At 62.9% G+C, this 57,671-nt stretch carries 48 protein-coding genes; 12 read left to right on the plus strand and 36 right to left on the minus strand.

The window, feature by feature from the left end; genetic code table 11:
* Positions 1–122 precede the first annotated feature (122 nt).
* The 3 genes from NKI38_RS23395 to NKI38_RS23405 form a co-directional block, all read right to left on the minus strand.
* Entirely contained in the window at positions 123–383 is a 261-nt protein-coding gene (locus tag NKI38_RS23395; RefSeq protein WP_502899367.1) for a type II toxin-antitoxin system ParD family antitoxin, read from the minus strand.
* Positions 384–504: 121 nt separating this feature from the next.
* On the minus strand, positions 505–2,559 hold the full coding sequence (locus NKI38_RS23400; protein ID WP_352661266.1) for a bifunctional aldolase/short-chain dehydrogenase: 2,055 nt from the start codon (positions 2,557–2,559) through the stop codon (positions 505–507).
* Between the two features lie 90 nt (positions 2,560–2,649).
* Complete coding sequence (locus tag NKI38_RS23405; protein ID WP_352661269.1) at positions 2,650–3,615, minus strand: sugar-binding transcriptional regulator; 966 nt, start codon at positions 3,613–3,615, stop codon at positions 2,650–2,652.
* Between the two features lie 190 nt (positions 3,616–3,805).
* On the opposite strand from NKI38_RS23405, the gene NKI38_RS23410 reads away from it, so the two are divergent.
* From NKI38_RS23410 to NKI38_RS23425, 4 genes are all read left to right on the plus strand, one after another.
* Positions 3,806–5,446, plus strand: a complete 1,641-nt coding sequence (locus NKI38_RS23410; protein WP_352661272.1) for an acyl-CoA synthetase — start codon at positions 3,806–3,808, stop codon at positions 5,444–5,446.
* Between the two features lie 188 nt (positions 5,447–5,634).
* Positions 5,635–6,243 (plus strand): TetR/AcrR family transcriptional regulator, encoded by a 609-nt coding sequence (locus tag NKI38_RS23415; protein WP_352661275.1) that lies wholly within the window; start codon positions 5,635–5,637, stop codon positions 6,241–6,243.
* Positions 6,244–6,300: 57 nt separating this feature from the next.
* Positions 6,301–7,449, plus strand: a complete 1,149-nt coding sequence (locus tag NKI38_RS23420) for an efflux RND transporter periplasmic adaptor subunit (RefSeq protein WP_352661278.1) — start codon at positions 6,301–6,303, stop codon at positions 7,447–7,449.
* A gap of 192 nt (positions 7,450–7,641) precedes the next feature.
* Positions 7,642–10,782, plus strand: a complete 3,141-nt coding sequence (locus NKI38_RS23425) for an efflux RND transporter permease subunit (protein WP_352661281.1) — start codon at positions 7,642–7,644, stop codon at positions 10,780–10,782.
* A gap of 75 nt (positions 10,783–10,857) precedes the next feature.
* Here NKI38_RS23425 and NKI38_RS23430 read toward each other — a convergent pair whose 3' ends face one another.
* The 16 genes from NKI38_RS23430 to NKI38_RS23505 form a co-directional block, all read right to left on the minus strand.
* Complete coding sequence (locus tag NKI38_RS23430) at positions 10,858–12,567, minus strand: trimethylamine N-oxide permease (RefSeq protein ID WP_352661284.1); 1,710 nt, start codon at positions 12,565–12,567, stop codon at positions 10,858–10,860.
* A 254-nt stretch (positions 12,568–12,821) separates the two neighbouring features.
* On the minus strand, positions 12,822–15,191 hold the full coding sequence (locus NKI38_RS23435; protein WP_352661287.1) for a trimethylamine N-oxide demethylase: 2,370 nt from the start codon (positions 15,189–15,191) through the stop codon (positions 12,822–12,824).
* A gap of 359 nt (positions 15,192–15,550) precedes the next feature.
* Positions 15,551–16,180: a sarcosine oxidase subunit gamma gene (locus NKI38_RS23440; RefSeq protein WP_352661290.1), complete on the minus strand. Its 630-nt coding sequence runs from the start codon at positions 16,178–16,180 to the stop codon at positions 15,551–15,553.
* Positions 16,173–19,154 carry a sarcosine oxidase subunit alpha gene (locus NKI38_RS23445; protein ID WP_352661293.1) on the minus strand — a complete coding sequence of 994 codons (2,982 nt, stop codon included), beginning with the start codon at positions 19,152–19,154 and terminating at the stop codon, positions 16,173–16,175. Before NKI38_RS23445 ends, NKI38_RS23440 begins: the two co-directional genes overlap by 8 nt.
* Positions 19,155–19,421: 267 nt before the next feature.
* Entirely contained in the window at positions 19,422–19,697 is a 276-nt protein-coding gene (locus NKI38_RS23450; protein WP_352661295.1) for a sarcosine oxidase subunit delta, read from the minus strand.
* A gap of 17 nt (positions 19,698–19,714) precedes the next feature.
* Complete coding sequence (locus NKI38_RS23455; protein WP_352661297.1) at positions 19,715–20,968, minus strand: sarcosine oxidase subunit beta family protein; 1,254 nt, start codon at positions 20,966–20,968, stop codon at positions 19,715–19,717.
* 36 nt (positions 20,969–21,004) lie between these two features.
* Positions 21,005–22,312 (minus strand): type III glutamate--ammonia ligase, encoded by a 1,308-nt coding sequence (glnT, locus tag NKI38_RS23460; protein ID WP_352626388.1) that lies wholly within the window; start codon positions 22,310–22,312, stop codon positions 21,005–21,007.
* 60 nt (positions 22,313–22,372) lie between these two features.
* The gene (locus NKI38_RS23465; RefSeq protein ID WP_352661299.1) at positions 22,373–23,701 is read right to left on the minus strand and encodes an FMN-binding glutamate synthase family protein; all 1,329 of its coding nucleotides are present in this window, start codon (positions 23,699–23,701) and stop codon (positions 22,373–22,375) included.
* Positions 23,702–23,707: 6 nt separating this feature from the next.
* On the minus strand, positions 23,708–24,433 hold the full coding sequence (locus NKI38_RS23470; protein WP_352626391.1) for a GltB/FmdC/FwdC-like GXGXG domain-containing protein: 726 nt from the start codon (positions 24,431–24,433) through the stop codon (positions 23,708–23,710).
* A gap of 4 nt (positions 24,434–24,437) precedes the next feature.
* Positions 24,438–25,334, minus strand: a complete 897-nt coding sequence (locus tag NKI38_RS23475) for a class II glutamine amidotransferase (protein ID WP_352661302.1) — start codon at positions 25,332–25,334, stop codon at positions 24,438–24,440.
* A 103-nt stretch (positions 25,335–25,437) separates the two neighbouring features.
* Positions 25,438–25,761: a hypothetical protein gene (locus NKI38_RS23480; protein WP_352661305.1), complete on the minus strand. Its 324-nt coding sequence runs from the start codon at positions 25,759–25,761 to the stop codon at positions 25,438–25,440.
* Positions 25,758–26,447, minus strand: a complete 690-nt coding sequence (locus NKI38_RS23485; protein ID WP_352661308.1) for a hypothetical protein — start codon at positions 26,445–26,447, stop codon at positions 25,758–25,760. Before NKI38_RS23485 ends, NKI38_RS23480 begins: the two co-directional genes overlap by 4 nt.
* A gap of 46 nt (positions 26,448–26,493) precedes the next feature.
* Positions 26,494–27,888: an APC family permease gene (locus NKI38_RS23490; RefSeq protein WP_352661310.1), complete on the minus strand. Its 1,395-nt coding sequence runs from the start codon at positions 27,886–27,888 to the stop codon at positions 26,494–26,496.
* A 14-nt stretch (positions 27,889–27,902) separates the two neighbouring features.
* Entirely contained in the window at positions 27,903–28,064 is a 162-nt protein-coding gene (locus NKI38_RS23495; RefSeq protein WP_352661313.1) for a hypothetical protein, read from the minus strand.
* Positions 28,065–28,096: 32 nt separating this feature from the next.
* The gene (locus NKI38_RS23500) at positions 28,097–28,474 is read right to left on the minus strand and encodes a hypothetical protein (protein ID WP_023759015.1); all 378 of its coding nucleotides are present in this window, start codon (positions 28,472–28,474) and stop codon (positions 28,097–28,099) included.
* 12 nt (positions 28,475–28,486) lie between these two features.
* Positions 28,487–28,774 (minus strand): hypothetical protein, encoded by a 288-nt coding sequence (locus NKI38_RS23505; RefSeq protein WP_352661316.1) that lies wholly within the window; start codon positions 28,772–28,774, stop codon positions 28,487–28,489.
* Positions 28,775–29,060: 286 nt separating this feature from the next.
* Here NKI38_RS23505 and NKI38_RS23510 point away from each other — a divergent pair, with 286 nt between their 5' ends.
* The 4 genes from NKI38_RS23510 to NKI38_RS23525 are packed head-to-tail and all read left to right on the plus strand — an operon-like array spanning position 29,061 to position 32,844.
* A complete protein-coding gene (locus NKI38_RS23510) occupies positions 29,061–30,194 on the plus strand; it encodes an aminomethyl transferase family protein (protein WP_352661319.1) in 1,134 nt (377 codons plus the stop codon).
* Positions 30,195–30,235: 41 nt separating this feature from the next.
* Positions 30,236–30,832, plus strand: coding sequence for a dimethylamine monooxygenase subunit DmmA family protein (locus NKI38_RS23515; RefSeq protein WP_352661322.1), 597 nt, complete (start codon positions 30,236–30,238; stop codon positions 30,830–30,832).
* A complete protein-coding gene (locus tag NKI38_RS23520) occupies positions 30,829–31,794 on the plus strand; it encodes a PDR/VanB family oxidoreductase (protein ID WP_352661325.1) in 966 nt (321 codons plus the stop codon). The genes NKI38_RS23515 and NKI38_RS23520 overlap by 4 nt, the downstream gene beginning before the upstream one ends.
* Before the next feature lie 9 nt (positions 31,795–31,803).
* On the plus strand, positions 31,804–32,844 hold the full coding sequence (locus NKI38_RS23525; protein WP_352661328.1) for a heme-dependent oxidative N-demethylase family protein: 1,041 nt from the start codon (positions 31,804–31,806) through the stop codon (positions 32,842–32,844).
* 211 nt (positions 32,845–33,055) lie between these two features.
* Here NKI38_RS23525 and NKI38_RS23530 read toward each other — a convergent pair whose 3' ends face one another.
* Entirely contained in the window at positions 33,056–33,715 is a 660-nt protein-coding gene (locus tag NKI38_RS23530) for a helix-turn-helix domain-containing protein (RefSeq protein WP_352661384.1), read from the minus strand.
* Between the two features lie 394 nt (positions 33,716–34,109).
* Between NKI38_RS23530 and NKI38_RS23535 the strand changes: the two genes are divergently transcribed.
* Positions 34,110–35,468 (plus strand): trimethylamine monooxygenase, encoded by a 1,359-nt coding sequence (locus tag NKI38_RS23535; RefSeq protein ID WP_352661331.1) that lies wholly within the window; start codon positions 34,110–34,112, stop codon positions 35,466–35,468.
* Positions 35,469–35,483: 15 nt separating this feature from the next.
* Here NKI38_RS23535 and NKI38_RS23540 read toward each other — a convergent pair whose 3' ends face one another.
* The 8 genes from NKI38_RS23540 to NKI38_RS23575 form a co-directional block, all read right to left on the minus strand.
* A complete protein-coding gene (locus NKI38_RS23540) occupies positions 35,484–37,466 on the minus strand; it encodes an ABC transporter permease (RefSeq protein ID WP_352661334.1) in 1,983 nt (660 codons plus the stop codon).
* Positions 37,463–38,548: a quaternary amine ABC transporter ATP-binding protein gene (locus tag NKI38_RS23545; RefSeq protein WP_352661337.1), complete on the minus strand. Its 1,086-nt coding sequence runs from the start codon at positions 38,546–38,548 to the stop codon at positions 37,463–37,465. The genes NKI38_RS23540 and NKI38_RS23545 overlap by 4 nt, the downstream gene beginning before the upstream one ends.
* A 77-nt stretch (positions 38,549–38,625) precedes the next feature.
* Positions 38,626–39,600, minus strand: a complete 975-nt coding sequence (locus NKI38_RS23550) for an ABC transporter substrate-binding protein (RefSeq protein ID WP_352661340.1) — start codon at positions 39,598–39,600, stop codon at positions 38,626–38,628.
* 507 nt (positions 39,601–40,107) lie between these two features.
* Complete coding sequence (locus NKI38_RS23555; protein ID WP_352661343.1) at positions 40,108–40,872, minus strand: SDR family oxidoreductase; 765 nt, start codon at positions 40,870–40,872, stop codon at positions 40,108–40,110.
* Between the two features lie 38 nt (positions 40,873–40,910).
* Positions 40,911–41,045 (minus strand): hypothetical protein, encoded by a 135-nt coding sequence (locus NKI38_RS23560; protein WP_352661346.1) that lies wholly within the window; start codon positions 41,043–41,045, stop codon positions 40,911–40,913.
* A gap of 1 nt (position 41,046) precedes the next feature.
* The gene (locus tag NKI38_RS23565) at positions 41,047–42,153 is read right to left on the minus strand and encodes a mandelate racemase/muconate lactonizing enzyme family protein (protein ID WP_352626428.1); all 1,107 of its coding nucleotides are present in this window, start codon (positions 42,151–42,153) and stop codon (positions 41,047–41,049) included.
* A 35-nt stretch (positions 42,154–42,188) separates the two neighbouring features.
* Complete coding sequence (locus NKI38_RS23570) at positions 42,189–42,881, minus strand: GntR family transcriptional regulator (protein WP_352661349.1); 693 nt, start codon at positions 42,879–42,881, stop codon at positions 42,189–42,191.
* A 108-nt stretch (positions 42,882–42,989) separates the two neighbouring features.
* Complete coding sequence (locus NKI38_RS23575) at positions 42,990–43,778, minus strand: HalD/BesD family halogenase (protein ID WP_352661352.1); 789 nt, start codon at positions 43,776–43,778, stop codon at positions 42,990–42,992.
* 103 nt (positions 43,779–43,881) lie between these two features.
* Between NKI38_RS23575 and NKI38_RS23580 the strand changes: the two genes are divergently transcribed.
* On the plus strand, positions 43,882–44,814 hold the full coding sequence (locus tag NKI38_RS23580) for a LysR substrate-binding domain-containing protein (protein WP_352661354.1): 933 nt from the start codon (positions 43,882–43,884) through the stop codon (positions 44,812–44,814).
* Between the two features lie 22 nt (positions 44,815–44,836).
* Here NKI38_RS23580 and NKI38_RS23585 read toward each other — a convergent pair whose 3' ends face one another.
* The 3 genes from NKI38_RS23585 to NKI38_RS23595 are packed head-to-tail and all read right to left on the minus strand — an operon-like array spanning position 44,837 to position 49,428.
* Positions 44,837–45,988 (minus strand): efflux RND transporter periplasmic adaptor subunit, encoded by a 1,152-nt coding sequence (locus NKI38_RS23585; RefSeq protein ID WP_352661357.1) that lies wholly within the window; start codon positions 45,986–45,988, stop codon positions 44,837–44,839.
* A gap of 15 nt (positions 45,989–46,003) precedes the next feature.
* The gene (locus NKI38_RS23590) at positions 46,004–49,180 is read right to left on the minus strand and encodes an efflux RND transporter permease subunit (RefSeq protein ID WP_352626437.1); all 3,177 of its coding nucleotides are present in this window, start codon (positions 49,178–49,180) and stop codon (positions 46,004–46,006) included.
* A complete protein-coding gene (locus tag NKI38_RS23595) occupies positions 49,174–49,428 on the minus strand; it encodes a hypothetical protein (RefSeq protein WP_352626439.1) in 255 nt (84 codons plus the stop codon). Before NKI38_RS23595 ends, NKI38_RS23590 begins: the two co-directional genes overlap by 7 nt.
* A 260-nt stretch (positions 49,429–49,688) precedes the next feature.
* Here NKI38_RS23595 and NKI38_RS23600 point away from each other — a divergent pair, with 260 nt between their 5' ends.
* A complete protein-coding gene (locus tag NKI38_RS23600; RefSeq protein ID WP_352626440.1) occupies positions 49,689–50,279 on the plus strand; it encodes a TetR/AcrR family transcriptional regulator in 591 nt (196 codons plus the stop codon).
* A 340-nt stretch (positions 50,280–50,619) separates the two neighbouring features.
* On the opposite strand, the gene NKI38_RS23605 is transcribed toward NKI38_RS23600, so the two are convergent.
* From NKI38_RS23605 to NKI38_RS23625, 5 genes are all read right to left on the minus strand, one after another.
* Entirely contained in the window at positions 50,620–51,642 is a 1,023-nt protein-coding gene (locus NKI38_RS23605; RefSeq protein WP_352661360.1) for a LacI family DNA-binding transcriptional regulator, read from the minus strand.
* A gap of 87 nt (positions 51,643–51,729) precedes the next feature.
* The gene (locus tag NKI38_RS23610; RefSeq protein ID WP_352626443.1) at positions 51,730–52,521 is read right to left on the minus strand and encodes an ATP-binding cassette domain-containing protein; all 792 of its coding nucleotides are present in this window, start codon (positions 52,519–52,521) and stop codon (positions 51,730–51,732) included.
* Between the two features lie 3 nt (positions 52,522–52,524).
* Positions 52,525–53,511 carry an ABC transporter permease gene (locus NKI38_RS23615; protein WP_352661363.1) on the minus strand — a complete coding sequence of 329 codons (987 nt, stop codon included), beginning with the start codon at positions 53,509–53,511 and terminating at the stop codon, positions 52,525–52,527.
* A gap of 119 nt (positions 53,512–53,630) precedes the next feature.
* Positions 53,631–54,566, minus strand: coding sequence for a substrate-binding domain-containing protein (locus tag NKI38_RS23620; protein ID WP_352626445.1), 936 nt, complete (start codon positions 54,564–54,566; stop codon positions 53,631–53,633).
* Between the two features lie 369 nt (positions 54,567–54,935).
* Entirely contained in the window at positions 54,936–56,087 is a 1,152-nt protein-coding gene (locus NKI38_RS23625) for a fumarylacetoacetate hydrolase family protein (RefSeq protein ID WP_352661366.1), read from the minus strand.
* Positions 56,088–56,303: 216 nt separating this feature from the next.
* Between NKI38_RS23625 and NKI38_RS23630 the strand changes: the two genes are divergently transcribed.
* Positions 56,304–57,587, plus strand: a complete 1,284-nt coding sequence (locus NKI38_RS23630; protein WP_352661368.1) for an NAD(P)/FAD-dependent oxidoreductase — start codon at positions 56,304–56,306, stop codon at positions 57,585–57,587.
* Positions 57,588–57,671 lie beyond the last annotated feature (84 nt).

Below are 57,671 nucleotides of genomic sequence, written 5' to 3' on the forward strand. Positions count from 1 at the left end.
CCGACACGCCGCTCACTCGCTACAGCGCTACTAACGGCGCGCTCGTGAGCGGCTTCGCTACCGCCGAGCTACACCACCTGATGGGACACGACCCCTGCGAGGCGCGTGGTGTGAGCCGATATCTAGCCACGAGCGCGGCGTTCTGCCTTCAGGCCGCGTATAAACTCAGCGGGTTCGACTTCCACCGGCTTGCCGCTGGCTATGCCCTCAGCATAGGCCCGTTTCAATTGTTCGAGTTCCAAGGCCCGCAATTCTTCGCGCTGCTCCCACAGACGAAGGGCGTCACGAACAATCTCGCTGTTGGAGGCATATCCTCCGCCTTCGACGGCGCTTTGCAGGCGGGCGACCTGCTGAGGGGTGAGGGAAATGGTAAGGGTACGCATCGGTTCGGTTTTCATTCCAAACCTGTAGCACATCTAACAAGAACTAACAATATTTGTTAGGAATTACGATCGCACCTTGCCCTGCTGCGTCGCGGCAGCAGGGTGATCAAGGCAGGATTTCCTACCGCAACGCCGCCGCGATATTGCCGCCGTCGACCGTCGTCACGTCGGCGGTGGTACGATCGGCTAGCGCGTGGTGCAGGAAGGCCTGCGCCACGTCCTGCGCCGTCACTTCCTGGCCGAGCAGATTGCCGGACATGTAGTCCTTCTCCGACACGCCGCGCGCGCCCGAACGGCTGGCGATCATGGCGTCGGTCAAAAGACCCGAGCGGATGCGGTCGGCATTGACGGCGTTAGAACGGATGCCGTGCACGCCATAGTCGAGCGCGTACTGCCTGGACAGGAACAGCGTCGCCGCCTTCGGCACGCCATAGGCGCCGAATTTCGGCCCCGGGTTGACCGCCTGCTTAGAGGTGTTGAACAGCAGAACGCCGCCTGTGCCCTGTTCGAGCATGATGCGCACGGCATTCTGCGCCACCGACTGGTGGGCAAAGAAATTGAGCTCGAAGCTTTTGCGCAAAAGAGCATCGTCGAGTTCGCCGATCCGGCCTTCCCAGGCAGCACCTGCATTGGACACCAGGATGTCGACACCGCCGAACACGGCGACCGCTCTGTCGAAGGCGGCACGCACCTGAGCCGGATCGGTAATGTCGGCGGCGACACCGATCGAATTGTTGCCGGCTTTCTTCGCCGCCTCTGCGGCCTTTTCGGCATCGAGATCGACGACGACGGCATGAGCGCCATTGTCGGCGAACAGTTTTGCCGTCGCTGCACCGATTGCGCCGGCGCCGCCGGTGATCAGCACCACCTGGCCGGTCAGCGGCTTCGGTTTGTTGGAGGCGAGCTTGGCCTGTTCGAGCGACCAGTATTCGAGCGGGAACAGGTCGGCCTTGGAGAGCGGATGGAACCGGCCGACCGCCTCGGCGCCACGCACTGCCTCGATCCACATCTCGCCGACATCCGACGCGATCTTCGCGTCCTTCAGCGTGCGGCCATGGCCGAACATGCCAAGGCCCGGCACCAGCGTCAGCCGTGGCATCTGATCGAGCATGGTGCGCTTGACGTCGTCGAGCGCGTCATTGGTCTCGAAATAGGCGCGGTAATCCTTGGCGAAGGCGTCAACGTGGCTCTGGATCACAGCCCTGTAGTCGCCGGCCTTGTCTGCATCGGGCGCCGGCAGCGCCATCGGCCCGGTCTTGATGCGGATCGACAGATCGGGCGTCGACACGCCGCGTCCAGCATAGTCGGCAATCTCGGCCGAATTGATGAAATCGACGATGTCCGGCGAAGTGCGGAAGTCGCTGATCATGCGGTCGAAGCGGCCTTCGCCGCGCGCCACGGCGACGGCGCCGCGCAGCATCGGCGCGATGGAAGCCGGTGTCGCGAGTTTTGCCGGCAAGACTGCCTTTGCTGCCTTCGGCTTGCCGCTTGCGGCGATGTGGTCCTCGGCGACATTCACATAATGGATCATCCGGTCGTAGGCCTGCCTGGCGTCGTCGCCGAAGGTGAAGATGCCATGCTTGTCGAGGATCAGGCCCTCGACCATGGGGTCGGCGTCGAAGATATCGGCCGCCGCCTTGGCGAGGTCGAAGCCAGGCATGATGTAGGGCACATAACCCATCTTGCTCCCGAACACCGTCTTCACCAGTGGCTTCGAGTCTTCCTGGTCGACGATGGCGAGGATGGCGGTCGAGTGCGTGTGGTCGACGAATTTGTGCGGCAGGAAGGCGTGCAGCAGCGTCTCGACAGAAGGGTTGGGCGATGACGGGTCGATGAGGTTGGCGCGTTGCAGGGCAACCATGTCCTCGTCGGCCAGTTTGTTCAGCGCGCGCGCCTTGAGCAGCGGCTTGAGCTTGACCGCCGGCAGGCCCTGCGGCTCGATGACTCCCATGTCCCAGCCGCTGCCCTTGACGCACAGCACGTCCCACTCGTCGCCGACGAGATCGGTGGCTGTCGTCTTGCAGGATGTGTTGCCGCCGCCATGCAGGACCAGCCTTGGTTCGCCGCCCAGCAGCCGGGTCGTGTAGACGCGCAAGGCCAGGTCGCGGCCGACGCCCTTCTTTGCATAGTCGGCAACGAGCTTTTCGGCTGCATCGTCATTCCAAAGGTTCTTCATGTTCGCTTCGTCCGGTTGCTGTCTTTGATGGTGAAACAGGAATGCCGCGACGCTTTGATGACAATGCGCCGACGGCGGGGATGGTGGTTCCTAGGAGGCCTTTTCTGTTGCCGCGTGGGCATGATCCAGGAGCCGCTGTGCCATGCGCGCGCCGACCACAAGATGCGTGCAAAGTCCGCCCGCGATGGCCGCGAGCAGCGGCTCGAACTTACTGTCCTCCTGCACCACCATCAGCCGCCTGGTGATGGCGCGCAGTGAGGACAGTTCGGCGGAGATCACACGGCGGTTGTAGCTGCAGTCGAGCGGCTTGCCCTGCGCGTCGATGATCTGCCCGGCAATGACGCCGGCCGCACCCTGCCTGCGCAGCTCCGCCATTTCACTTGGTGTCAGCGCGCCGCATTTGACCAGATGGCTGTCGGCGTCGACCGCGCCGACCGAGTACAGCGCCAGGTCGCATTCGCCGACGCCCGATAATTGTTCGCGGATCACCGGTTCGGCACGTAGGGCGCGTGCCAGCTCTTCCGTCGACAGCACCAGCGGTGCGTAGAAATTGAGCCCCTTGGCGTTAAGGCGCCGCGCAATCTCCATCGTGCATTGATCGGGCCGATAGGAATAGGGCGCACCGAGATTGCCGCAGAGCTGCACCACCGTGACGTCCTGCAGGTCGGCATAGGACATGATGTCGGCGATCATATAGACGGTCCGGCCCCAGGCGACGCCGATGCGGTCGCCCTTCTTGACCAGTTCGAGAAAGACGCTTGCCGCCAGTACGGCGATTTCCGTCGACGGGTCGGCGATATGGTCGTTTTCCGGCGCGATCCAGACGGCGTCGAGGCCCAGCGCATCCTCGAGCTTCCGCGCCAGCACGTCGTCGGTGAAAAGCTGGGTCGAGGTCGAGATGTTGACGATGCCGGTCTCGCGCGCCTTGCGCAGATACATGGCGACCGAGGCACGGGAAATGTTAAGCTGGCTCGCCACCTGGTCCTGCCGCAGGCCATGGGCGTAGTAGAGCCAGGCGGCCTTATGGATGAGCTGTTCTGCTGGTCGGATCGCCATGCCGTCTCCTCGGCTGACATTATTCATGGCTCTCGACAAAAGTCAAACTCGGCAAGGGTATGCAATGCCCTTCCGCCCTGCGAATCTGGATCATCATTGCGCCAAATGCGCTCCAACGGGGCATCGTTGATGGTGACGCGGCCCGAGCCTGTGATTAGAAGGTCCTAGAGAAAAGCGCGGGGAGCATGTGATGGGCAATCCTTACGAACAGGATCTCGACAAGAACGCGGCCAACCACCAGCCGCTGACGCCGCTCACCTATCTGGAGCGCGCGGCCAGGACCTATCCCGACCACATCGCCATCATCCACGGCCGCCAGCGCATCGACTATCGCAATTTCTGGCAGCGCTCGCTTAAGCTTGCCTCGGCGCTGGACAAGCGCGGCGTCGGCAAGGGCGACACGGTCACCGTCATGCTGTCCAACACGCCGCCGATGCTGGAGGCGCATTTCGGCGTGCCGATGACCAAGGCGGTGCTGCATTCGCTCAACACCCGCCTCGATGCCGCGGTCATCGCCTTCCAGCTCGACCACGCGGAGACCAGGATACTGATCGTCGACCGGGAATTCTCTAGCGTCGTCAAGCAGGCTCTGGAACTGGCCAAGGTCAAGCCGCTGGTCATCGACTACGACGACCCCGAATACGCCGCCGACGCGCCATATCCGAAAGGCGAGCGCATTGGCGCGCTCGACTATGAGGATTTCGTCGCCGGCGGCGACGCGAACTTCGCCTGGTCGATGCCCGACGACGAATGGGACGCCATCTCGCTCAACTACACCTCCGGCACCACAGGCAATCCGAAGGGTGTCGTCTACCATCATCGCGGTGCCGCCCTGATGGCTTACACCAACACCATCCATGCCGGCATGGCCAAGCACGCCGTCTATCTGTGGACGCTGCCGATGTTCCACTGCAATGGCTGGTGCTTTCCCTGGACGCTCGCCGTCCAGGCCGGCACCCATGTCTGCCTGCGCTGGGTGCGACCGAAGCCCATCTACGATGCGATTGCCGACCTCGGCGTCACCCATCTCTGCGGCGCGCCCGTGGTCATGTCGGTGCTGATCAATGCGAAAGACGAGGACAAGCGGGAGTTCCCGCAGACGGTCTCCTTCAACACGGCCGCCGCATCGCCGCCGGAAGCCGTGCTGTCGGGGATGGCCGATGCCGGCTTTGCCGTCACCCACCTCTACGGCCTGACCGAGACCTATGGCCCGGCGGTCGTCAACGAATGGCACGGCGCCTGGGACGATCTCGAAAAGGGCGAACGCAGCGCCAAGAAGGCACGGCAGGGCGTACGCTACGCGGCACTCGAAGGCCTGACCGTCATGGATCCTGAGACGATGCAGCCGACGCCAGCCGACGGCCAGACCATCGGCGAGGTCATGTTCCGCGGCAACATCGTCATGAAGGGCTATCTGAAGAACCGCAAGGCCAGCGACGAGGCCTTTGCCGGCGGCTGGTTCCATTCCGGCGATCTCGGCGTCATGCACGCCGATGGCTACATCCAGCTCAAGGACCGCTCCAAGGACATCATCATCTCGGGTGGCGAGAATATCTCCTCGATCGAGGTCGAGGATGCGCTCTACAAACACCCCTCCGTCGCCTCTTGCGGTGTTGTCGCCAGGCCCGACGACAAATGGGGCGAGGTGCCCGTCGCCTATGTCGAGCTGAAGCCCGGCAAGAGCGCGACCGAAGCCGAGATCATCGACCACTGCCGCGCGCTGCTTGCCCGTTTCAAAGTGCCGAAGGCGGTGATCTTCGCCGAAATCCCCAAAACCTCGACCGGCAAGATCCAGAAGTTCCGGCTGCGGGAAATGGCAAAGGTCGCCTGAAACGCCGACGGCCTCTCGCGGAAAATATTTTCAGCAGTCCGCATCCTCGGGTAGCTTCGTGACGTCTACCGACTGTCACCATCTGTCACCAATCGTACGCGTACATCGAATCCGCATTGACAGGCTGCCCATTTCGATTTACGAGTGATGAAAATTGAAATTCGTCACTCGTAAATTGACAGAGGATCATGTCCGAAGCCGCCACCATAGCCGCCGATGCCGCTCGCCAGGAGAATGTGACGCGCATTCTCGACTGCGCAGAGCGCCTGTTCCGGCACTATGGCTATGGCAAGACCAATGTCGCCGACATCGCCCGCGAACTGGGCATGTCGCCGGCCAACATCTATCGCTTCTTTGCCTCCAAGGTCGAAATCCACCAAGCCGTTTGCGGCCGGATGCTCGGTGCTAGCTACAAGATGTCCTACGAGATTGCCCATCTGCCGATCAGCGCCGAGGAGCGGCTTCGGCGCTACATACATGCCCAATACAAGATGACGATGGAAGTCATGCTCGATGAGCAGAAGGTCCACGAGATTGTCATCGTCGCGCTCGAACGGGACTGGGGCGTCATCGACAAGCATGTCGACAGCATTCACGACCTGTTTGCGGACGTGATCCGCGACGGCATCGAGGCCGGTGAGTTCAGGGAACAGGATCCGGTGACTGCGTCGCGATGCTTCGGCGCCGCCACCGTCATCCTCTGCCACCCGCAGATGGTGGCGCAGTGCCTCGCCAAGACCAACCGGGCGATGCCCGACGACCTGATCGACTATGCAATCAGGGCTCTAAAGAAATAGCTGCCGCCCGCCGGGCGTCTGTGTCGACAATTCATCTCCAGTTTCGGGAGTGCCAAAGTGTCTTTGTCCAGTTCCATCCTCCGCAAGCTGCCAGTTGCCGGCCTGATGGCCGCGGCGCTCGGGCTTGCCGGCTGCTCGCAGGAGAAAGCCGAGGTCAAGGATATCATCCGTCCGGTCAAGGTCGTCGAGATCGCCCAGGCGCATGACACCCGCACGCTCTCCTATTCTGGCTCGGTACGGGCTCGCACCGAAAGCGCACTGGCTTTCCGCGTCAACGGCAAGATCACCGAGCGCCTCGTCGACATCGGCCAGCATGTGGCCTCGGGCGACGTCCTCGCCCGGATCGATCCCATTGACTACGATCTTTCGGTCAAGAGTGCGCAGGCAGCGCTCGATGCCGCCGATCGGCAGGTCGAGACATCGGAGCTTGCCCGCAAGCGCGCCGAACAGCTATTTGACAAGAAATTCGCGCCGAAATCGCAACTCGAACAGGCAACGCTGAGCTATGACCAGGCGGTCGCCACCCGCGATTCCGCCCGCTCGACGCTTGCCCAGGCCAGGAACCAGGTTGGCTATACCGACCTCAAGGCCGACAGGGACGGCATCATCACGGCTGTCAGTGCCGATGTCGGCCAGGTGGTCGGCTCCGGCTCGCCGGTGGTCACCGTCGCCGTCGACGGCGAAAAGGAAGTGCTGATCGCCGTCCCGGAGATGGAAATCGCCGAATTCAAGCCGGGCAAGGTCGTGAAGGCGGGCTTTTGGTCCGACGACGCGCTGGCGCTAGACGGCAAGGTCCGTGAAGTCGCCGGCAGCGCCGATCCGCAATCGCGCACCTTTGCCGTCCGCGTCAGCCTGCCCAAGGATCCGCGCGTGCTTCTCGGCATGACCGCCAGCATCGAAGCCTCGGCGGCCAATGAGCGGCAGCTCGTCTCGATCCCGCTGAGCGCACTGGCCGAGCAAGGCACCCAATCGATCGTTTGGACCGTCGATCGTGGCGCCGACACCGTTCATGCCCGCCCGGTCAAGGTTGCCGAATTCGCCGCCGATGGCGTGCGTGTCGCCGAGGGTTTGAAACCTGGCGATGTCGTGGTCGCTGCCGGCACCCAGTTCATGACCGAGAACCTGAAGGTGAAGCTCGCCGGCGACACGGTGCTGCAATCCGCTTCCGCGGCGGGTGATGGCGGCGACACCAAGCAGGTGCGCTGACAACAGACAACCGGCTGCGCGTTCCCGCAGCCGCTGGTTTCCGGGCGGCAAGCGCCCACCCGAGACGCTCGATTGATGTAACCCCCACATCGATTTTCGCGTCCCACCGCGATGAGCGTTTCTCCTCTCGGAGAGCCTTGCCGCCCGGAAGCCACTCCGAACCCCGATTGCTGAACAGATGGATCTGCATCCATGACCAATTCCACGGAAGAGAAGCGGCCCTTCAACCTGTCGCGCTGGGCAATCGGCCATCCCGCCATTGCGCGGTTCCTGTTCGGCTTGATCATCATTTCCGGCGCGCTCGGCCTGATGCGCATGGGTCAGAAGGAAGATCCCGATTTCACCTTCCGGGTCATGGTCGTCCAGGCAATCTGGCCGGGCTCGTCGATCCAGGAGATGGAAGACCAGGTCGTCAACAAGATCGAGCGCAAGCTGCAGGAGACGCCGCATCTCGACTTCGTGCGCTCCTTCACCCGCGCCGGCAGCGCCATCATCACGGTCCAGATCAAGGGTGACACCAACACCGCCGAGGTGACCGACGCCTTCTATCAGGTGCGCAAGAAAGTCGGCGATATATCGGGTGACCTGCCGCAAGGCCTGCTCGGGCCCTATTTCAACGATGAGTTCGGCGACACTTTCATCACGCTGCATTCGATCAGCGGTGACGGCTTCAGTTACCCCGAGCTGAAGAAGTTCGCTATCCAGGCGCGCGACATGCTTTTGACGACGCCCGGCGTCGAGAAGGCCGTCATCATCGGCGACCAGCCGGAAAAGCTCTATATCGACGTCTCGTCCAAGGCGCTCGCCGAACGCGGCCTGACGCTGACCGATTTGCAGAACGCGATCAAGGGACAGAACAATGTCGATCCGGCCGGATCCGTCGACACCGGTACCAATTCGGTGCGCATTTCCGTCGAAGGCGACGTTGCCAAGGTCGAGGACATCCGAAACCTGCGCCTGCGCGCCGGCGGCCAGGTCACAAGGCTGGGCGACATCGCCACGGTGACCTCGGGGCTGGAAGATCCGTTCCAGCGCAAATACCGTTTCAACGGTCATGACAGCGTGCAGCTTGGCGTCGTCATGGCCAAGGGCTTCAAGGTTACCGATGTCGGCAAGGACGTCGAGGCCACCTACAAGCGCTTCGAGGAGGCGCTGCCCTATGGTGTTTCGGTCGACCAGATTTCCGATCAGCCGGGCGTCGTCACGGACGCGGTGGCCGAGTTCATGCATGCGCTCGGCGAAGCGCTGCTGATCGTGCTTGTCGTCTCGTTCCTGTCGATCGGCTGGCGCTCGGGCCTCATCATCGCCATCACCATCCCGCTGGTGCTCGCCGCCACCTTCGCCATCATGTACGAACTCGGCATCGACCTGCAGCGCATTTCGCTCGGCGCGCTGATCATCGCGCTCGGCCTGCTCGTCGACGACGCCATGATCGTCGTCGAAATGATGGAGCGCAAGCTGGAAGAGGGGCTGGTCAAGATCGAGGCGGCAAGCTTCGCCTATTCCTCGACCGCCTTCCCGATGCTGACCGGCACGCTGATCACCACGGCCGGCTTCATCCCGGTCGGCTTCGCCGCCTCGACGGCCGGCGAATATGTCCGCACCCTGTTCTATGTCGTCGGCATCGCGCTGGTCGTCTCCTGGTTCGTCGCGGTGTATTTCACGCCATGGCTCGGCAACATGATCCTGAAGCAGCGCAAGCATGCCGGCAGCCACCACGACGCCTTTGACACGCGCTTCTATCGCCGGCTGCGCGGAACCGTCGGCTGGGCGGTGCGCCATCGCATCATCGTCCTGACGATGACGCTGGTGACCTTCGGCACCAGCCTGTGGGCGTTCCAGTTCATCCCGCAGAACTTCTTTCCGCAGTCTTCGCGTCCGGAAATCCTCGTCGATCTCTGGCTGCCGGAAGGCACCAGCATCAAGGAGGTCGAGGCACAGGCCAAGGCGCTCGAAGCCAAGATGATGGACGACAAGGACAAGCGCTTCATCGCCACCTATATCGGCGAGGGTGCGCCGCGCTTCTTCCTGCCGCTCGACCAGCAGCTGAGCAACCCAAACTTTGCCCAGCTGCTCGTCATGGCCAATGACGAACCGGCCCGCGAACGGCTGATCGTCAAATTGCGCACCGTCCTGGCCGAGGATTTTCCGTCGATCCGCGCCAAGGTCGACCGTCTGTTCCTCGGTCCGCCGACCGGATGGCCGGTGCAGATGCGCGTCATGGGGCCGGATCGCCAGGAGGTGCGCCGCATCGCCGACCAGGTGAAGGCGAAGTTCCGCGAGGATCCGCTTCTTGGCGCAGTCCATGACGACTGGCTCGAACCGGTGCCGGCAATGAAGCTGGACATCGACCAGGATCGCGCCCGTGCGCTCGGCGTCACCTCGCAGCGCATCCGCCAGACGCTGCGGGCGGCCATGTCCGGCGTGCCGCTCGACGACTTCCGCGACGGCGAGGAGACGGTGTCGATTGTCGCCCGCGAGCCGGATGCCAGCCGCAGCCTGCTGTCCTCGGTCGACTCCGTCTATATTCCGACCGATTTCGGCGGCTCCGTGCCGCTGTCGCAGGTGGCCAAGGTTGTGCCGGTGCTGGAGCAAGGCATCGAATGGCGCCGCGACCGCTTGCCGACCATCAGCGTGCGGGCGACGTTGCCCGACGGCGTGCAGTCCAACGACGTCATCACCAAGATGTACAAGGACATGCAGGGCCTCCGTAACGGGCTGGCGCCCGGCTACAAGATCGAGATCCAGGGCGGTGCCGAGGATTCGGCGGAAAGCCAGGCTTCGATCGCCGCCAAGGCGCCGATCATGCTGGCCGTCATCGTCGTGCTGTTGATGATCCAGCTGCAGCATTTCGGCAAGGCGATGCTGGTTCTGGCGACCGGTCCTCTCGGCATCATCGGTGCCGCGGCCGCCCTTTTGATCAGCGGCGCGCCGTTCGGCTTCGTCGCCATCCTCGGTGTCATCGCTCTGCTCGGCATCATCATGCGCAACTCGATCATCCTGGTCGACCAGATCGACCAGGACATTGCGAGAGGCATGGATCGCTCCGAAGCGATCATCGGCTCGGCCGTGCGCCGCTTCCGGCCGATCGTGCTGACGGCGATGACGGCGGTGCTGGCACTGATCCCGATCTCGCGCGGCGTGTTCTGGGGGCCACTCGCCTACGCCATGATGGGCGGCATCCTCGTCGCCACCGTGTTGACCATCCTGGTCCTGCCGGCTGGCTACGCGCTGTTCTTCGGCCGCGAGCCCAAGAGGGTTGCCGAGAAGGAAGACGATCTGGCGGCCAGCGAAAAAGCCGAAAGGCCCCAACTGGCTCTGGCGGCAGAGTAAACGACAATCGGCCGGTCGAGTTTCGACCGGCCGATTGTCCACTTGTTACGGCGGGCTGCCGACTTTTCAGGACTGTCAGATGACGAAGAACCAATTAGCGAGCAGCATCACCACCACGCCGGCGACCAGCGTCAGATAGGGAAGCATGCCCGCTTTCTTGACCGAGAGATCGGCTCCCGTCATGCCAAGGTCGGCCAGCATGTGGTCGGGGAACTTTCCCTTGTCCTGGACGTAGTGGCGGAAGCAGAACACCGGAATGATCAGTGCCGCGGTGATCAGTCCGGCCCACAACGCCATCGGGTTCCACACCTTGGCGCCCGCGCCCATGAAGATGGCGTTGACATAGGCAAAGATCGCCCCGATCCCGAGCAGCCAGCTCGGTGCCTTCCATGGCCGCGCGATATGGCCGTTGTCGATGCGGTGGATCCAGCCGGCGTTGAGGTTGAGGAAGTTGAAGATGATATAGCCGCAGTTCGACACGGCGAGGATGAAGAAGAAGCTCGTTGCGTCGGCCGAGGCGATGGCCAGCACGATCAGGTTGAAGACGAGATCGGTCCACATCGCGCGGGTCGGTGCGCCGTGCTCGTTGACGTGGCTGAGATAGCGCGGCAGCCAGCCGTCGACCGAACCCTGGTAGAGCGTGCGCGAGGAACCGGCCATCGCCGTCATGATGCACAGCACCAGCGCCAGGATCATCAGCATCACCAGCAGGCTGTGGATCAGCGCACCGCCACCGACCATGCCGGCCAATGCGTCGGCGACGCCGGAACCATCGACGATCGGCGTGGCCAGCATGCCGTTGAGGCCGAGCACGCCCTGGAAGGTGAAGGGCACCAGGATGAACAGCAGCATGCACAGCAAGCCGGAGTAGAAGATGGCCTTGAATGTGTCGGTACCGGGGTTCTTGAACTCCGAGGTGTAGCAGACGGCGGTCTCGAAGCCGTAGGTCGACCACGCGGCGATGAACATGCCGCCGAGCACCAGCGTCCAGCCGGCGATATTCCAGGCGCCGGGCTCAGGCGCGTAGGCGGCGGCGAGCGGTACCAGCGGCGAGAAATTCGCCCAGTTGATCTGGCCGGTGACGATCGGCACCACACCGACAATCAGCATCGGGATGATGACCAGCAGGCCGATATATTTCTGCACATTGGCCGTGCCGAGGATGCCGCGATGCTGGATGGCGAAGATGATCAGCATCAGCACCGCGCCGATGAAGAAGGTCGCGTTGAACGTGAACGAGACCGGTCCCAGCGTGTGGCTGTAAAGCGTCCAGTTGCGGATCGCCGGCGTTGCGGCGGCGGTCACCGCCATGATGGCGTTGGCGGCACTCGTTCCGGCATGCGCGGCGATATAGGCGACGACATCCGGCGATGTTTCGGTGAACAGCGGCACCGGCGCCAGCGCGTTGAGGATATAGGCGGCGGCGATCGAGCAGCCGAGCGACAGCACCGGCGACCAGGCGAACCAGTTGCACCACACCGACAGCGGCGCGATGAACTTGGAATAGCGCAGCCACGCCGTGGCGCCGTAGATCGAGGCACCGCCGGATTTGTTCGGGAACAGGCCGGCGATCTCCGCATAGGTGAAGGATTGCAGGAAGCCCATGATCATGGAGAAGATCCAGATCGCGAAGGCCAGCGTACCGGTCGTGCCGGCAATGCCGCCGATCGAAAACAGGACGAGGGCAGGGACGCCGCTCGCCACCCAGAAGGCGCCGCGCCAGTCGATATTCCGGTGCAGCTTGCCTTCCGCAAGCGGCTCCAGGGCAGTTACTATTGTGCTCATGTGTCTTGGTTCCCCTTTTTGATGTTCCCCGTTCGTGACGGCCGCGACTTCGCGAGGCTTCATCATCGACGCATGCATTGAGCGACTGCCGGTGTTTCCACTCAGTCGTATTTTTTTCTTAACAGTGAAGATTGATCCGACGCGCTTTCAGGTCAAGCGTTTTGTGAAGCCATGCACATCACGCTTGTGAGCGTAGGATTCACGTGACCGGTGAAATTACAGACCGGCCGACCTGTTTGTCATGAAAACGGTCCTCAGGAGCGCGGTTTGGTCTTCTGCGGATCGTAATGCGCAAAGGCGACGACGCGCGCCGGCAGCCGCTTGGCATGGCCGTCGAGTTTACCGATCTCAACCTCGGTACCAATCGCCGAATGCGTGACGTCGAGCCTGGCCAGCGCGATGTTCTTGTTCAGCACCGGCGAGCGCATGCCTGACGTGACCACGCCGATCTGGGCGCGGCCGATATGCACGCAGTCGCCGTGACCGACAGCGACATTGGCATCGATGTCGAGCCCGACCAGTTTTGTCTGCGGGTGCTCCTTGCGGCGGATCAGCGCCTCGCGGCCGATGAAATCGTCGGTCTTGCTCTTCAGCGGCACCGTGAAGCCGATGCCGGCCTCGAATGGGTCCGTCTGGTCCGAGAATTCGTAGCCGGCGAAGATCAGCCCGGCCTCGATGCGCACCATGTCGAGCGCCTGCAGCCCCATCGGTTTCAGTCCATGCGGCTGGCCGGCCTCCCAGATGGCGTCGAACACCTTTTCGGCGTCGCGCGGATGGCACCAGATCTCGTAGCCGAGTTCGCCGGTGTAGCCGGTGCGCGAGACGACGACCGGAATGCCATTGCCGCCGCCGATGCGGGCGACGGCGAAACGGAACCATTCGAGCTCGTCGATCGATGGCTGCAGCGGCGAGGTCCAGATGACTTCTCGGAGGATGTCGCGGCTCTTCGGCCCTTGCACGGCGACATTGTGCATCTGGTCGGTCGACGAACGCACCAGCACGTTGAGGTCAAGTTTCGCCGCCGTTTCGCGCAGCCATTCGCCGGACAGATCGTCACCGCCGACCCAGCGGAAATTGTCCTTGCCGAGGCGCAGCAGCGTGCCGTCGTCGATCATGCCGCCGTGCTCGTAGCACATGGCCGAATAGACGACCTGGCCGACGCCGAGCTTCTTAACGTCGCGGGTCAGCGTGTACTGCAGCAGAGCCTCGGAATCCGGGCCGGTGACCTCGAACTTGCGCAGCGGCGACAGGTCCATGATTACCGCGTCCTGCCGGCAGGCCCAGTATTCGGCGATCGGCCCGTCCTTGGCGAAGGAATTGGCCAGCCAATAGCCCCTGTACTCCTGAAAGTTGCGGGTGTGCTTGGCAAAGCTCGAATGAAAAGCTGTCTCGCGGGTCATTTTCGGTTCCGAATCGGGCGTCATGCGTCTGGCGATCGCTCGCGAGAATTTGTGCTGGCCGGAATAGGTGCGCACGTGGATGTCGGTCGGGTTCCAGCCATTGGCCGGGGTCGTGTCGTCGGGGCAGGCGGAGGAAACGCAGACGATGTCGGTGAGCGCGCGCAGCAGCACATAGTCGCCCGGTCGCGACCAAGGCTCGTCGGACACCATCACGCCATGCGCGTCGATCGCGGTGTTGAAGAAGAAGTTGATCGCCATCCAGCCGGCGCGCGGATTTACGCCCTTGTCGGCCAGCGCGCGATTAAAGTTCTCCGAGCAGTTGGTGTGGCCGGGGTAACCGATGTCGTCGTAATATTTGGCCGCGCAAGCGAGCGCGAAGGCATCGTGCCGGCCGCATGTGTCCTGCACCACCTCGACCAGCGGCTCCATGTCCTGGTCGTAATATTTCGAATGCAGGCCGGGCATCGGATAGCTTGCACCCATCAGCGTGCGGGTCGTCGTCACGTCGAGCGGATGGTCGCGGCCCTTGTCCAGCTTGCGTGCCGAAAAGCACTGGAAATCGGTGCACTGACGCCCGTCGACATCGATGATTTGCAGATAGTCGCCCGCCTTGACGAAATAGGATTCCGCCGTCGCCGAATAGACGCGCAGATCGAGCACCGGATCGGCCAGCGGATCGGCCAATTGCGCTTTCGCCGCCGGGCGGATCGTGGCGCGGCGGACGATGACCGTCAGTGGCGTCGCCGTATCGTGACCGTCGACCAGCATCGGCCCGCCGGGCGCGGCGACGACCATCGAGCCGTCGCGCGCGACGGTGAAGGCCTGCTCGGTGCCGGCAGGCGTGGAACCGCCGAACACGCGCACCGCCTTGGCCTGGTCCAACTGCACCTGCCGGCGCGCGAGCCCGCGGCGCAAGGAAGCGAGGCTGTCGTCGCCCTCAGTCAGCACGGCCTTGATGCCGGCGGCATTGCTGTTCGATGTCGCGCCAAAAATGCCGAGGTCGGTTGCGCCGGTCTTGTCCCACGCCAGCAGCTCACAGGCCTGGCCGCCTTCGACATTGCGCACGGTGACAGTGTCGCCAGCCTCGACCTCGATCAGCACCGCGCCGTTACCCTGGATCATGTAACGCTCCATGCCCGGCGGCAGCGCAATCTGGCCGGGTCTCAGGATGAGGCTCGGCCGGGGCGGTCCGGCTGCAATTGCGGGGTAGGGCGACTGGCTCATCTCAGCCTTGCGGTTCGAGAAACAAGTTTGCCTGTGTGTGAAATTATTTTAGCAGCAAGAATAGCAGTGCGGTTGCGTTTGGCAAGGCGAAGGTGGCGCGGCGGCATGAACACGGGGCATGAATTCGCTACTGAGCCTATTTTCCAAACGTCGGCGCCGCCCCTCATCTGGCTGCCGCCATCTTCTCCCCGTAAACGGGGCGAAGGACGCTCGTCGCCGATTTCGCCAAGTGCCGACGCTAAGAGATGGCGCGGCATTGCGGCCAGTGTCTTTCGCCCCGTTTACGGGGAGAAATGCCCGGCAGGGCAATGAGGGGCAGCGCCGAGATTCAAAATTGGCTTCTCCGATGAGCGTCGATACTAACCCAGTTCCTCGGAATGGCTGACGTCGACGCCATATTCCGCTGCCGCATCAAGCATCGTGCCCCACAGGCTTTCGGCAAACGTCGCAAACACCAGAAGATTGAACACCGCCTGCCCATCTGGCCGATCACCGCCGCGCCAGAGTGTAACACTGGTGTGATCCATCGACGTCGCGGCGGCAGCGCCAATCGGAAATGCTCCCGCATGCAGATCGATAGACGACAGCTTCGCCAGCATCATCCGCGCATTGGCTCCGGAAATGCTGATCAGCACCCGCGCATGCGACTGGTCGGACAGCGAGGCGGCATCGGACAATGCCGGCGCCAACGTCTGCATCGTGTGCTTGCCGCCCTTCGACAGAACGAAGAACTGGTCCGGACCCGACCAGATCAGTGTGGTATCCGGAGTTTGTACCGCTTGGGGCCTATCCGGTGCAGCAACACCGAAAAGGGCTTTGGCCGCCTTAGCCAGTTCGGCCGATTTGCCCCGCCGCGCCATCACCTGGATCAGGTCGAAATTGCGGATCTCCGTCAGCGAGACGCCGGCCTCGACGCCGCGTGCACCATGCCCGCCGGCGACCAGCGCATGCTCGAGCGGACTGCGGGGAACCCAGGAAAACTCAGCCACGCTGGCGCCCTCCATCCGGATCGTAGAGGACGGGATTGCACAGTTCGACATCATAATCCTCACCGCGCAACGGATCATGCGCGTGGACGATTTCGCCGATCCGCTCGCGGCCGCGCTCGACCAAGGCCAACCCGATCCACTGATCCAACGTCGGCGAGAAGCAGACCGAGGTGATATAGCCCTGGTCGTTGCCGGGGCCGGGCGTCTGACCCTTCGGGATAATGTGCGCGCCGGAGCGCAAGCGGCGGCCCTTGTCGGTCGGCTTGATGCCGACCACGACCTGGCGATCCGGGGCGATCAGTGCCTCGCGTCCGGCCATCACGCGGCCGATGAAATCCTTCTTGGTCGACATCATTTTGCCGAGGCCAAGATCGGCGGCTGTCGTCGTGCCGCTCAGTTCCGGTCCGGCGACGTGACCTTTTTCAACGCGCATGACACCGAGCGCCTCGGTGCCGTAGGGCGTGACGCCGAATGGCGCGCCGGCCAGCATCAGATTGCGTGCCATGGCATCGCCGAAGCGTGCCGGCACGGAGATCTCGAAGGCCATTTCGCCGGAGAACGAGATGCGGAACAGCCGTGCCTTGAGGCCGCCGCGCAAGCTGATCTCGCGCGCGCCCATGAACGGAAAGCCTTCGTTCGACAGGTCTTCCGACGGATCAACGATCTCCTGGAGCAGATCGCGGGTCTTGGGTCCGGCGATCGAGAATTGCGCCCACTGGTCAGAGACCGAGGTCAGCTGCACATCGAGCTCCGGGAACAGCACCTGGCGGCAGAATTCGAGATGCTGCATCACCAGTCCGGCCTTGGCGGTGGTGGTGGTCAGGAAATAATGATCCTCGGCCAGCCGCGACGTGGTGCCGTCGTCATAGACGATGCCGTCCTCGCGCAGCATCAGCCCGTAGCGCGCTTTTCCCACCGCAAGGCTGGAGAAGGTGTTGATGTAGACGCGGTCGAGGAAGGCGCCGGCATCGCGGCCATGCACGTCGATCTTGCCGAGCGTCGAGACATCGCAGAAGCCCACGCCGCCGCGCACCGCCTTGACCTCGCGGGTCACCGATTCCAGCCAATCTTTTTCGCCGGCGCGCGGATACCATTGCGCACGCTTCCACAGGCCGGTGTCGACGAAGACGGCGCCCTGTTCGGCCGCCCAGCGATGCGACGGCGTCAGCCTTGTGGCATGGAAAGTCTCGTCGCGATGATGACCGGCGAAGGCGCCGATGGCGACCGGCACGTAAGGCGGCCGGTAGATCGTCGTCCCGGTCTCTGGGATGGAGCGCCCGCTCACCGCCGCCATGATGGCGAGGCCGGCGACATTCGAAGTCTTTCCCTGGTCGGTCGCCATGCCAAGCGTCGTGTAGCGCTTCAGATGTTCGACCGATTCAAAGCCTTCGCGCTGCGCCAGTTCGATGTCGGAGGCGGTGACATCGTGCTGGTAGTCGACAAAGGCCTTGCCCTTGCCCGCTACATGCCAGAGCGGCGTCAGCGAAAACGCCTCGTCGTCGGCGACAGGAGTGGCACCCGCCATACCATTGCGCCCCGCGTCACGCGCCGCTGCCGCGCCGGCGGCAAATCCCTGGCTCAGGCAGGCGCCGAGCCCGAAATCGCCGTTGGCGGCGCCGGCGGCAACCATGCCCGGAGGTGCGCCATCCGGCACGAAGGCTGATATGTCGTCACGCCATGTCGGCCGTCCGCGATGATAGGAGGTCAGCCCGACCGCCGGGTTCCAGCCGCCTGAGACGGCGAGCCCGTCCGCTTCGACTTCCGCGCGCGCGCCGCCGGTCAGCGACACCGCGATTTTCCTAACGCCGTCCTTGCCGCCATCGACGCCACTGACGGACCCGTGCAGCACCGGGAAACCGCCCTTGGACGCCAGCGAACGATGTGAGGGAGATATGTCAGGCCGCGCATCGATGACCGCAGCTATTTGTAGGCCGGCACCGAGCGCGGTCTCGACTGTGCGCCAGCCATCCTCATTGTTGGTGAACAACGCGATGCGCTTGGCTGGCGCTGCCGCGTAGCGCGCGACATAGGTCCGCATGGCGGAGGCCATCATCACACCGGGCGTGTCGTTGCCGGCAAAGACGATCGGCCGTTCGATGGCGCCGGCCGCGACGACGCAGCGCTTCGCCACGATCCGCCACAGCCGCTGGCGCACCTGGTGCTCGGGCGGTGAGGGCAAATGGTCGTTGACCCGCTCGATCGCGCCATAGGTGCCGCCATCATAGACGCCGAACAATGTCGTGCGGGTCATGATGCGAACGTCGGGCATATCAGCCAGTTCGGCCAGCGCCCGCGACAGCCATTCGGCTGCCGGCAGGCAATCGATAGTGCCGCCATCCGACAGCAAGCGGCCGCCGAGCGTGAAATCTTCCTCGCACAGGATGACGCGGGCACCAGAGCGGCCGGCTGCCAATGCCGCGGCCAGACCGGCCGGACCGGAACCGGCGATCAGCACATCGCAGTGTGCCCAAGCCTTGTCGTAGTGGTCGGGATCGGCGACGCCGGCGGCGCGGCCAAGGCCGGCGGCGCGACGGATCGCCGGCTCATAGATCGCTTCCCAAAACTTCGCCGGCCACATGAAGGTCTTGTAGTAGAAGCCGGCGACGAAGATCGGCGCGAATAGCTGGTTCACCGACATCACATCGTGGCGAAGCGACGGCCAGCGGTTCTGGCTCGCGGCTTCCAGCCCGTGATAGAGTTCGGCCGTGGTCGCCTTGGTGTTCGGCTCGCGCCGGGCGCCTGTGCGTAACTCGACCAGCGCGTTTGGCTCTTCCGAACCGGCGGTGAGGATGCCGCGCGGGCGATGGTACTTGAACGAGCGGCCGACCAGCTTGACGCCATTGGCGATCAGCGCCGAGGCGAGCGTGTCGCCCTGGAAGCCGGAGAACGTCTTGCCGTCGAAGCGGAAGTTGAGCCGCGCCGAGCGGTCGACAAGACCGCCGGAAGGGAGACGATGGGATTGGCTGGAGGTCATGACTGCCGACCCTCCATGAGTTCGATGAAATGCGAGCGGGTGGCGCCGACCCTTACCCTCCCCCTTGTGGGGAGGGTCGCTGCGAAGCAGCGGGGTGGGGGTGCGGCGCCGGGCCCCCCCCCCCCGCGCGGGGGGCGCGCGGCGCCCCGGGGGGGGGGGCGGGCCCCGCGGCGCCGACCCCCACCCGGACCTGCGGTCCGACCTCCCCACAAGGGGGAGGTAGGGGCGTGGCGCCCTTCGCAGCAGCGCTGACTTGGACAGGAAAACTCATTCCGCGACCTGCCTCGCCCCAGCGCCCGCCGCCGGTTCGACCGACGAAATCTCGTGCGTCAGCGTGTTGCGGGTGACCTTCAGCCAAGCCCGGCAGCCGCCGCCATGGTACCAGTATTCGCTGGTCTCGCCGGCGACGTTGTCGCGCAGATAGACATAGTCGAAGACCTCGTCTTGTGAGGCGCCGGCTTCGGGCCGCACCGGCTTGGCGTCGCCGAGATAGGTGAACTCGCCGAGTTCACGTTCGCCGCAGAAGGGACAGACAATGCGCATGCTGTTCTAGACCGCCTTCAATGCAGGTTCGGTTGGGCGCCCTGGCCCTTTTCGTCGATCATGGCACCAGTCCGGAACCGGTCGAGGCGGAACCTTGCAGCTTCTGCGTGCGATTCATCGCGGGCCAGAAGATGGGCAAAGACAAGGCCGGAGCCCGGCGTCGCCTTGAAGCCGCCATAGCACCAGCCGGCGTTGAGATAGAGCCCGTCCACCGGCGTCTTGTCGATGATCGGCGAGCCGTCCATCGACATGTCCATGATGCCGCCCCACTGGCGCAGCAGGCGCACGCGGCCGATCATCGGCATCAGCGCCATGCCGCCCTCGCAGACGTCCTCCATCACAGGCATGTTGCCGCGCTGGGCATAGGAATTGTAGCCGTCAATGTCGCCGCCGAAGACCAGGCCGCCCTTGTCGGACTGGCTGACATAGAAATGGCCGGCGCCGAAGGTCATGACGCCGGGTATGAGCGGTTTGATCGCCTCGGAGACGAAGGCTTGCAGCACATGGCTTTCGATCGGCAGGCGCAGGCCGGCCATCGCCGCGACGCGCGACGAGGAGCCGGCGACCGCCATGCCGACCTTGCCGGCGCCGATCTTGCCGCGCGACGTCTCGACGCCGGTCACCTTGCCATTGGCGTCTCTGACAAAACCGGTGACTTCGCAATTCTGGATGATGTCGACGCCGAGTGCGCTCGCCGCATGCGCGTAGCCCCAGACCACCGCGTCGTGACGCGCCGTGCCGCCGCGCCGCTGCAAGAGGCCGCCTTGCACCGGAAAGCGTGCGTTGTCGAAATTCAGGAACGGTATCATCTTCCTGACCGCCGCGAGGTCGAGCAGTTCGGCGTCGATTCCGTTGATGCGCATGGTGTTGCCGCGCCGCGCATAGGCGTCGCGCTGTGCGTCGGAATGGTAGAGATTGATGACGCCGCGCTGGCTGACCATCGTGTTGTAGTTGAGGTCTTGCTCCATCCTTTCCCACAGCTTCATCGACAATTCGTAGAAGCCGGTGTTACCGGGCAGACCGTAATTGGAGCGGATGATGGTGGTGTTGCGGCCGGCATTGCCGGAGCCGATCCAGCCTTTTTCGAGCACGGCGACATTTCTGATGCCGTACTCGCTGGCCAGGAACCACGCGGTTGCCAGGCCGTGGCCGCCGCCGCCGATGATCACCACGTCGTAGCGGTCCTTCGGCGTGGCGTCGCGCCAGGTGCGTTGCCAGTTCTTGTGGCCGGACAGGGCGGCGCGGGCGAGCGAGAAGATCGAATATTTCATACGTTCATTCCGAGGCCGCTCGCACCGCTGGGACAGCTAGATATCCAGCGTGTGGTCGCGCTCCCATTGCGTGAAGTGCGAAGCATAGGAATTCCATTCCTGGTGCTTCAGCTTTAGGTATGCCGACGAGAATTCCTCACCCAGCGCCGCCTTGAGCGATTTGTCCTTGTCGAACTCGCGCAGCGCGTCGAGCAGGTTGAGCGGCAGCTTCGGCGCGCCCTTCACCGTATGGCCGTTCTGGTACATGTCGATGTCGTAGCGCTTGCCGGGATCGGCCTTCGAGCGGATACCGTCGAGGCCCGCCGCGATGATGACCGCCTGCAGGAGATAGGGGTTGGCGGCACCATCCGGCAGCCGCAGTTCGAAGCGGCCGGGGCCGGGCACGCGCACCATGTGGGTGCGGTTGTTGCCGGTCCAGGTCACCGTGTTCGGCGCCCAGGTCGCGCCCGAGATGGTGCGCGGCGCGTTGATGCGCTTGTAGGAATTGACCGTCGGGTTGGTGATGGCGGCCAGCGCGGAGGCATGCTTCATGATGCCGCCGAGGAAATTCCTGCCCTTCGCCGACAGGCCAAGTTCCATCGAATTGTCGGCGAAGACGTTGGTCTTGCCGGCCTTGTCCCACACCGAGATATGGGCATGGCAGCCATTGCCGGTCAGCCCCTGGAAGGGTTTGGGCATGAAGGTCGCGCGCAGGCCATGCTTTTCCGCGATCGACTTGACCATGAACTTGAAGAACGAGTGCTTGTCGGCGGTGGCCAGCGCATCGTCGAAGGCCCAGTTCATCTCGAACTGGCCGTTGGCGTCCTCATGGTCGTTCTGGTAGGCGCCCCAGCCGAGCGCCAGCATGTGGTCGCAGATTTCCGCGATGACGTCGTAGCGGCGCATCACCGCCTGCTGGTCGTAGCAGGGTTTTGACGCCGTGTCGTACTCATCGGAAATCGTCTTGCCGTCTGGCGAGATCAGGAAGAACTCGGCCTCGACGCCGGTCTTGACGTGCATGCCGTCACTGGCAGCTTCCGCGATCAGCCGATTCAGCGTGTTGCGCGGCGCCTGGTCGACCTCCTTGTCGTCCATGATGCAGTTGGCTGCGACCCAGGCGACCTCGGGCTTCCATGGCAATTGAATGACCGAATCCGGATCCGGCACCGCCAGCATGTCGGGATGCGCCGGCGTCAGATCGAGCCATGTGGCAAACCCGGCAAAGCCGGCGCCGTCCTTCTGCATGTCGGCGATCGCCTGCGCCGGCACCAGCTTGGCGCGTTGCCCGCTGAACAGGTCGGTGTAGGAAATCATGAAGTATTTGACGTTTTTCGCCCTTGCGAATTCAGCAAGATCAATTGTCACCGCAGTTCCCCATTTTTTGTCGATTGTTGGCCCAAGAGCGGAGCTTCGGCCCTTCGTTGATCAGAAGCCGTTCTTCCCCGGTATCCAGTTGGTGCCAGCCAGCGGTACGCCGGCCATGGCGGCTGCCTCGATCGTCAACGCGACGAGGTCCTCGGGTTCGAGATTGTGCAGGCTGTTCTTGCCGCAGGCACGCGCGATGGTTTGCGCCTCAAGCGTCATCACCTTGAGGTAGTTCGCCAGCCGGCGTCCGGCAGCCACCGGATCGACCCGCTTCATCAGTTCGGGGTCCTGCGTGGTGATGCCGGCGGGGTCGCGACCCTCGTGCCAGTCGTCATAGGCGCCGGCCGTGGTGCCGAGCTCGTTGTATTCCGCCTCCCAGCGCGGGTCATTGTCACCGAGCGCGACAAGTGCAGCCGTGCCGATCGACACCGCGTCGACGCCGAGCGCCAGCGCCTTGGCGACATCGGCGCCGTTGCGGATGCCGCCGGAGACGATCAGCTGCACCTTGCGGTGCATGCCGAGGTCCTGCAGCGCCTGCACCGCTGGCCTGATGCATGCAAGCGTCGGCATGCCGACATTTTCGATGAACACTTCCTGGGTCGCGGCGGTGCCGCCCTGCATGCCGTCGACCACCACGACATCGGCGCCGGCCTTCACGGCAAGCGCGGTATCATAATAGGGGCGGGCGCCGCCGACCTTGACGTAGATCGGTTTTTCCCAGTCGGTGATTTCGCGCAGTTCGAGGATCTTGATCTCGAGATCGTCGGGCCCGGTCCAGTCCGGGTGGCGCGAGGCCGAGCGCTGGTCGATGCCTTTCGGCAGCGTGCGCATTTCCGCGACGCGATCAGAGATCTTCTGGCCAAGCAGCATGCCGCCGCCGCCCGGCTTGGCGCCCTGGCCGACGACGACTTCGATCGCATCGGCCCGGCGTAAATCGCGTGGATTCATGCCGTAGCGAGACGGCAGGTATTGATAGACCAATTGCTTGGAATGGCCGCGCTCTTCCTCGGTCATGCCGCCGTCGCCGGTGGTGGTCGAGGTGCCCGACAGGGTTGCGCCGCGCCCGAGCGCTTCCTTGGCGGGGCCCGACAGCGAGCCGAAGCTCATGCCGGCGATGGTGATCGGGATCTTCAGCTCGATCGGCTTCCTGGCATGGCGAGAGCCCAGCACGACGCTGGTGTCGCAGCGCTCGCGATAACCTTCGAGCGGATAGCGCGAGATCGAGGCGCCGAGGAACAGGAGGTCGTCGAAATGCGGCAGCTTGCGCTTGGCGCCGGCGCCACGGATGTCATAGATGCCGGTCGCGGCGGCACGGCGGATTTCGGAAAGCGTGTAGTCGTCGAAGGTCGCGGATTTGCGCGGCGTCGTCGGCGGGTTGCGATAGGTCATGCTGCCTCAATACGCGTCGGCGTTGTCGATATTGAAATTGTAGAGCGTGCGCGCGGAGCCATAGCGCTTGAACTCCGACGGCTTGACGCCGGTGACGCCGGCGCGGTCGAGCAGACCCTGCAGCAATTCCAGGTGTTCTGGCCGCATCTCCTTGGCGATGCAGTCGGCGCCCAGGCTGTCGACCTTGCCGCGCACGAACAGCCGCGCCTCGTAGATGGAATCGCCCAGCGCGTCGCCGGCGTCGCCCAGCACCACCAGATTGCCCGACTGCGCCATGAAGGCCGACATGTGGCCGATATTGCCGTGCACGACGATGTTGATGCCCTTCATCGAAATGCCGCAGCGCGACGAGGCGTTGCCTTCGATGACCAGCAGGCCGCCTTTGCCGGTGGCGCCGGCATATTGGCTGGCGTCACCCTTGATGGTGATCGAGCCGGACATCATGTTCTCGCCCACGCCAGGCCCTGCCGAGCCATGCACGGTGATGGTGCTGCCGGAATTCATGCCGCCGCAGTAATAACCGACGCTGCCGCGCACATCGATGGCAACTGGCTGGTCGACGCCGACGGCGACCGAATGGCTGCCTTTCGGGTTCAGCACTTCCCAAGCTGTTTCATTCGAGCCGGGAGCCAGATTGTGCAGCGCCTGGTTGAGTTCGCGCAGCGACAGCTGGTCGAGATCGAAGACCCGGGGGTCGTGCGCCGCCGTCTTTGAAAGCGTGGTTGCCGGCATGAATTCAATGCTCCCAGAAATAGACGGTTGCGGGCTCAGGTTCCCAGACCCTCGCATTGTCTATGCCGGGCAGTTTGGTCAGCGCGCGATATTCCGAGCCGAAGGCGACATACTGGTCGGTTTCGGCCATCACGGCGGGCTTGCAGGCGATCGGGTCGCGCACCACGCCGAAGCCGTTCTTGGTGCCGACGACAAAGGTGAAGAAGCCGTCGAGATCGGAGAGTGTGCCTTCGAGCGCTTCGCCGAGATTCTTGCCATGCGCCATCTGTGACGAGAGATAGGCGGCCGCGACCTCGGTGTCGTTCTCGGTCTCGAAGGTCATGCCTTCGCGGATCAGCTCGCGGCGAACATTGTTGTGGTTGGACAGCGAACCATTGTGTACTAGGCACTGGTCGGCGCCGGTCGAGAACGGATGCGCGCCCATTGTCGTCACCGCCGATTCTGTCGCCATGCGGGTGTGGCCGATGCCATGCGTGCCGGTCATCTTGCGGACATCGAAGCGATCGACGACCGCCTCGGGCAGGCCGACCTCCTTGTAGATTTCGACAGCGTCGCCGGCGCCCATGATGCGGATGTCGGGGCGCAGCGCCTGGATGGTTTCGCGCGCTTCATCGATCTTGGCGGGCGTGGTCCTGACGACCGCATGGGTGGATTTCACCGCGATCGTCACCGGCGTGCCGATGGCCCTGGCGAGTTCCGCCTCGAGGCCGCGGAAATCGCGTTCCGGCTTGGCCGACTGGATGGTGATCTTGGCCTCATTTTTGGAAGGCGCGCCATAGATGGCGATGCCGGCGCTGTCGGGACCGCGATCGCTGAGCGAGATCAGCATCTGCGACAGCATCGCACCAAGCTGGGGTTCCAGCGACTTGTCCTTCAAGAACAGTCCGACAATTCCACACATGTCAGCCTCCCGGTGTTTGTAGCTAAGAGATCGTTTGTAGCTAAGAGATGATGTATCGAATGAGTCCCATAAATTCAATCATATGAAAAAAATATTCCTCTAGTTACGTATGCGTCTCGATGTCGCTTTGCGCACCGCCGCCGTCTCGCCGGGCATTGTGAACCCATTTGGCGGTGCGAATGCGGGCGATCTTGTATGCGTCGAGGATCGACAGCGCATAGATAAGAAAGCCGCCGGCATGACGGCCGACGAAGCTGGCGTCCGGCGGCGCGATCTTGGCCGTGACCCATGCCAGGATCACCATGAAGAAAAGAAACTGCAGGCCGCGCACCGGCACGCCCAGAATGACGTGTCCGCTTGCCGGCAACACGATTGCTGTGCCGAGAACCAGATAGGGGTTGGTGGGTGCCGTGGCTGAGCTGGTCATGCGGCCTGCCGTTCGCTTTTGTTGATCGCGTCGCGCAGCGCCGACACCGCCATGAGCAGTCTTTCGATCAGCGCCGGATCGAATATGGCGTCGCCAAATTCGGCCTGCCGGAAAACGCCGTAGCGCGCCCGTTCGGCCTCGGCCAGCAGCCAGACGATACGGACTCCGTTCGGGGTGATCAGCAGCTCCTTGGCGCGGCCCTCGGCAAAGATCCCGATATGGCTGGCGATGAGGCCTTGCGGAAAGCGCGCCGCCCTGCGGTCGGTGCGCAGCACCGCCTCGGCGGGAAATCCCGGAGCCTTGGGCAGCGTATGCTCAAGGTGATCGAAATTGGAAAAGGTTGTCGGCGAGCCCGGCCGCATCATCATGTCGAAGGTAGCTGGCACTGCGACCTTTTCGGTGATCGAAACACTGAGCCAGCGTGCCGGCAGTTTCCGCGTTGCCAGCGTATCGACGATGGTGCGCACCTGGACGTGTTGGCCGTTCCACGATCCTTCCCAGGTGATGACGCCGGCGGTGCCGTCCGAGACATTGGCTGCGTCGGCGATGACTGTACGGATGCGGTCCTGCTCGATGGCGAGTGACATCGATGCCCTGTTGCGGCTGGCACGCGCCTGCCGGACGAGGTGGAGGACGAGAGCCAGGATCATGGCCCCGGCAAGCAGTGCTGACGTCAACTCGGACATTTTCTCATTGCCAGGCCCGCCCTGGATCCGGACGGGCCTATTCCCATCAATATCCCTGCGGCTTTGGCCACGGCATGGTGAACTGGTCGCCGCGCCGCACGAATCTGTAACGGTAGAAATGGAACCACAGCGAGATCAGGAAGTAGAAGGCGACCATCGCGATCAGCTGCGAACCGAAGCCGAGGAAGATGGCGAAGAAGGTCACCACGCATAGGCAGAAGAGCACGATGGCTGGGATCGGATGGAAAGGGTGCGTGTATCCGCGGCGGATAGAGCCCAGCGGCCACTTCTTGCGGAACATGATGATGTTGATGCTCATGAACGTGTATTGCAGCACGCCCGACAGGATCGAGAAGGTGATCGCTTGGTTGAGGTCGGCGATGAAGGCGAAGGCCAGCGCGATCGGCAGCAGGAACAGGATCGAGCGGTAGGGCGTGCGATATCTCGGATGCACCGCCGAAAACCAGGTCGGCAGATAGCGGTCACGGCCGAGTGAGAACCAAGCGCGCGCCGCGTCGTTGATGCAGCCATTGGCCGACGCCAGCGCGGCAAGCAGCGTGGCGACGAACAACAGGTTCTCGAGCAGCGGACTGCCGGTCAGCTTGCCCGCGTCCCACAGCGGATAATAGGTGATGCCCAGATATTCCCACGGCATCATCGAAGCGCAGACATACCAGGTCATGGCGGCGGCGATCAAAAGCGTGATCATGCCGGCCATGGTGCCGTAAGGCAGCGAGCGGGCCGGCGAGCGCACTTCCTCGGCGGCCTGCGTGGTCCCCTCGATGCCGAGATAATACCAGATGCCGAATTGAAAGGCGGCGATGACGCCGATCCAGCCATAGGGCAGGGCGTTGCCGGGGGTGACCAGTTCGTTGAGCTTCAGCACCGCGCCTTGCGTCCACGGGCTGACCGAAAAGAACAGGATCACGATCGAGATATAGGCGATTGCGGTGATGACGAAGTTGACGTTGAGCGTCATCAGCACGCCGCGATAGTTCAGCCACGCCAGTACGACGATGGTGGCGGCGATAAAGGAATTGTGGGTGAGCCCTTCGACCCCTGCCTTGGCGACGATGGTGTCGCCGAGCAGGATGGCGTCGGACACTTCGAGCATGGTGTAGGCAAAGACCAGGAACAGCGCGACATTGAACGCCATCAGCGGTCCGACGATGTGCTTTGCCTGCGCATACTGGCCGCCGGCGGCAGCGACGGTCGATGTCACCTCGGAATCGATCATCGCGACCGAGGTGTAGAGCAGCCCGACGACCCAGCAGACGATCAGCGCGGCCAGCGCGCCGCCCTTGTCGGCGGCAAAATTCCAGCCGGTGAATTCGCCGACGAGAACGATGCCGACGCCTAGCGCCCAGACATGGGCCGGGCCAAGCACGCGCAGCAGTGAAACCCTGTCCCCGTGGACTACCGGTTCAAGTGTGACCGTCATTGTTCAATCCCCACTCAGATCCGGTGTTTTTCGGAAACGGCTTCAAGCTCACCTTCGCGCGACGAGGTCAGCACCTCTTCGGAGAAAGTCGTGTCGACCTTGAACCAGTCGTAGAGCATCCACAAAGCGAGCACGATCGAGATGCCCCAGCATGCGTAAGAGAGTATCGTCCACATGGTGCGTCCCCCAATTTTTGTCGTCGAAACTCTTACTTGTCGTCGAATTTTTCGTTGATGACGTCGCGATATTCGCGGTCGGACGCGCGAAACAGGAAGACGAAATAACCGATCAGCACCGCGGCCATGATGATCAGCGTCGGCCAGTCGATGACATAGTGGAAGCGGTTCTGGATGATATCGTGCGCGGTCTCGGGCGTGTAGCCGAGCTTTTCCCAGATCGAAGCCATGGTCGGGTTCTGGCCAAGCGCTTCCCACGTCTTGGCGTCGAGCGCATCGATGGATTTCGCCGCACCGGCAAGGCCCAGCTTGAGCGGCAGCCATAGCGCCACGAAAATGGCGACCACGACGACGGCGATGTCGAAAACCTGCCCGGCCTTGCTCTGCTCCGGTGGCGTGTAGCGCGGCATCTCTTCTACCCCTCAGGACTTGCGGTTGCGGAACGCGTCGGCGTTCTTGATATCGAGCCCGTAGATAAATTCCTTGTCTTCCCTGTAGTGCTTGACCATCGCCAGGATGGCGGCCGTGTTGAAGATCAGCACGGCGGCGGCGGCTACCGCGACCACGGCCTTGATGCCGCCATGCGGGATGTAGGGCCATGTCATCAGGAGGACGAAGAGGATCGTCGCCCACAGGCAGACGATCAGGAGCGCGGATCCGCGCACGTCGGAACGGTACAGCGCTTCGATGCGCTGGTGCATGTCTGACATCGGTTTTCCCCTTTTTCCAACGCTCGACCCCGAATTGGCCGCCCGCTGCCCTCTTTCAAGAGAGTGAAATTTTTTTCATAAATTCTGTCCGAATTCCGCAATTGTCAAGCGCGATTTACGCGAGGTTAACCGTTTGCTTCGCGCGGCGGATTTTGCCTGACAATGAAATTAATTGCTTATGGGTATTGCGGCGCCGCAACGTTTGCGGTCAATATTCGACCAAAGCTCCCGCCGCTGCGCAGGGAGCAGGGAACAGCAAAGACTTTTCGAAACGGAGGACGAGCGGATGACGGCATCCTGGAGATTTTCGACCCTGGCGGATCGCCATCGCGCGCTTGGTTCGAAGCTCGAAGACTGGAGCGGCATGGGAACCGCCTGGACCTACGACAAGGATGCCGACGAGGAGTACATCGCCATCCGCACCAAGGCCGGCCTGATGGATGTCTCCGGCCTCAAGAAGGTCCACATCACCGGACCGCACGCCTCGCACCTGATCGACCTCGCGACGACGCGCGATGTCGAAAAGATCTATCCCGGCAAGTCGGCCTATGCCTGCATGCTGAACGAGGCGGGAAAATTCACCGACGACTGCATCCTCTACCGCACCGGCCCCAATGCCTGGATGGTCGTGCACGGATCGGGCACCGGCCATGAGGAGTTGCAGCGTGCTTCGGTAGGACGCGACGTCTCACTGCGCTTCGACGACAATCTGCACGATTTGTCGCTGCAGGGGCCGACATCGGTCGACTATCTGGCCAAGCACGTGCCGGGCATTCGCGATCTCAACTATTTCCATCACATGCAGACGCAGCTGTTCGGCTTGCCGGTGATGATCTCGCGCACCGGCTACACCGGCGAGCGCGGCTATGAGATCTTCTGCCGCGGCCAGGATGCCGGCACGATCTGGGACAGGATTCTCGACGAGGGCAAGAGCGCCGGCATCATTCCGTGCCGCTTCACCACGCTCGACATGCTGCGCGTCGAAAGTTACCTGCTCTTTTATCCCTACGACAATTCCCAAAAGTATCCGTTCGACAATGAAGGCCCCGGCGACACGCTGTGGGAACTCGGCCTCGACTTCACCGTCAGTCCGGGCAAGACGGGCTTTCGCGGCGCCGAGGAGCACTACCGCCTCAAGGGCAAGGAGCGCTTCAAGATCTATGGCGTTCTGCTTGACGGCAAGGAGCCGGCCGATGAAGGCGCGCCTGTCTATCGCGACGGCAAAAAGGTCGGCGTGGTGACCTGCGCCATGTATTCGCCGCTGGTCGAGAAATCGATGGGCATCGCCCGGCTCGACGTCGATTGCGCGGTCAAGGACACCAAGCTCGAAATCCGCAACAAGAGCGGTGCCATCAAGGCGATTGCGCAGCCGCTTCCCTTCGATGATCCCAAGAAGACCAAGCGCACGGCGAAAGGTTGAGGCATAGTCAACGGCGAGGGGTTCGAGGCACGAAGAGTTAGATGGCAGTCAAAAGCATCATCAGCCGGCCCGTTTACGGAACCTTGGGTCCGCAACCGGGCAAGCATCATCTTTTTATCGCGGATGCGGAAGGGGCGCTGGCGATAGGGGACATCGCCGAGATCGCGCCGGCCGGATTCTTTGACGATGCCGAAATCGTCTTCATTCCCGGACCGGACGGCAAATACATCGCTGATCTCGAAGCGCTGAAGCCGGCACAGTTTCATCAGGCACCGTCCTTCGCCAGCCTGCTGCCGCGGCTCAAACAGACGCTGGCCAACGCGCATATGGGTCTGCGCCTCTACCTCGCCGGCACCGAAGGCCTGATCGGCCAGGCGATGCAGGTGGCACTTGAAGCCGGCATCGACCACACCTCGATCCAGACCGAGCATCGCGGCTCGCTGGCGCGGCGCATGCAGTGCGTGCACTGCAAGGGCATCACCGAGAATGTGACGACGCAGCCGGCGACCTGTGCACATTGCGGGCTGCTGCTCCTGGTGCGCGACCACTATTCCAGGCGCATCGCCGCCTTCCAGGGCGTCTGCATCAATGCGGAAGATCGCTCGGAGATTCCTCCGATGGAGGAGATTTTTCGATGAGCACCGGAACAACTAAACTCGATGTCGTCGTCAGCGATGTCGTCCCGGTCAACGACCTGGTCACCCGCTTCCATTTCCGCCGGCGCGACGGCGAGCTTTTGCCGACCTTTTCCGGCGGCGCCCATGTCGTGGTCGAGATGCGCGACGGCGAGCGCACCAGGCTCAATCCCTATTCGCTGATGGGCTCGCCGCTCGACACGCGCGAATACACGATCTCGGTGCGCCGCGATGATGTCGGCCGCGGCGGCTCACTGTTCATGCACAGGCATGTTCGCCCCGGCATGGAGATGGTGGTCAGCTATCCCGTCAATTTGTTCTCGCTCGACCTGCGTGCCAAAAAGCACTTGATGCTGGCCGGCGGCATCGGCATCACGCCATTCATGGCGCAGACCGCGCAACTGGCGGCCGAAGGCGGCAATTTCGAGCTGCACTACACCTGCCGCACCGCATCGCTCGGCACCTATGCCGATGTGCTGCGCGAGCGCTACGACCGCCGGGTCAGGCTCTATCATGACGATCTTGACGAGCGCATCGAACTCGACCGGTTGCTGTCGACGCAGCCGCTCGGCACGCATCTCTATGTCTGCGGCCCGGCCGGCATGATCGGCTGGGTGCGCGACCGCGCCGCTAGCCTCGGCTGGCCGCCGGAGACCGTGCATTTCGAGCACTTCGCGGCACCCCAGCCCGGATTGCCGTTCGACGTGACGCTTGCCGTCAGCGGCAAGACGATTCGCGTCGATGAACAGCAGAGCCTGCTCGAGGCGATCGAGGCGGCCGGCGTCGATCCGCCCTATCTCTGCCGCGGCGGCGTCTGCGGCCAGTGCGAAACCAACGTCATCTCTTCGGACGGCAAGTTCATCCACAACGACCACTGGCTGAGCGAGGAAGAGCACCGTTCGGGCTGTAAGATCATGCCGTGCGTGTCGCGCTTCGAGGGCCGGTCGCTGGTCCTGGAGCGCTAGGAGAAAATCATGGGCATCACCTTTCACAAGGAAACGTTCCGCGACGATTTCACCTTCAGGAACAGCCCGGAGCACATCAGGCGGTTTCCGTTCCCGTTCCACGAAGATGCCTACATGTATGCCGTCAACATCGAGCCGCATGTTGTCGGCCCGAAGGGCAGCGTGCTGGAAAATCTGATCGACGTCGACGAGCACTATGTCGCCGAGATGCAGGATCGCGCGCTGGTGCTGGCCGAGGATCCGCTGCGCTGCCAGTCGCTGCCGCACATGACGCTGGCCGGCTGGGACCTGCTGGAACTTCTGATGGAGCAGCAGGCACTGGGCTATCCCGAGCATTTCACGCTGACACGCGACGGCGACCGCTGGCGCTGGATCAACCGGCCACTCGGCATCGACGATACCTTCACCTTCGGCGACACCTCGACGCTGCCCTATGGGCCGATGGAGTACATCACCCGACAGAGCCAGGGTGATTTCTGCATCCTCGACCAGCGCGACGGCAATCTGTGGATGGATGCCGGCATGGTCACCACGCAGGCCGACTGGTCGCTCGATTTCGACATCGGTATGAACTTCTTCGAGTGGCACGCACCGGTGCCGCTGGCGCATGAAAAGGGGATTTTCGTCAGGGCGCTGAAATTCCTCACCAACATCCAGCAAGGCAGGCCGGCTCGGCGGCTGAACTGGACGATGACCATCAATCCACGCCTCGACACCAGCCCGGAAAATTACCACAAATGGGGCCCGGACCGGGCGACGGTGACGCCGGAGAATGTCGGCGACAAGGTGCATCTGCGCGTCGAGTTGCAGAGCTTCTGGCGCCTGCCGCGCTCGAACGGCATCGTCTTCCCGATCCGCTGCTATCTGATCAAGATGGACGAGCTGGTGACGCAGCCGAAATGGGCCCGGCGCCTGCACCGCGTCATCCGCGACCTTCCCGACGAACTCGCCAACTACAAGGGCCTGACACGCTATCGCCCGGCGCTGGTCGAGTGGCTGTCGAAGCTGGATGATGGCAGTGCGACGTCGCCGGGGTTCGCGCCGGATTGAAGCTGCCGCCCGCAAATCTGCCGATCTCCCCCCTCGTGGGGGAGATGCCCGGCAGGGCAGAGGGGGCGCGAAGGAACGCAAACCTTACCCACCCTCGGCGAAGATCACCAACAACCCCGAGGTTGCAGCTGTGATGATTGATAAGTCGGCGGGACAGCGCCCCCCTCTGTCCTGCCGGACATCTCCCCCACGAGGGGGGAGATCGGCTAACCTAACCCGCGCTCTGCGGATAGCAGATAATCGAGAGATAGCGCATCGGCAGTTTCGTCAGTTGCTCCGGGCCGTGCGGTGCATCGGCGTCGAAGAACAGGCTGTCGCCGGGCTTCATCGGGTAGAGGTTGCTGCCGTGCCGGTAAACGACCTCGCCTTCGAGCATATAGAGGAACTCCATGCCCTCGTGCTGGAAGGTCGGGAACACATCCGAATCCTCGGTCAACGTGATCAGATAGGGTTCGACGACGACGCCGCTGGTGTTGGAGCCGATATGGCCGAGCAGATTGTACTGGTGTCCGGCGCGCGTGCCGCGGCGCTCGACATCGAGGCCTTGGCCGGCCTTGACGAAGACGGCGCTGCGCTCTTCCTCGAAGCGGCGGAAGAAGGCGGTCACCGGAACGCCGAGTGCCCGCGACAGTGCCTGCAAGGTGGTCAGCGACGGCGAGGTGATGCCGTTCTCGATCTTCGACAGCATGCCCAGCGAAATGTCGGTGGCGACCGCGAGATCAGCGACGGTGATGCCGAGCTTCTTGCGGAAGGCCCGCACCTCGCGGCCAATCGCCACCTCCAGCACTTTTTCGCGAGTGTCGCGAATGGCATGCGGGTTCTGCGTCAGCGGCGCGCGGATGGTTTTCCCGTCGGCCGAGACCTTTGGCAGCGGCTTGGCCTTTGCACCGGCGGAACCAGCCTTGGAATCGGAAACTGTCTTCGCCACGTCGCCCCCGGATGCTGCGGATTTATTTCACTCTAGGTGAACATGTCAGGTGCCGATACATCAGCGCAAGTGCGACGGCAAGTCGCCTGAGGGCGCATGGGGGTGATCCGGCGTTTCGCCGCCTTCAGTTTTTTGCCGAAAATCCACCCCGGCAGAACGCTGTTTCAGCACCGGGCTGTTGACAGCACGAAAGCGCCAATTACTGTCCTGTGAGTGAAATTTGTTTCGTAAGAGCAATTCCAGGAAAAGTGTGAAACGGTTTTCCCGGGAAAGCTCATAGCGCTTTCCCTTGGGATTGCGTCAACACAAAAGTCCAATTCAGATCGGGAGGCCTGCAATGAAAAGTCGCGTTGCCGTCATCGGAGCCGGACCGTCCGGCCTGGCACAACTCAGGGCCTTCAAGTCGGCGGCCGACAAGGGCGCCGACATTCCCGAGATCGTCTGCTTCGAAAAGCAGTCTGACTGGGGCGGCCTGTGGAATTACACCTGGCGTACCGGCCTCGACGAGCATGGCGATCCGGTGCACGGCTCGATGTACCGCTACCTCTGGTCGAACGGCCCGAAGGAATGCCTGGAATTCGCCGACTATACATTCGAGGAGCATTTCGGCCGGCCGATCGGCTCCTATCCGCCGCGCGCCGTGCTGTGGGATTACATCAAGGGCCGCGTCGAAAAATCCGGTCTGCGCAAATGGGTGCGCTTCAACAGCCCGGTGCGCATGGTGACGTTTTCGGACGAGACGAAGAAGTTCACCGTCACCGCGCATGACCGCACCAACGATGTCACCTATTCGGAAGAGTTCGACAATGTCGTCGTCGCTTCCGGGCATTTCTCGGTGCCCAACGTGCCATATTTCGAGGGTTTCTCCACCTTCAACGGCCGCATCCTGCACAGCCATGATTTCCGCGACGCGATGGAGTTCAAGGGCAAGGACATCCTGATCATCGGCCGCTCCTATTCAGCTGAGGACATCGGTTCGCAATGTTACAAGTACGGCGCCAAATCGATCACCTCCAGCTACCGCTCGAAGCCGATGGGCTTCAAATGGCCGGAGAATTGGAAAGAGGTGCCGCTGCTGCAAAAGGTCGTCGGCAAGACCGCCCATTTCAAGGATGGCACCACTAGGGATGTCGACGCCATCATCCTGTGCACCGGCTACCTGCATTCCTTCCCCTTCCTCACCGACGATTTGAAGCTCAAGACCGCCAATCGCATGTGGCCGCTCGATCTCTATGAAGGCGTCGTCTGGGAGAAGAACCCGCAGCTTTCTTATATCGGCATGCAGGACCAGTTCTACACCTTCAACATGTTCGACGCGCAGGCCTGGTTCGCCCGCGACGTTATCATGGGCCGCATCAAGCTCCCCTCTGCCGAGGCGATGGCCGAGCACGGCGCGAAGTGGCGCGCGCGTGAGGAAACGCTCGAAGACGCCGAGCAGATGATCTGGTTCCAGGGCGACTACACCAAGGAATTGATGGATCAGACCGACTATCCCGGTTTCGACGTCGAGGCGGTCAACCAGACCTTCATGGAGTGGGAGCACCACAAGGGCGAAGACATTATGAGCTTCCGCGACCACGCCTACCGCTCGTTGATGACCGGCACCATGGCGCCGCTGCATCACACGCCCTGGCTGCAGGCGTTGGACGATTCCATGGAGAGCTATCTGGAAGTGAAAGGCGTGGCGGCGGAATAGCCGTCGCGCCTCAAGCTACCCCAGCCTCGCCCGTGCGTTCGCCGTCCAGGCGCTGAACAGCCGGTCGGCGACGATGCCGATGAAGGCTATTGCCAGGCCGGCGACGATGCCGCGGCCGGAATCGGCCTTGGACAGCGCGATGAACACTTCCTGGCCGAGATCGCGCGTGCCGACCATGGCGCAGATGATGATCATCGCCAGCGCCATCAGGATCGTCTGGTTGACGCCGAGCATGATCTCCGGCAGCGCCAGCGGCAGTTGCACGCGAAAGAAGGTCTGGCGCGGCGTGCAGCCGGAAACCTTGGCCGCCTCGATCAGCGCTGGCGGCACCTGCCTGATGCCGTGATTGGTGTAGCGGATCGCCGGCACCACGGCGAAGGCAATCGTTGCGATCATCGCGGTGACATCGCCGACCCTGAACAGCATCACCACCGGGATAATGAAGCAGAAGGACGGCAGCACCTGCAGCGTGTCGATGATTGGGGTGATGACCTTTTCGAAGCGGTCGCTGCGCGAGGCCGCGAGCCCGATGGGAATGCCGATCAGGCACGCGATGAAGGCCGAGATGCCGCAGAGATAGACGGTCGCCATGGTCTTTTCCCAGAGCCCGGTGACGGCGCAGAAGGCGGTCGGCGCGGCTACCAAAGCGGCCAGACGCAAGCCGGAGAGCTGATAGCCGGCGAGCCCGAGCAGGAAGACGGCACCCAGCCACGGAAAGCCTTCGCAAAAGGCGCGCAGCGGGTTCAGCAAATTGAGGATGAGCGCCACGCGAAACGCTTCGATCGTGTCGAAGAAATTGATCGTCACCCAGTTCACCGCCGCCTTCCACAGCGGTGCGGTGGTGAAGGTGATCGCCTTCGGCACCGCCGCGAAGGCCGGCACGAACAGGCCGAGCAGCGTTGTCACGGAAAGGATGGCGATGGCCAGCGTCAGATTGGGATAACGCCGCCAGAGGCCCGGGCTGATCGCCTGATGGACATGACCCTTGGCCTGCTTGTGCGCGATGGCCTGGCTCAGCCGGTCGAGCGCGATGGCGAGCGCCACGATGGCGAGACCGGCTTCCATCGCTTCGCCGACCTTCAGCGCGCGCAGTGCCAGAAGCACGTCGTAGCCGAGGCCGCCGGCGCCGATCATCGAGGCGATGATCACCATGTTCAGCGCCAGCATGATGACCTGGTTGACGCCGACCATCAGCGTCGGCCGTGCGGAGGGCAGCAGCACGCGCCACAGTTTCTGCCGCGCCGTGCAGCCGGCCATCTCGCTGAAATCATCGATCTCGGACGGCACCCGCGACAGTCCGAGCATCGTCGCCCGCACCATCGGCGGGGTGGCGAAGATGGCGGTGGCGATCATCGCCGACACCGGGCTATTGCCGAACAGCAGCAGCATCGGAATGAGATAGGCGAAGGTCGGGATCGTCTGCATCAGGTCAAGGGCAGGGGAGACGACGAGCCTTTCGGCCCATGGCTTGCGCCACGCCCAGATGCCGGCGAACAGGCCGGTGACGATGCAGAACGGCACGGCGATGGAGATCAGCGCCAGCGTCAGCATGGCACTGGTCCATTGACCAAACAGCGCGATATAGAGGAAGCAGCCACCAACCATCAGGCTGAGTTTCCGGCCTCCAACGGCACGTCCGGCGAAGAAGGCGGCAGCGCAGACGCCGACCCAGGACAGGCGCGGCAGGACATAGGCCTCAGTGCCGTGGCCGATCTTGAAATTCTTGGCGAGCAGATTGAGCGCGAAATCAAGGGGAACGCCGAGCACTGCGGTGATCGAGCGGGTCAGCCACGACAGGTTCGACTTGATCCAGCGCATCAGCGCGCTGACCCAGTCGGCGACCGGCACGACGGCGCTTGCCGGATAATTGACCGCCCAGGGCAGGCGGTCCTGCAACAGGAACACGACAAGCACGGCGGCAAGCGCGAACGCCCAGACCAGCAGCCAGACCTGAATCGGTCGCGACCTTGCCTCGCTGGCGCTTGCCGTCACCGTCATGCGCCAGCCCTCGACCGATCAATGCCGGCCAGCAGATCGATCACCGCTTGCGGCGTCACCTCGCCGATCGGCTTGCCGGTGCCGTTGACCACCGCGAACGGCTTGTCGGCGGCAACGATACCGGCCGAGAAGCTGGCGATCTTGGCATCCGGGGCAACGGTGCCGCCGTGTTCCGAGCCGTCGCAGGCGCGCATCAGGCTGCGTGCCGAAATCACCTTGGCGCGGTCGACGTCACGGGTGAACTCGGCGACATAGTCGGTCGCCGGATTGACCACCAGCTCTTCCGGCGTGCCGATCTGGATGACCTCGCCATCCTTCATGATGGCAATGCGGTCGGCCAGCCGTATCGCCTCGTCGAAATCATGGGTGATAAAGACGATGGTCTTGTGCAGCATGGTCTGCAGCCGCATCAGTTCATCCTGCATCTCGCGGCGGATCAGCGGGTCGAGCGCCGAGAACGGTTCGTCGAGAAACCAGATTTCCGGTTTTGTCGCCAGGCTGCGGGCGATGCCGACACGTTGCTGCTGGCCACCGGAAAGCTCGCGCGGATAGAAATGCTCCCGACCGCGCAAGCCGACAAGCTCGATGACCTCGCGGGCCCTTGCTTCGCGCGTCGCCCGGTCCTGCCCCTGGATGCTGAGCGGGAAGGCGATGTTCTCCAGCACGTTGAGATGCGGCAGAAGCGCAAAATTCTGGAACACCATGCCCATGCGGTGTCGCCGCAGTTCGATGAGCGCCGCATCCGAGATTTTCAGGAGGTCCTTGCCCTCGAATTCGACCTTGCCGTGGGTCGGCTCGACCAGCCTCGACATGCAGCGCACCAGCGTCGACTTGCCGGAGCCCGACAGGCCCATGATGATGAAGATTTCGCCCTGGCGGATTTCGAGGTCGACGGCGCGCACCGCGCCGACCAGTCCGGCGGCAGTGACATCGGCCATGCTGGCCTTGCCGTCGCGTTCGCGGATGAAGTTGGCCGCGTTCGATCCGAACAGCTTCCAGACATTGCGGCAGGCAAGTTTTATCGGACGGGCATCCTTTTGTGTGCCCGCCACGTTTGGCTCCTGTTCAATCTTGTCCGTCATTCAAACGTCCTTCTGGAACATCAAGAATTGAGACCCGGCCGATCAAGCAGCGGGTCTCATTTTTCCAGTTGGAACGATCACTGCGCCCAGGCTTTCCAGTCGGCCTCGTGGGCCGCGATCCAGGCCGCGGCGACATCTTCCGGCGTCTTGCCGCCGAGGTCGATCTCGCCGCTCATCTTGTTGAGTTCGTCGGTGTCGACCGTGTAGGCCTTCGCCACCTTGTAGGCGACCGGCCATTTGTCCTTCATGCCGGACCAGGAGTACTTCCAGATCTCGCCATGCGGCTTGCCGCAATCATATTTGGCGTCGGGGTTGGTGCCCCATTTCGGATCGTTGTAGCACTCGGGCGTATATTCGGGGAATTCGACCCACTCGCCCTTGTACTTGGCCGGCGCCCAGTGCGGCGAATAGATCCACAGCATGATCGGCGCCTTGCGCTGGTAGGCGGAATCGAGTTCCGCGAACATCGCCGCGTCGGTGCCGGCATGGATGACGGTGAAGGGCAGTTTCAGGGCCTCGACGCGCTCGTCGTCAAAGCCTTCCCATGTTACCGGGCCGCCGAGATAGCGGCCCTTCGGCGCGGTCTCCGCCGTCGAGAAGGCTTCGGCGCATTTCGGGTCTTTCAGCGCTTCCCAGTTGGGCAGGCCGGGGCATTTCTCCTTCATGTATTCGGGAAACCACCACTCTTCCTTGGCCTTGGGTCCGAGCTTGCCCAGCCGTTCGGTCTGGCCGGTCGCATCGGAGGCTTTCATCGCCTCGCCGGCGGTCGTGTCCCAGAATTCCAGGCCGACATCGAGATCGCCATTGGTGAGACCGGTGGTCAGGCTGGAGAGGTAGTCGGCGGTCGGATATTCGACGGTATAGCCGAGCTTTTCCAGGATGCCACCGAGGATCTTGGCGTTCAGATTGACACTGGTCCAGTCGAATAGCGCGATCTTGATCGGATCGTTGGATTCCGGTGCGGCGGCTTGGGCGGAAGGCGTCAGCAGGCTTAACGTCGCCAGCGCGACGGCGCCCATCGAGAGTTTCGAGATGTGACTGCGAAATGACATGCTTGTTCTCCTTCAAGCTGTGACAGTTATCGGTCGTTCCCTTCTTGCGGCTTTTCTTGATTGTGTTGGAAAGGCGGTTCGTTGCGCAAGGCCGTCGGCGCCAAATTGTTGCCCTGGCCCTGACCAACGCAGGCAAGATGGTGCTCAATTCTGGTGATGGTGGAAAATGCTGGGAGTCTCAGCGTCATGGCTGCCGACGGATCGCTGCGGGAGCGATCATCTGCGGATCAATTGCCAGTCCTGCGGCGCCCTGCAAGGTGTTCCCATGATCCAGAGCATTTCCGGCGTAACTCGATCGCCTCCATGCTCTATCCGTTTGTTTTTTACGCAATTCCGGGCGCAAAACCGCTTCGCACTTTTGCTGGAATTCCTCTCGGCTGCTGGCCCAGCAAGCCCCATCCTGCCAAGGCAGTTTCACAGGATGAAATTATATATACCAAGGGTCATGCCGCGCAACGACTAACGCCTGTGGGACGCATAAATTCAGACTGCAGGCGAAGTCGAAGCCTACCAGCAGACGTAGCCGCCATCGACGATCAGGTCGAGGCCGGTGACAAAGCTAGAGGCGCGGCTGGCCAGGAAAACTGTTGGTCCGACCATTTCCTCCGGCGCCGCCATGCGCCCCATCGGCGTGTCGCGCTTGAAGATCTTGACCTCTTCCGCCACCTCCGGCCGCTTGTTCATCGGCGTCAGCGTGTAGCCGGGGCTGACGACATTGACGCGCAGCCCGCGGTCGGCCCACTCCATGGCGAGACTCCTGGACATGTGGATGACGGCGGCCTTCGAGGAATTGTAGTGCGCCTGCGTCAGGCCCCGGTTGACGATGGTGCCGGACATCGAGGCGATGTTGATGATCGAGCCCTTGCGTCGCGTCAGCATCTTGCGGGCTTCGGCCTGACAGGACAGGAAGACGCCGGCGACATTGACCTCGTGCACGTTCTGCCATGTTTCCAGTGGCATCGTCTCGGCGGGCTCGGAGCCGGCAATGCCGGCATTGTTGACGGCGACGGTCAGCGCACCGAGTTCGCTCTCGACGCGATCGATTGCCGCCGCGAGATCACCCTCAGACGTCACCGTGCCGGTCAGCACAATAGCCTTGCGGCCGAGTGCCGTGATCCGGTGCGCTGTTTCGTCCAGTCCACCTTTCGACGCATGGCCGAAACAGGCAACATCGGCACCCGCCTCGGCCAGTCCGATCGCGATTGCCTGTCCAATGCCGCTGCCGGCGCCCGTGACCAGCGCGACATCGCCTTTAAGTTTGAAAAGATCCATCGATAGCCCTCCCTGCCTTCGGGAGGGTACGCGCCGCGCTATGTCCCGAGCAAGCTCCCATCCTCGACCTCGACAATGGTCGGCGAAAACCCGTCCAGCTCACCGAACACCCAGGCGTAGGGCGCCTCGAGGCGCAAATTGATCGGCGTGGCTTTGATGCCGCGGATTTTCATCTCAGCGGCCGACTTCGAAGAAAGGCTTCCCGAGCAAGTCGGGAACGACGTCGATGCCAAGGCCCGGTCCATCCGGAATGCCCATGCGGCTGCCGGTGACCGGCGGCATGTTCGACGCCGTGCGCACCGTCACCCATTCATGGAAGGCGATGGCATGCAGCCGGCGCTCCTCCGGCGTCGACAGCGATAGATGCGCCATGGCCGCGGTGTCGATCTCGGCGCCGCCGGTGTCCTCGACGGTGATCATGAAGCCGAGGTCGACGGCGAGGTCGCGGATCTGCCGCGTCTTGGTCACGCCGCCGAGCCGTGAGATTTTCAGCGTCAGCCCGTCGGCCGCACCCTTGCGGTGGATGTCGAGCATGTCGTCCAGCGAGGCTACGGACTCGTCGAGCACCATCGGCTTGTCCAGTGAACGGCGCACCGACATGCATTCGTCGATGGTGGTGCAGGGCTGCTCGAATGTGTAGTCGATGGCCCGCGTCGCGTCGGCGAACTGGCGCGCCTGGTAGGGTGTCCAGCCGGCATTGGCGTCGCAGAAGATGACCGTGCCTTTCGGCACCGAAGCGGCGACCGCGGCGACGCGCTCGATGTCGTCATGGACATTGCCGCCGACCTTGACCTGCAGCCGGTGGAAGCCGTCCTTGACGATCCGCTTGGCAAGTGCTGCCATGGCGTCGACGCTGCCATGGGTGACGACCTTGTAGAGTTCGGCGGTCTCGCTCTCCCTGCCGCCGAGCAGCGTCACCAGCGGCACATCGGCGGCACGCGCGGCGAGATCCCAGCAGGCCATGTCGAGCGCCGACTTGATGTAGGGGTGGCCCTTGAACACCGTGTCCATCAGCCGGCCGATGCCGGCTAGTCCGCGTGGATCGTGGCCGATCAGATGCGGCGCGATCTCCACCACGCCGGCGCGAACGCCGGCGGCGAAGGCAGGCGAATAAAAGTTGCCGAGCGGCGCCATTTCGCCCCAACCGGTTATACCGCTGTCTGATGTGATGGAAACGATCACCGCGTCGAAGGCGTCGGCCTCGCGCCCCTTCGACATGCGATAGGGCCCGTCCACGAAGGGCTGTACGACATGGTAGGCCTTGATGGTTTCGATCTGCACGTGTCTTTTCCGTTGGCTGCGATGTTGGGGCCGGGTCAAACGCCTTTCGACGGGCGCTGTTCGAGGCCGCGCGCGTAGGAAAGAAGCTCTTCAAAATCGAGGTCGATATGCTCGCGGGCATGGCGCTGGGCGGCGCGCATATCGGTGCCTTTGAGCAACCGCGCATAGGTCTCGTGAACGTCTTCGGCTGGCACCGCCTCGTTGCGTGCCTGCTGGTGCAGGGCGAAATACATCTGCAAGCGGCTGGTCAGCCGCTGCCAGGTTTCCAGCAGCACCGAATTGTCGGCCCATTCGTAGATCAGGCCATGCAGTTGCAGCGCGGTTTCGATTTGGCGTGTCGTGTCCAACTCACGGGTCGCCTGCTTCACTGCTTCGTGGCGCCGGTCGAGCTCGTCGAAGAAGCGCTGGTCGCGCAGCGGCCACGCCCGCTCGATGGCCAGCTCGTCCATCACCTTGTTGAACGAATAGGCATCGTCGATATCCTTGGCCGTGACCTCGATCACGAATGTGCCGGCATAGGGAATGCTGGTCAGGATGCCTTCCTGGACCAGCTCGCGCATCGCCTCGCGCAGCGGCGCGCGGCTGACCCGCATCTGTTCGGAGATACGGAGTTCGTTGAGCTTCTGGCCGGGTTCGAGCTGGCCGGTCAGGATCGCGCGCCGCAGCAACGCGACGATCTCGGCGCGGCGCGTCGTGTCCGCGATCGGACTGAAATCCGCTTTCCCCATTCGGTTGCTCCCAAGGAAACCGAAAGCAAGACAAGCAGATTGTCGACAATCTAACAAGAGGTCATCTTCGGATTCTTGAGGACCGCTGGCATGGCTGTTTCTTCAGCCTCAGGCCGCGCGGCCGTAGAAACCGACACGCTCCTCGGCGCTGAACATCACGCCTGGCTTCTCATAGTAGGAAAACACCGCGATCATGCGCTCGCGCTCGCCTTCGACAGTGGTGACCCGATGCGCGGTGTTCTTGCCGCGGAAGACATTTAACGTGCCCGGTTTCATGCGCAGGATCTTTGCTTCGGGGTCGCGCCCTTCTAGCAATCTGGCGACGCCATCATAGTTGGGATTGTCGTCCGACCGCAGATCGGTGCGATATTCGAGGTCGCCGCCACGCTCCGCTGCCTGCAACAGCAGCGTCGTCGTGAATTCCGAACGATCGAAATGCCAGTTCAGCGCCTCGCCGGCGCGATAGGCCATGACATTGGTGCGGGCCAGCGGATCCTGCATGACATGCAGTCTGGTCTTGCCCGTCGTTGCGGCCAGGAAGCGCAGCAGCGGTTCGTATTCGTAGATGGCGAGCACGACGCTGTCCGGAATCTGGTCGGCGCAGACGGTATGGCTTATGGTCTCGACCTTGCGCAGCGCCGGATGGTCGGGCCCTAGCTCGGGAATGTCGGGCTTGAAGTAGATGTTGTGCATCCGCCTGTGCACATGCGACCGCGCGGCCATCACCGGCTGGATTTCCCGCACGGCTTTTTCAGCGACGCCGGGGCGCAAAAACCCTTCGAGATTGAACATGCCGTCGGCTTCGAGCGCGGCGATGGACTGTTCGACAAGGCGCTGCCATTCGGCGCTGCCTTCGCGGTCGAGCGGATAGCGGTCGAGATCGAGGATGTCTTTCATGGTCACGGGCTCCGAGGTTCTGAGCCTATGAGACGGCAAAAAAATCTTTCTCTCAACGAGGAAAATAATTAGGATTGAGCAAGAAAAACTTATGGAGCCAGATATGGATCGGCTGCCGCCGCTGAATGCAATCAAGGCCTTCGAGGTCGCGGCTCGTGCCGGCAGCTTCACTTTGGCCGCGACCGAGCTTGGCGTATCTTCGGCGGCGGTCAGCCAGCAGATCCGCAATCTCGAGAGCTGGTTCGGCAAGCAGTTGTTCGTGCGCAGCGGCAACCGCATTGCGCTAACCGATGCCGGCCACGCCATCTATCCGCAGACCGCACGGGCGCTGGGCGACATCGCCGCGATCGGCCGGCGCATGCTGGAGGGAGGAGTGCGGACGCGTCTGGTCGTCAGCGTGCCATTCTCGCTGGCCGAACTGTGGCTGGCGCCGAGGCTGGCCGTGCTTCTCGATGCCTTCCCGCAAATGGCGATCGACGTCCGCGTCGAGGACGATCCGGTCGATCTGATGCGCCAGAACATCGACCTGCGCATCAGCTATGGCGATTATCACTATCCCGGATTGAAGCTTGTTCGGCTCGTCCATGATGACGTCGTGCCCGTCTGCGCGCCCGAATTCTGGCGCCGGCACGGCAATGGCGATTCGGGTCTGACGGATTTGCACGAGAGCCTGTTCATCCACACCAATTGGGGGCCGAACTATGCCTCGCACCCGACCTGGGCGGATTGGTTCGCGGCATCTGGCGGCAGCCGCTCGCCCGACCCGTCGCACGGTCGCCGCGTCGGCCTGTCCAGCCTCGCGATCGCCTCGGCGAGGTTGGGTCTGGGCATCGCCCTTGGCCAGCGGGTCATGGCGGGAGCCGATCTGGAGGCCGGCCGCTTGATCGCGCTCTCCTCCGTCTCGGTGCGCCTCGGGCACCCCTACTGTGCATTCATGCCGCCAGCCAAGGCCGACCGTGCCGATGTCGCCGGCCTGGTGGAGCTGCTCATGAAAGCGGCGCCCGCGACCTGTGGGAAGGCCGGGGCGCCGCGCTGAAGCCGGGTCCTGACGGGGGTGTTCAGGTGGCCGGCTTTTCCGGTATCGGCGATACAGGCGCTCCGGGTCCGATCTTTTGCAGATTGCCCGTGATCACCTGGTCGCCCTCGGCGACGCCGCTCAAGATGGCGACCTGATCGCCGCTCGTGGGTCCGAGCGAAACCAGCCGCTGGTCGACCGTGTTGCCCTTGCCGACGACATAGAGATATTTGCCGAGCTGGCTCGAGCCCAGCGCCGTCTGCGGCACCATGAGCGCGTCAGCCTGCTCTCTCACATGCAGCCGGACACGAACATATTGGCCCGGCAGCAGCGTGAACTTGCCGTTGCCGATCGTCGCGCGCGCGGTGATGGTGCCGGTCGAGCGGTCGACCGAATTGTCGATGAAGGTAAGCTCACCCTTCTGGCTTGCCTCGGTCTGGCCGGGGAGCAGGACCTCGACCTCGATCGGGCCGTTCGCACGGGCTTGCTCGATCTCGGCCAGATCCGTCTCGCTCGGGTTGAAGGTGACGTAGATCGGGTCGAGCTGAACCAGCGTGTTGAGCACGGTGCCGGCGACGCTGACCAGCGTTCCGACCGAGGCCTGGTTGCGGCCAAGGCGCCCGCCAAACGGCGCACGGATTTCGGCGTAGCTCAGATTGAGTTCGGCGGTGCGGACCGCCGCCTGGTTGAGAGCCAGCGATGCCTGTGCTTCGCGCAAGGTGCTGGTGCGCTGGTCGAAGCCGTCCTTGGCGAGGTAGCCGCTCCTGGCGAGTTCGGTGCCGCGGCCAAGGTTGGAGCGGGCATAGTCGAGCGTTGCCGTGTCTCGCTGCACCTGCGCCTTCGCCTGGTCGAGAGCGGCCTGGAAGTCATCCGGGGAGATCTTGTAGAGAAGATCGCCCTGCCGGACATCGACACCGTCGGCAGCGGTCTGCTCCTGCAGATAGCCGGGAATCCTGGCCTGCAAGGTGATGCTGCGGATCGGTTCGGTCCGCGCGGCATAGTCGAGGTAGATCGGGATCGTCTTCTTGACGACGCTGACCACCGGCACCGGCATGACGAATGCCGCCGGGGCGGGCGCCGCGCCAGCCGTGCCGGCATTGAGGCTGAGATTGCCCATGTCGAGCAGGTGGACGCTGGCCACCGAGATCGCACCCAGCGCGACAGCCGTTCCCAACGCGATTTTCCATTTACGCATGATCAGTCTCCAATCTTATTCGGCCGCTTCCGCCAGGGGCGGGAAGGCGGGCTTGGTCGTTGGTTCATTGTCTTGAGAGGCGGGCTCGTCATTGCCGCGGCGTTCGCGCAGCTGTTCGATGACCGCGTAGAAGACCGGCACGAACACCAGCGACAGTATGGTCGCCGCGACCATGCCGCCGAACACGGTGGTGCCGATCGACTGCCGGCTTGCAGCACCGGCGCCCGTCGCGAACATCAGCGGCAGCACGCCGAGGATGAAGGCGAAGGCCGTCATCAGGATCGGCCGCAGCCGCAGCCGTGCGGCTTCCATCGCCGCCTCGACAATGCTCAAGCCTTCCTCGCGCCGTCGCCGGGCGAACTCGACGATCAGGATCGCGTTCTTCGCCGCCAGGCCGATCAGCATAACGAAGCCGATCTGCGAGTAGACGTCGATCTGCATGCCGCGCATCCACAGCACCACGAACGCGCCGAACAGAGCGAGCGGCACCGCCAGCAGCACCATGAACGGCATCGCCCAGCTCTCATACTGCGCCGCCAGGATCAGGAAGACGAAGACGATGGCGAGGCCGAAGACGACGGACGCAATCGATCCTGCCTTGAGTTCCTGGAAGGTGATGCCGGTCCATTCGAAACCGAAATCCCTGGGCAGTGCGGTGGCGGCGGCCCGTTCCATCGCGGCGACCGCCTGGCCCGAGGAGAAGCCGGGTGCGGCGCCGCCATTGATCGAGGCCGAGGCGTTGTTGTTGTAGTGCGGTACCGTTTCCGGACCGACGAAGGGCACGAGTTTGCCCAGCGTGCTGAGCGGCACCATGCCGCCGGAGGCATTGCGCACATAGAGCCGCGAAATGTCGGCGGCACCCGCACGTGCATCCTTGTCAGCCTGGATGGTCACACGGAAGGTGCGGCCGAACAGGTTGAAATCGTTCACGTAGAGCGAGCCGAGGTAGATCTGCAGCGTGCTGAACACATCGGGCAGGTTGAGGCCGAGCAGCTTGGCCTTGCTGCGGTCTAGGTCGTAGTTGAACTGCGGCGTCGAGGTCGAGAACGGCGAGAACAGCTGTTGCGGATTGATTTCCGGCTGCTTGCGCGCCTCGGCGATCACGGCTTGCGTCGCGTCGTTGAGGGCTGAACTGCCGCGGCCGGTGAGGTCCTCGACGACGAATTCGAAGCCGCCCGTCGTGCCTATGCCGGGGATCGACGGCGGATCGAAGCTCAGCGCGAAGGCTTCCGGGATCTGCATCAGCTTGCCGCGTACGTCGGCGACGAGCTTCGAGGCGCTCTGGTCTGGACCGCGTTCCTCCCATGGCTTCAGGATGGCGAATTCGACCGCCGAATTCGACTGCGCGGCACTGGTCAGGAAGTTCAGGCCGCTGATCGAGCCGACGATATCGACGCCGGGTGTCGCCTGCAGAATGTCGCGCGCCTTCTGCGCCACCGCGTCGGTGCGCTCCAGCGAAGCGCCGTCGGGCAACTGGATGACGACGAAGAAATAGCCCTGGTCCTCGACCGGAAGGAAGGTCGAGGGCAGTCGCTGCCAGACGAAGTAGGTGGCGACCAGTCCGGCAGCGAACAGGCCGAGCATGATCCAGCGCAAGCGGATGAGGATGCGCACGCCATTCGCATAGGCATGCGACAGCCTGTCGAAGCCTGTGTTGAACCAGCGGAACAGCACGAACTGCGTCGACCCGCGATGCCGCAGGAAGGCGGCACTGAGCGCGGGGCTGAGCGTCAGCGAGTTGAAGGCGGAGATGCCGACGGAGATCGCCACTGTCAGCGCGAACTGATTGTAAAGCTTGCCGGAGACGCCGGGGATGAAAGCGACCGGCACGAACACCGCCATCAGAACGGCTGTCGTGGCGATGATCGGACCGGTGACTTCGGCCATCGCGGCCTTTGTCGCCGCCAGCGGCTTGAGCCCGGCCTCCAACTGTCGCTCGACATTCTCGACCACGACGATGGCGTCGTCGACGACCAGGCCGATCGCCAGCACCATGCCGAGCAGGGAGAGCATGTTGAGCGAGAAACCGAGCATCTCCATAACGACCAGCGTCGCCACCAGCGACACCGGAATGGCGATGGTCGGGATGATCGTCGTGCGCCAGCTTTGCAGGAAGATGAACACCACGGCGACGACCAGCACCAGCGCTTCGCCAAGCGTGATCAGCACGTCATGCATCGACGCCGAGACGAAACGCGTCGTGTCGTAGTGCATCGCATAGGAGACGCCCTTCGGGAAACGGCCCGAAAGCTCCTGCATCTTGTCCTTGACGCGCTGCTGCAGATCGAGCGCGTTGGAGCCGGGCATCTGATAGACGGCGAGCACCACGGTCGGGTCCTTGCCGAAGAAGGCCGACGACGAATATTGCAGCGCGCCGAGTTCGATGCGGGCGACGTCGCGCAGCCGCACCAGCGAGCCGGTGTCCGTGTTGGCGCGCACCACGATATCGCCGAATTCCTTGGGATCGCTCAAGCGGCCTATAGCGTTGACCTGCATCTCGAAGGCGGTGCCGGCCGGGGCCGGCGACTGGCCGATCTTGCCGGCCGCCACCTGAACATTTTGCTCGGAGATGGCGTTTTGGACATCGACCGCGGTGATGCCGAGATTGGCGAGCTTGTCGGGATCGAGCCAGACGCGCATCGAATAGCGCCGCTCACCGAAGATCTGCACGTCGCCGACGCCGGGCAACCGCTTCAGCGGATCGACCACCTGCAGATAGGCAAGATTGCTCAGCGCCACCGGATCGACCGAACTGTCGGGCGAGGTTAGGTTGACGATGAGGACGAAGTTCGGATTCTGCTTCTTGATCGTCACGCCGCCCTGGTTGACGATCGCCGGCAGCGACGACGCAGCCTGCGAGACGCGGTTCTGGACGTCGACGGCGGCAGTGCTGAGCGAATAACCGACATCGAAGGTGATGGTGATGGTCGAGGAGCCGTCATTGGAACTCGTCGACGACATGTAGGTCATGCCTTGCACGCCGTTGATCTGCTGCTCCAGCGGCGTCGTCACCGTGTCTGCGACCACCTGCGCGCTGGCGCCCGGATAGTGGGCGCTGACCACGACCTGTGGCGGGGTGATGTCGGGAAACTGCGAAACGGGCAGCAGGAAATAACAAATCGTCCCGGCGAGCACCATGATGATGGCGATCGCCGAGGCGAAGATCGGACGATGGATGAAAAAGTTTACCACGACACGCACGCCTCTCCGACTGCTCTTGCCCGCCCGAAGGCGCTGGCAACCCTGGACAGCCTTTGGCCGCGCCCGTCACTGCGTTCCTCCAGAGAGCGCAGCAACGGCACCTCGCGGCGCTGCGCATCGGCGAGCGAGCGCAGCATCGTCTCGAAGGCGCGCGGGTCGACGCCATCGGCTTTCATGACCAGCCGGATCATCGGATCCCGGACGGCTTCATCTATGGTAAGATCGCGGCGCTGTGGCATTGGCCGGCTCCTTGTCTGTCGATTCGCAGCCCATGCTCGCGAACCGTTTTCATCTCTTCACCGGCCGAGGCCGCATGATCTGCAATTTTTCGCCTGTCTCGATCTGGGCTGTTTTGATCTGGTAGGACCAGTTCACGGCCTTGTGATTGACGAAAGACGACATAGGTGTTACCAGTAAGTAACATTCGTGACGTTACAGACCGGTAACACCCTAGTCAAGAGGCGTACCGAGGGATTTTTGGGAAACCGAGGAGGTTTTGATGGAAGACGGCACTGTGGAGCGCGCTCGCCCCCGGGACAGGATCCTGGAGACGGCGCAGGACATGTTTCACAAGCATGGCATTAAGGGCGTCGGCATCGACGCGATCACTGAGGCCGCCGGAACCAACAAGATGACGCTCTATCGTCATTTCGATTCAAAGGACGACCTCATCATCCAATGCCTGCGCGCCACCGCCTGCAAGGCTGGTGCAATGTGGGAAAAGTTTGAAACCGAGCACCCTGGCGACAAGCTGGCACAACTGCATGCCTGGGTCCGGGTCGCCGCCGATATGCTCAGGGCGGATGGCCGCGGCTGCGATATGGCCAATGCCGCCGTCGAACTCAGTGAGACCGATCATCCGGCCAGGCGCGTGATCAAGGAACTCAAGGAAGCTCAGCGCGATCGCCTCGTGACGCTATGCAGGGATGCCGGCATCGGCCAGGCCGAGCTGCTTGCCGACACGCTGTCGCTTCTGCTTGAAGGCGCTCGTGTTAGTGTTCAGAGCGTCGGCACGGAAGGCCCGAGCGCGCAGTTCGTCCGCATGGCGGAAGGGCTGATCGTCTCCTTCAGGGGCACCGCCGCCGGCTGAAGTTTTACTGCGGCAGCTGATGGCCTTTATTCAATCTTGCGACCGAGAGCGAACGATGTCTCGCGTCTTTTGACGTGAGCAATGTTGCAACCGTCGCCAGAACGAAAAAAGCCCGCTGCCGGGAGGAGGTGGCAGCGGGCTCGATTTCGAATGTGGCGCGGGAGGAGGTGCACCCCACTCAGCGTCGGCATCGCATCTGGGAGGAGTAGATGGCCGACAACCAGAACCTACGATTTGCCCAATGATTCGGCAATCATGAATCCTGCATAGCTGCTGTGCAGATTTGCCGTGTCAATTATCATACAAATCCGGAAATAGGCTCTTACCAAGCCGCTCCGCCTTACTGCACCGGCACGTTTTCCCTGAAGATCAGTCTCGGTTCGATGAACTTCCGCGTCAGATAGGGCGCCGAGGATGCAATCGAGCCGAGCAGGCGAATGACCGACTGTTCCGCGATCAGCCTGGCATTCTGGTCGATGACGACATCGAGCAGGTCGTCAACGAGATGGCCGCGAGTGTCCTTGGTGAGGTCGTGGCAGATGAACACCGGCTTGCGGTTCGGCCTGGCTTCCCGGATGGCCTTTGCAACGCCCGAGTGTCCGGCTCCGACGCAATAGATGCCGAGCAGTTCCGGCTCGTTGTGCAGCGCCTTCATGGTCTCGGCATAGCTGACATCAGGCTCGTCGTTGATCTCGACGGCGCTGCTGATGGTCAGGTTGGGAAACTCTTCATTGAGCACCGAGCGGAAACCCATTTCGCGTTCCTCGTGGCCGCGATAGGACCGCGAGCCGACGACCATCGCCAGATGGCCGGTGCGGTCGCCAAGGAAGCGTCCCATCAACAGCGCCGCCGTTCGACCGGCCACCCGGTTGTCGATGCCGACATAGGCCGAGCGCGGGGCCGCCGGAACGTCCGACACCAGCGTCACCAGGCGCATGCCCGCGTCGACGATGTCGCGCAGGATGTTGCGCGTACGCGGATGATCGACAGCGATGACACCGACGCCATTGGCCCTGAGTGAGAGATTTTCGACGGCAGTCTGCAGCGCGTTCGGCGAGATGCCGGCGAGGTTGTGGATCCGGCACGAGGCGACAAGCGGCAGGCGCGCGGCGTAGTCCTCGATATGCCCGGCGAGATCGCGCATGAAGGCATTGCTGCCGATCGGCAGCAGGAATTCGAGGTGGGCGGGCCGCGACGGCAGCGTCACCTGATCGGCGACCGGCAAATAGCCGAGCTGCTTGGCCGCCTCCATGACGCGCTGCCGGTTGGCGGCACTCGCACCCGGCCGGTTGTTGAGCACCCTGTCGACCGTTGCGGTCGACAGCCCGCAGTTGCGGGCGATATCCGAGACGGTGGCTTTCATGCCGCAAACCTATGCGCCGATACGATGCCGCGCCAGACGGACGATGCGATCTGAGGTGACGGATGATTGCCGCCCATCACGCGATAGTCAGTGCGATGGCTTACCATCGGCGATGGCATCGCGGATTTCCTTGTCCGACATGCCGGTGATGATCCGTTCGACTTCCGCCACGCTGGTCTTCTTCGGGTCGATATCGTCGGCGACCACCTTGCCCCGGCGCATGACGACGATGCGGTCGACCACCTGGAAGACATGGTGGATGTTATGGGCGATGAAAATGCAGGAGTGACCGGAATCGCGGGCGTTGCGCACGAAGCTCAGCACGCCTTGCGTCTCGGCGACGCCGAGGTTGTTGGTCGGCTCGTCGAGGATGATCAGGTCGCTGTCGAAATGCATGGCGCGCGCGATCGCCACCGCTTGGCGCTCGCCGCCCGACAGCGAGCCGATCGGCGTCGTCGGCGGGATGTTCTTGGAGATGCCGACCTGCTTGAGCAGGTCGCGGGCGACCACGTTCATGGCGTCCTGGTCCATCCGGTTGAGGAAGCGCGGCGGCTTGATCGGCTCGCGCCCCAGGAACAAATTGCGGGCAATGGACAATTGCGTGACCAGTGCCGAATCCTGGTAGATCGTTTCGATGCCCTGGGCGATAGCGTCGCTGGTGTGGCGCAAATTCACCTTCTTGCCGCGGATGAAGATGTCGCCGCTGGTCAGCGGCACAGCCCCCGAAAGCACCTTGATCAGCGTCGACTTGCCGGCGCCGTTGTCGCCGAGCAGGCCGACGATCTCCCGTTCGTTGACATGGAAATTGGCATCCACCAGCGCCTGCACGCGGCCATAGGACTTGCGGATGTTCTGCATGCGGATCAGTGGCTCGGCCATGGTTCAAGTCCCTGCCTGATGCCGGCGTTCCAGCCATGAATGGAGCGCCATCATGCCAAGGATGATCGCGCCGATGAAGATGTTATAGGCAAGGCCGGGCACGCCGATCAGTACGATGCCGTTGCGCATCACGCGCAGGATCAGGATGCCGAGCACGGTGCCGATAATGGTGCCGCGCCCGCCGGTCAGTGCCGTGCCGCCGATCACCACCATGGCGATGACCTCCAGCTCATAGCCGGTGCCGCTGTTGGGATTGGCCGCCGAGGTGCGTAACGAAGAGATGACGCCGGCGAGCGAGGCCATGACCGATGACAGCACGAACAGCCCGATCTTCACGCCGCTGACATTGACGCCGCGGGCGCGTGCCGCATTGGGATTGCCGCCAGCCGCCTGGATCCAGTTGCCGGTCCGGCTCTGTGTCAGGACATAGCCGAGCGCTATTGCCGCAGCGATGAACCAGAACAGCGACATGTAGATGCGGAACGACCCGATGAAGAAGTCGCCGACCAGCGCCTCCGCCAGCCAGCTGCCTTCGGCGCTCCAGGTGCGCTGCGGAAAACCATCAGTGATGAACAAGGCGGTGCCGCGCACCACCAGCAGCATGCCGAGCGTCACCAGGAAGGACGGGATCTTGAGTTTCGTCACGAACCAGCCGTTGACCAGCCCGATGAAGGCGGCGACCAGCAGTGCGACGACAAAGCCGACTTCCAGCGATGTCAGGCCGCTGTTGAACAGCGTCCACATCAGCACCGGCGAGAAACCGAACAGCGAGCCGACCGAAAGGTCGAATTCGCCAGACGTCATCAGCAGCGTCATCGCCAGCGCGATCAGGCCGAGTTCAACCGTGAAGGCCAGCGTGTTGGAGATGTTCTGCGGCGACAGGAAATCGTGATTGAGGCCCCAGAAAACGGCGATCTCGACGACGAGCAGCACGAAGGGGCCGAATTCAGGCCGCGCGACCAGGTGTTGGATGAGCGAACGATTTTCCACGAGCAACCCGCTACATGAGTGGAAAGGCTGAGCCTTGCACATTAGCGTGCGAAGGCTCGGCGAAAATGGAACGTCAGTCGCGACCGCCGGGGGCGGCCGCAACTGTTGAGGCTGGGATCTTATTTGCCGGACAGGATGTCGTCGTAGACCTGCGCGGTGTCCTTTTCGTAGAGCGCGCCGGTGATCACGTTGAAGCCCGGAGGAATGCCGCTGGCGGCCATATTGGCCAGCGAAAGCGCGACATAGCTGGTCGCCTGCGGGTCCTGCCACTGGCCGGCATTGACGTAGCCGTTCAGCACTTCCTGGGTGGTGTCGAGCGAGTTGCCCCAGCCGACCACCGGGATTTCGCCCGGCTTGATGCCGGCCTGGTCGAACACCCGCTTGATCGAGCCGGTGACGAGATCGCCGAGACCGATGATCGCCTTGACCTTGGCCTTGTTGGCGGTGAGGTAATCGACCATGCGGTTGATGGCTTCGGCCTGGTCGAGCGTCGCTTCGGTGATTTCATAGGTGATGCCGAGCGGCTCGAAGACGCTCTTGATGCCTTCTTCTTCCTGCACGCCATAGGTGGCGCCCGGGATCTCGACCGGCATCCAGACGAAGTCGCCCTTCTTCACCAGGCCCTTGTCGACCAGATACTGCGCCCAGTGCTTGCCGAAGGTGACATTGTCGCCGCCGACATAGGCGTTGAAGCTCGCCTTGGGATCTGGCGTGTTGAAATTGATGATCGGAATCTTGGCGGTGTTCGCTTCCTTGGCGATCTCGATCAGGCTGCCCGGATCGGGGCTGGTCGTGACGATACCGTCGGCCTTGGCGGAGAGGGCTGCGCGCACAGCTTCCTGCTGCGAGGCAACGTCGCCATTGTGGAACGAGGTGTTGACGGTGTTGCCGGTGTCCTTGGCCCATTGCTTGGCGCCGGCGAGGAAGTAGGTCCAGACCGGATCGGCCGGGCCACCATGTGAAATCCAGTAGAACGTCTTGGCCTGTGCCGCTGCCGGAACAATCGTCAGCGCCACCAACAGGCCGTATAGAACAAGTCTTAGCCGTGTCAGCATTTGATTTCCTCCCGTTTGTAGATGGTCAGTTCTCAATCCGTCCTTGTATTCCGGCGACAGCCGGATTGCGTCTTTTGCCAGCGCCGGTTGGATGCGTCAGAGCATTCCCTTTTTCGACGGATGGCAAGCCTCCATCTGCAGATGTAGTTGGCGCCTGACGGGACGCCATCAACGGTCCCATCAGATTGCATCAGTTGAGGTGATTTTCCGACTGTCGGATAATTGGTGTCGAGACTTAGCCGAGCGGATAGTCCTGTTTGCCTCGGGCCGCGATAGCGCTACCATCGCCGATATGGATGACGCCGGCGGCCACCCCAAATCTATCCGGACCAGCGTCAACAACCGCACCCTGGCTGGGGTACCAAGATGCTAGATAAGATCGGCCTTCGCCAGTTCCCGCATCAGATGGCTGGCGCCGTAGGTCCAGTGCGGGCAATCGGGCGACAGCCGCACCCGGTTGATCAGCGCACCAAATTTTTCCGACGAGATGGTGACGATGTCGCCGACCTTGTGGGTAAAGCCCTTGCCCTTTTCGCCGCGATCCTTCGACGGCACGAACATGGTGCCGAGATAGAGCGCCAGCCCGTCCGGATACTGATGGTGCGGCCCCATGGCGGCGGCCACCAGCTCTTCCGGCGAGCGGCTGATCTCGGCCATCGAACTCGCTCCCTCCAGCGAGAACCCATCCTCGCCCTCGACCTTCAGGCGCACGACGGCCCGCTTGACGTCGTCGATCGAGAATTTGTCGTCGAACAGGCGGATGAAGGGACCGAGTGCGGCCGAGGCATTGTTGTCCTTCGCCTTGCCGAGCAGCAGCGCCGAACGCCCTTCGACGTCACGCAGATTGACGTCGTTGCCGATGGTGGCGCCGACGATCCTGCCGCTGCTGGCGGCGATCATGGCGATCTCGGGCTCCGGATTGTTCCAGGTCGACACCGGGTGCAGGCCGACATCGGCGCCGAAGCCGACCGAGGCCATCGGCTGGCACTTGGTGAAGATCTCGGCATCGGGGCCTATGCCCACTTCCAGATATTGCGACCAGGCGCCGCGCGCGATGAGCTTGGCCTTGATCTCCATCGCTTCGGGCGAACCGGGCTTCAGCTTCGATAGATCGTGGCCGATCAGTCCGGCAATGTCGGCGCGGATGGCGTCCGCCTTCTCCGCCGACCCGCGCGCCTGTTCCTCGATCACCCGTTCCAGCAGGCTGACGACAAAGGTGACGCCCGAGGCTTTTACTGCCTGCAGGTCGACTGGGGACAGCAAATACGGCTTTGCCGGATCGCGCTTGGTTTCAAAACTGTTGGCGGCGATGTCGTCGAGCGACCCGATCGGTTTGCCCTTGGCCGAGCGGACGTGCCCTGCCGGGTCGTCCAGCTCGCAAAGATCGCGCATGGTTGGCGCTGTGGGCGACGTGATGTCGAAGACCGTGCCGTCGCGCACCGTGACCACCAGCGGATGCGAGGCACTGCTGGCGCGGCCGACAAAGAGGCCCTCAGTGGGCAGGTGCGTCTGGTTCGTCATGGCGTTCGGTCCTCTGAAATGATCGACAAATGCGGCTGGCTGGATCGGCGCGGCACTTTCACCGGATTCCCTTCAAAGGTCTATCCCGTCGCTGGCGATCGAGATTCCAGCTTCTGATCATCTGTCGGGTTCACAGACGACAACTGAAGTGCTCTTTCAAAAATATGAAATCGTCACTACAATTTTCACCGACCCGCAACGCATCCAGGTGACCCTTTGCCCGCACCATTCTCCGATCCGATCTGGCGCAAACCGCAGTCAGATTCCGGGTTTCGATCGCTTTTTCCCAGCGGTGATCGTGTCGATGTCGTGGTTGTCGGCGGCGGCATCATGGGCCTGTCGACCGCATTGCATGCTGCCCGGCTTGGCCTGTCCGTGCAGGTGCTGGACGCCAACGAAATCGGTCAGGGCGCATCGGGGCTCAATGGCGGACAGGTCATTCCCGGCCTGAAATATGATCCTGAATGGCTGCTGGAGCATTTTGGCCCGGAGCGCGGCGAGACGCTTCTCAACTTCGCCGCTTCGACCGCCGATGCGGTCTTCGAGCTGATCCGCGACGAAAAGCTGGCGGTCCCCTTTGTTCGCAAGGGGTGGATCCAGGCGGCGCACACCGAGGTCGCGCTGAAGGCGGCGGCAAACCGTGACCGGCAATGGCGAGCGCGCGGCGCCGATGTCCAACTTCTGAGCGCGGCGGAGATCGCAGCCAAAACCGGCGCACAGGGTTATCTCGGCGGCTGGCTCGATCGCCGCGCCGGTGTCATCGATCCGCTTGCTTACACGTCGGAACTGGCACGAATTGCCGCGGCTGCGGGCGCGAAAATCGCCGAACACCAGAAGGTGGTCCGGTTGAAGAAGATCGCCGGCGTTTGGCGGATCTCAACCGAGAACGGTGTGCAATTGCAGGCAAAGGCGGTCGTGCTGGCGACCAATGCCTATACGGACGGTCTGATCCCCGGTCTCGCCGAGACGATCGTGCCGTTGCATTCCTTTCAGATCGCCACAGCGCCGCTGTCGCCCAATCTGGCGGCCACGATCCTGCCGGAAGGACAGGCGGTGTCGGACTCCAGGCGTATCCTCGTCTATTATCGCAAGAGCGCCGACGGCCGGCTGGTGCTTGGCGGGCGCGGGCGCATGGCGCTGCCGACCAGCGAAGGCGACTGGGCACATCTCGAGCGGGCACTGCGGCGGCTCTATCCCATGCTGTCCGACATCGCCATCGAGAAGCGCTGGTTCGGCCGGGTGGCGATGACGCCGGACCATCTGCCGCACATCCACGAACCCGAGCAAGGCCTGCTGGCCGTGGTCGGTTGTCAGGGCCGTGGTGTCGGCCTGATGACAGCGCTTGGAGAGCGCATCGCCGGCTATCTCCAAAGTGGCGATGCGAGGCAATTGCCGTTCCCGATCTCGCCAATCCGGCCGATCCCGTTCCACGCCTTCCGGCAGGTCGGCGTCGCCGCGACCATCGCCTGGTATCGCCTGCTCGATGCGCTGGAGCGCTGACCAAAGCAATTCATGTCAATGGCGTTCCGGTAGGGGATTCCGCTTGACAGTTTCATAAATATGAAAAACTCTAAGCCAATTTCA

The sequence above is a fragment of the Mesorhizobium sp. M0621 genome, from assembly GCF_040320745.1.
Classification (GTDB): Bacteria; Pseudomonadota; Alphaproteobacteria; order Rhizobiales; family Rhizobiaceae; genus Mesorhizobium.

What these genes read in the sequence shown, in the direction of transcription:
- NKI38_RS23435 (WP_352661287.1), bottom strand. Translation starts at nt 15,191, where the DNA reads ATGAGCCAGTCGCCCTACCCCGCAATTGCAGCCGGACCGCCCCGGCCG.
- NKI38_RS23485 (WP_352661308.1), bottom strand. Translation starts at nt 26,447, where the DNA reads ATGTCCGAGTTGACGTCAGCACTGCTTGCCGGGGCCATGATCCTGGCT.
- NKI38_RS23535 (WP_352661331.1), top strand. Translation starts at nt 34,110, where the DNA reads ATGAAAAGTCGCGTTGCCGTCATCGGAGCCGGACCGTCCGGCCTGGCA.
- NKI38_RS23515 (WP_352661322.1), top strand. Translation starts at nt 30,236, where the DNA reads ATGGCAGTCAAAAGCATCATCAGCCGGCCCGTTTACGGAACCTTGGGT.
- NKI38_RS23445 (WP_352661293.1), bottom strand. Translation starts at nt 19,154, where the DNA reads ATGACCTCCAGCCAATCCCATCGTCTCCCTTCCGGCGGTCTTGTCGAC.
- NKI38_RS23510 (WP_352661319.1), top strand. Translation starts at nt 29,061, where the DNA reads ATGACGGCATCCTGGAGATTTTCGACCCTGGCGGATCGCCATCGCGCG.
- NKI38_RS23410 (WP_352661272.1), top strand. Translation starts at nt 3,806, where the DNA reads ATGGGCAATCCTTACGAACAGGATCTCGACAAGAACGCGGCCAACCAC.
- NKI38_RS23540 (WP_352661334.1), bottom strand. Translation starts at nt 37,466, where the DNA reads ATGACGGTGACGGCAAGCGCCAGCGAGGCAAGGTCGCGACCGATTCAG.
- NKI38_RS23570 (WP_352661349.1), bottom strand. Translation starts at nt 42,881, where the DNA reads ATGGGGAAAGCGGATTTCAGTCCGATCGCGGACACGACGCGCCGCGCC.
- NKI38_RS23605 (WP_352661360.1), bottom strand. Translation starts at nt 51,642, where the DNA reads ATGAAAGCCACCGTCTCGGATATCGCCCGCAACTGCGGGCTGTCGACC.
- NKI38_RS23455 (WP_352661297.1), bottom strand. Translation starts at nt 20,968, where the DNA reads ATGAAATATTCGATCTTCTCGCTCGCCCGCGCCGCCCTGTCCGGCCAC.
- NKI38_RS23555 (WP_352661343.1), bottom strand. Translation starts at nt 40,872, where the DNA reads ATGGATCTTTTCAAACTTAAAGGCGATGTCGCGCTGGTCACGGGCGCC.
- NKI38_RS23550 (WP_352661340.1), bottom strand. Translation starts at nt 39,600, where the DNA reads ATGTCATTTCGCAGTCACATCTCGAAACTCTCGATGGGCGCCGTCGCG.
- NKI38_RS23575 (WP_352661352.1), bottom strand. Translation starts at nt 43,778, where the DNA reads ATGAAAGACATCCTCGATCTCGACCGCTATCCGCTCGACCGCGAAGGC.
- NKI38_RS23620 (WP_352626445.1), bottom strand. Translation starts at nt 54,566, where the DNA reads ATGCTGACACGGCTAAGACTTGTTCTATACGGCCTGTTGGTGGCGCTG.
- NKI38_RS23400 (WP_352661266.1), bottom strand. Translation starts at nt 2,559, where the DNA reads ATGAAGAACCTTTGGAATGACGATGCAGCCGAAAAGCTCGTTGCCGAC.
- NKI38_RS23405 (WP_352661269.1), bottom strand. Translation starts at nt 3,615, where the DNA reads ATGGCGATCCGACCAGCAGAACAGCTCATCCATAAGGCCGCCTGGCTC.
- NKI38_RS23415 (WP_352661275.1), top strand. Translation starts at nt 5,635, where the DNA reads ATGTCCGAAGCCGCCACCATAGCCGCCGATGCCGCTCGCCAGGAGAAT.
- NKI38_RS23490 (WP_352661310.1), bottom strand. Translation starts at nt 27,888, where the DNA reads ATGACGGTCACACTTGAACCGGTAGTCCACGGGGACAGGGTTTCACTG.
- NKI38_RS23625 (WP_352661366.1), bottom strand. Translation starts at nt 56,087, where the DNA reads ATGACGAACCAGACGCACCTGCCCACTGAGGGCCTCTTTGTCGGCCGC.
- NKI38_RS23450 (WP_352661295.1), bottom strand. Translation starts at nt 19,697, where the DNA reads ATGCGCATTGTCTGTCCCTTCTGCGGCGAACGTGAACTCGGCGAGTTC.
- NKI38_RS23505 (WP_352661316.1), bottom strand. Translation starts at nt 28,774, where the DNA reads ATGTCAGACATGCACCAGCGCATCGAAGCGCTGTACCGTTCCGACGTG.
- NKI38_RS23425 (WP_352661281.1), top strand. Translation starts at nt 7,642, where the DNA reads ATGACCAATTCCACGGAAGAGAAGCGGCCCTTCAACCTGTCGCGCTGG.
- NKI38_RS23585 (WP_352661357.1), bottom strand. Translation starts at nt 45,988, where the DNA reads ATGCGTAAATGGAAAATCGCGTTGGGAACGGCTGTCGCGCTGGGTGCG.
- NKI38_RS23595 (WP_352626439.1), bottom strand. Translation starts at nt 49,428, where the DNA reads ATGCCACAGCGCCGCGATCTTACCATAGATGAAGCCGTCCGGGATCCG.
- NKI38_RS23465 (WP_352661299.1), bottom strand. Translation starts at nt 23,701, where the DNA reads ATGACCTATCGCAACCCGCCGACGACGCCGCGCAAATCCGCGACCTTC.
- NKI38_RS23495 (WP_352661313.1), bottom strand. Translation starts at nt 28,064, where the DNA reads ATGTGGACGATACTCTCTTACGCATGCTGGGGCATCTCGATCGTGCTC.
- NKI38_RS23560 (WP_352661346.1), bottom strand. Translation starts at nt 41,045, where the DNA reads ATGAAAATCCGCGGCATCAAAGCCACGCCGATCAATTTGCGCCTCGAG.
- NKI38_RS23600 (WP_352626440.1), top strand. Translation starts at nt 49,689, where the DNA reads ATGGAAGACGGCACTGTGGAGCGCGCTCGCCCCCGGGACAGGATCCTG.
- NKI38_RS23430 (WP_352661284.1), bottom strand. Translation starts at nt 12,567, where the DNA reads ATGAGCACAATAGTAACTGCCCTGGAGCCGCTTGCGGAAGGCAAGCTG.
- NKI38_RS23480 (WP_352661305.1), bottom strand. Translation starts at nt 25,761, where the DNA reads ATGACCAGCTCAGCCACGGCACCCACCAACCCCTATCTGGTTCTCGGC.
- NKI38_RS23610 (WP_352626443.1), bottom strand. Translation starts at nt 52,521, where the DNA reads ATGGCCGAGCCACTGATCCGCATGCAGAACATCCGCAAGTCCTATGGC.
- NKI38_RS23475 (WP_352661302.1), bottom strand. Translation starts at nt 25,334, where the DNA reads ATGTGTGGAATTGTCGGACTGTTCTTGAAGGACAAGTCGCTGGAACCC.
- NKI38_RS23470 (WP_352626391.1), bottom strand. Translation starts at nt 24,433, where the DNA reads ATGCCGGCAACCACGCTTTCAAAGACGGCGGCGCACGACCCCCGGGTC.
- NKI38_RS23545 (WP_352661337.1), bottom strand. Translation starts at nt 38,548, where the DNA reads ATGACGGACAAGATTGAACAGGAGCCAAACGTGGCGGGCACACAAAAG.
- NKI38_RS23520 (WP_352661325.1), top strand. Translation starts at nt 30,829, where the DNA reads ATGAGCACCGGAACAACTAAACTCGATGTCGTCGTCAGCGATGTCGTC.
- NKI38_RS23580 (WP_352661354.1), top strand. Translation starts at nt 43,882, where the DNA reads ATGGATCGGCTGCCGCCGCTGAATGCAATCAAGGCCTTCGAGGTCGCG.
- NKI38_RS23525 (WP_352661328.1), top strand. Translation starts at nt 31,804, where the DNA reads ATGGGCATCACCTTTCACAAGGAAACGTTCCGCGACGATTTCACCTTC.
- NKI38_RS23500 (WP_023759015.1), bottom strand. Translation starts at nt 28,474, where the DNA reads ATGCCGCGCTACACGCCACCGGAGCAGAGCAAGGCCGGGCAGGTTTTC.
- NKI38_RS23395 (WP_502899367.1), bottom strand. Translation starts at nt 383, where the DNA reads ATGCGTACCCTTACCATTTCCCTCACCCCTCAGCAGGTCGCCCGCCTG.